Origin of the sequence: Pseudomonas sp. HMSC057H01 (assembly GCF_001836405.1) — a bacterium.
Taxonomy (GTDB): Bacteria; Pseudomonadota; Gammaproteobacteria; order Pseudomonadales; family Pseudomonadaceae; genus Pseudomonas; species Pseudomonas aeruginosa.
The window spans coordinates 91,655-140,438 of record NZ_KV828508.1; the positions used below are offsets into that span (position 1 = coordinate 91,655).

At 66.5% G+C, this 48,784-nt stretch carries 43 protein-coding genes and 1 pseudogene; 26 read left to right on the forward strand and 18 right to left on the reverse strand.

What is annotated here, in order from left to right; genetic code table 11:
- From dctQ to fabY, 7 genes and pseudogenes are all read left to right on the forward strand, one after another.
- Positions 1 to 383 (forward strand): annotated as a pseudogene (dctQ, locus tag HMPREF2581_RS22380) (C4-dicarboxylate TRAP transporter small permease protein DctQ); the annotation flags it as partial.
- Positions 380 to 1,663: a C4-dicarboxylate TRAP transporter large permease protein DctM gene (gene dctM, locus HMPREF2581_RS22385; protein WP_070867383.1), complete on the forward strand. Its 1,284-nt coding sequence runs from the start codon at positions 380 to 382 to the stop codon at positions 1,661 to 1,663. The pseudogene dctQ and the gene dctM, both read left to right, overlap by 4 nt.
- Positions 1,664 to 2,460: 797 nt before the next feature.
- The gene (gene arcD, locus HMPREF2581_RS22390; protein WP_003141893.1) at positions 2,461 to 3,909 is read left to right on the forward strand and encodes an arginine-ornithine antiporter; all 1,449 of its coding nucleotides are present in this window, start codon (positions 2,461 to 2,463) and stop codon (positions 3,907 to 3,909) included.
- Positions 3,910 to 3,930: 21 nt separating this feature from the next.
- Positions 3,931 to 5,187, forward strand: a complete 1,257-nt coding sequence (arcA, locus tag HMPREF2581_RS22395; RefSeq protein WP_003141895.1) for an arginine deiminase — start codon at positions 3,931 to 3,933, stop codon at positions 5,185 to 5,187.
- 79 nt (positions 5,188 to 5,266) lie between these two features.
- Positions 5,267 to 6,277, forward strand: coding sequence for an ornithine carbamoyltransferase (locus tag HMPREF2581_RS22400; RefSeq protein ID WP_003096197.1), 1,011 nt, complete (start codon positions 5,267 to 5,269; stop codon positions 6,275 to 6,277).
- A gap of 60 nt (positions 6,278 to 6,337) precedes the next feature.
- Positions 6,338 to 7,270 carry a carbamate kinase gene (gene arcC, locus HMPREF2581_RS22405; RefSeq protein ID WP_003096199.1) on the forward strand — a complete coding sequence of 311 codons (933 nt, stop codon included), beginning with the start codon at positions 6,338 to 6,340 and terminating at the stop codon, positions 7,268 to 7,270.
- Between the two features lie 449 nt (positions 7,271 to 7,719).
- Positions 7,720 to 9,624: a beta-ketoacyl-ACP synthase FabY gene (gene fabY, locus HMPREF2581_RS22410; RefSeq protein ID WP_003141898.1), complete on the forward strand. Its 1,905-nt coding sequence runs from the start codon at positions 7,720 to 7,722 to the stop codon at positions 9,622 to 9,624.
- A gap of 49 nt (positions 9,625 to 9,673) precedes the next feature.
- On the opposite strand, the gene cysQ is transcribed toward fabY, so the two are convergent.
- Together cysQ and nudE are read right to left on the reverse strand one after the other, a co-directional pair.
- Positions 9,674 to 10,495, reverse strand: coding sequence for a 3'(2'),5'-bisphosphate nucleotidase CysQ (cysQ, locus tag HMPREF2581_RS22415; RefSeq protein WP_003100038.1), 822 nt, complete (start codon positions 10,493 to 10,495; stop codon positions 9,674 to 9,676).
- A complete protein-coding gene (gene nudE / locus HMPREF2581_RS22420) occupies positions 10,492 to 11,058 on the reverse strand; it encodes an ADP compounds hydrolase NudE (RefSeq protein ID WP_003096206.1) in 567 nt (188 codons plus the stop codon). The genes cysQ and nudE overlap by 4 nt, the downstream gene beginning before the upstream one ends.
- 125 nt (positions 11,059 to 11,183) lie before the next feature.
- Between nudE and yrfG the strand changes: the two genes are divergently transcribed.
- Positions 11,184 to 11,849, forward strand: a complete 666-nt coding sequence (gene yrfG, locus HMPREF2581_RS22425) for a GMP/IMP nucleotidase (RefSeq protein ID WP_003135990.1) — start codon at positions 11,184 to 11,186, stop codon at positions 11,847 to 11,849.
- Positions 11,850 to 11,900: 51 nt separating this feature from the next.
- Here the strand turns inward: yrfG and lysM are convergent, their stop codons facing one another.
- On the reverse strand, positions 11,901 to 12,338 hold the full coding sequence (gene lysM / locus HMPREF2581_RS22430) for a peptidoglycan-binding protein LysM (protein WP_003096210.1): 438 nt from the start codon (positions 12,336 to 12,338) through the stop codon (positions 11,901 to 11,903).
- 173 nt (positions 12,339 to 12,511) lie between these two features.
- Between lysM and HMPREF2581_RS22435 the strand changes: the two genes are divergently transcribed.
- From HMPREF2581_RS22435 to HMPREF2581_RS22455, 5 genes are all read left to right on the forward strand, one after another.
- Positions 12,512 to 13,432 carry a LysR family transcriptional regulator gene (locus HMPREF2581_RS22435; protein WP_003096212.1) on the forward strand — a complete coding sequence of 307 codons (921 nt, stop codon included), beginning with the start codon at positions 12,512 to 12,514 and terminating at the stop codon, positions 13,430 to 13,432.
- Positions 13,433 to 13,490: 58 nt separating this feature from the next.
- Complete coding sequence (gene fdhD, locus HMPREF2581_RS22440; protein WP_003135991.1) at positions 13,491 to 14,330, forward strand: formate dehydrogenase accessory sulfurtransferase FdhD; 840 nt, start codon at positions 13,491 to 13,493, stop codon at positions 14,328 to 14,330.
- Positions 14,331 to 14,337: 7 nt separating this feature from the next.
- A complete protein-coding gene (locus HMPREF2581_RS22445; RefSeq protein WP_003141902.1) occupies positions 14,338 to 16,659 on the forward strand; it encodes an FdhF/YdeP family oxidoreductase in 2,322 nt (773 codons plus the stop codon).
- A 309-nt stretch (positions 16,660 to 16,968) separates the two neighbouring features.
- Entirely contained in the window at positions 16,969 to 17,484 is a 516-nt protein-coding gene (locus HMPREF2581_RS22450; protein WP_003096217.1) for a hypothetical protein, read from the forward strand.
- Positions 17,485 to 17,581: 97 nt separating this feature from the next.
- Positions 17,582 to 17,989 carry a glycine zipper domain-containing protein gene (locus tag HMPREF2581_RS22455; RefSeq protein ID WP_003096219.1) on the forward strand — a complete coding sequence of 136 codons (408 nt, stop codon included), beginning with the start codon at positions 17,582 to 17,584 and terminating at the stop codon, positions 17,987 to 17,989.
- A 68-nt stretch (positions 17,990 to 18,057) separates the two neighbouring features.
- On the opposite strand, the gene HMPREF2581_RS22460 is transcribed toward HMPREF2581_RS22455, so the two are convergent.
- On the reverse strand, positions 18,058 to 18,273 hold the full coding sequence (locus tag HMPREF2581_RS22460) for a carbon storage regulator (RefSeq protein WP_003096222.1): 216 nt from the start codon (positions 18,271 to 18,273) through the stop codon (positions 18,058 to 18,060).
- Positions 18,274 to 18,496: 223 nt separating this feature from the next.
- Here HMPREF2581_RS22460 and HMPREF2581_RS22465 point away from each other — a divergent pair, with 223 nt between their 5' ends.
- Entirely contained in the window at positions 18,497 to 19,054 is a 558-nt protein-coding gene (locus tag HMPREF2581_RS22465; RefSeq protein WP_003118024.1) for a chorismate mutase, read from the forward strand.
- On the opposite strand, the gene HMPREF2581_RS22470 is transcribed toward HMPREF2581_RS22465, so the two are convergent.
- From HMPREF2581_RS22470 to HMPREF2581_RS22485, 4 genes are read right to left on the reverse strand one after another with little or no spacing between them, the layout of a single operon-like run.
- Positions 19,036 to 19,479, reverse strand: coding sequence for an acyl-CoA thioesterase (locus HMPREF2581_RS22470; RefSeq protein ID WP_003141906.1), 444 nt, complete (start codon positions 19,477 to 19,479; stop codon positions 19,036 to 19,038). The two genes, HMPREF2581_RS22465 and HMPREF2581_RS22470, sit on opposite strands and share 19 nt — an antisense overlap.
- Positions 19,480 to 19,501: 22 nt before the next feature.
- On the reverse strand, positions 19,502 to 20,665 hold the full coding sequence (locus tag HMPREF2581_RS22475) for an iron-containing alcohol dehydrogenase (protein WP_003141908.1): 1,164 nt from the start codon (positions 20,663 to 20,665) through the stop codon (positions 19,502 to 19,504).
- A gap of 26 nt (positions 20,666 to 20,691) precedes the next feature.
- Entirely contained in the window at positions 20,692 to 22,482 is a 1,791-nt protein-coding gene (locus tag HMPREF2581_RS22480; RefSeq protein WP_003141910.1) for an acyl-CoA dehydrogenase C-terminal domain-containing protein, read from the reverse strand.
- Position 22,483: 1 nt separating this feature from the next.
- On the reverse strand, positions 22,484 to 23,719 hold the full coding sequence (locus HMPREF2581_RS22485) for a 3-hydroxyacyl-CoA dehydrogenase (RefSeq protein ID WP_003141913.1): 1,236 nt from the start codon (positions 23,717 to 23,719) through the stop codon (positions 22,484 to 22,486).
- Between the two features lie 142 nt (positions 23,720 to 23,861).
- Between HMPREF2581_RS22485 and HMPREF2581_RS22490 the strand changes: the two genes are divergently transcribed.
- Positions 23,862 to 24,770 (forward strand): LysR family transcriptional regulator, encoded by a 909-nt coding sequence (locus HMPREF2581_RS22490; protein ID WP_003096239.1) that lies wholly within the window; start codon positions 23,862 to 23,864, stop codon positions 24,768 to 24,770.
- Between the two features lie 14 nt (positions 24,771 to 24,784).
- Here the strand turns inward: HMPREF2581_RS22490 and HMPREF2581_RS22495 are convergent, their stop codons facing one another.
- Positions 24,785 to 25,387, reverse strand: a complete 603-nt coding sequence (locus HMPREF2581_RS22495; protein WP_003136000.1) for a nitroreductase family protein — start codon at positions 25,385 to 25,387, stop codon at positions 24,785 to 24,787.
- A gap of 251 nt (positions 25,388 to 25,638) precedes the next feature.
- Between HMPREF2581_RS22495 and HMPREF2581_RS22500 the strand changes: the two genes are divergently transcribed.
- Complete coding sequence (locus tag HMPREF2581_RS22500; protein WP_003141916.1) at positions 25,639 to 25,995, forward strand: fimbrial protein; 357 nt, start codon at positions 25,639 to 25,641, stop codon at positions 25,993 to 25,995.
- 56 nt (positions 25,996 to 26,051) lie between these two features.
- On the opposite strand, the gene HMPREF2581_RS22505 is transcribed toward HMPREF2581_RS22500, so the two are convergent.
- Together HMPREF2581_RS22505 and hslO are read right to left on the reverse strand one after the other, a co-directional pair.
- Complete coding sequence (locus tag HMPREF2581_RS22505; protein ID WP_003141918.1) at positions 26,052 to 27,593, reverse strand: phosphoenolpyruvate carboxykinase; 1,542 nt, start codon at positions 27,591 to 27,593, stop codon at positions 26,052 to 26,054.
- A 115-nt stretch (positions 27,594 to 27,708) separates the two neighbouring features.
- Positions 27,709 to 28,602, reverse strand: coding sequence for an Hsp33 family molecular chaperone HslO (gene hslO / locus HMPREF2581_RS22510; protein ID WP_003109983.1), 894 nt, complete (start codon positions 28,600 to 28,602; stop codon positions 27,709 to 27,711).
- Between the two features lie 112 nt (positions 28,603 to 28,714).
- Between hslO and HMPREF2581_RS22515 the strand changes: the two genes are divergently transcribed.
- Entirely contained in the window at positions 28,715 to 29,518 is an 804-nt protein-coding gene (locus tag HMPREF2581_RS22515) for a phosphatase PAP2 family protein (protein WP_003109984.1), read from the forward strand.
- Between the two features lie 37 nt (positions 29,519 to 29,555).
- Here HMPREF2581_RS22515 and HMPREF2581_RS22520 read toward each other — a convergent pair whose 3' ends face one another.
- Entirely contained in the window at positions 29,556 to 29,951 is a 396-nt protein-coding gene (locus HMPREF2581_RS22520) for an RNA-binding S4 domain-containing protein (protein ID WP_003136003.1), read from the reverse strand.
- A 209-nt stretch (positions 29,952 to 30,160) separates the two neighbouring features.
- Here HMPREF2581_RS22520 and HMPREF2581_RS22525 point away from each other — a divergent pair, with 209 nt between their 5' ends.
- The 3 genes from HMPREF2581_RS22525 to HMPREF2581_RS22535 all read left to right on the forward strand — a co-directional run bounded on the left by HMPREF2581_RS22525 (position 30,161) and on the right by HMPREF2581_RS22535 (position 32,746).
- A complete protein-coding gene (locus HMPREF2581_RS22525) occupies positions 30,161 to 30,595 on the forward strand; it encodes a retropepsin-like aspartic endopeptidase RimB (protein ID WP_003123679.1) in 435 nt (144 codons plus the stop codon).
- A 131-nt stretch (positions 30,596 to 30,726) separates the two neighbouring features.
- The gene (gene rimK, locus HMPREF2581_RS22530) at positions 30,727 to 31,632 is read left to right on the forward strand and encodes a 30S ribosomal protein S6--L-glutamate ligase (protein ID WP_003096254.1); all 906 of its coding nucleotides are present in this window, start codon (positions 30,727 to 30,729) and stop codon (positions 31,630 to 31,632) included.
- Positions 31,633 to 31,822: 190 nt separating this feature from the next.
- Positions 31,823 to 32,746, forward strand: a complete 924-nt coding sequence (locus tag HMPREF2581_RS22535) for an LD-carboxypeptidase (RefSeq protein WP_003141921.1) — start codon at positions 31,823 to 31,825, stop codon at positions 32,744 to 32,746.
- A gap of 76 nt (positions 32,747 to 32,822) precedes the next feature.
- Here HMPREF2581_RS22535 and amgS read toward each other — a convergent pair whose 3' ends face one another.
- On the reverse strand, positions 32,823 to 34,142 hold the full coding sequence (gene amgS / locus HMPREF2581_RS22540) for a two-component system sensor histidine kinase AmgS (protein WP_003109988.1): 1,320 nt from the start codon (positions 34,140 to 34,142) through the stop codon (positions 32,823 to 32,825).
- Positions 34,143 to 34,236: 94 nt separating this feature from the next.
- Entirely contained in the window at positions 34,237 to 34,980 is a 744-nt protein-coding gene (gene amgR, locus HMPREF2581_RS22545; protein WP_003096259.1) for a two-component system response regulator AmgR, read from the reverse strand.
- A gap of 188 nt (positions 34,981 to 35,168) precedes the next feature.
- Between amgR and HMPREF2581_RS22550 the strand changes: the two genes are divergently transcribed.
- The 3 genes from HMPREF2581_RS22550 to gshA all read left to right on the forward strand — a co-directional run bounded on the left by HMPREF2581_RS22550 (position 35,169) and on the right by gshA (position 39,699).
- Positions 35,169 to 37,508: a Tex family protein gene (locus tag HMPREF2581_RS22550; RefSeq protein WP_003141923.1), complete on the forward strand. Its 2,340-nt coding sequence runs from the start codon at positions 35,169 to 35,171 to the stop codon at positions 37,506 to 37,508.
- Positions 37,509 to 37,546: 38 nt separating this feature from the next.
- The gene (locus HMPREF2581_RS22555) at positions 37,547 to 37,909 is read left to right on the forward strand and encodes a PaaI family thioesterase (protein WP_042115369.1); all 363 of its coding nucleotides are present in this window, start codon (positions 37,547 to 37,549) and stop codon (positions 37,907 to 37,909) included.
- 206 nt (positions 37,910 to 38,115) lie between these two features.
- The gene (gshA, locus tag HMPREF2581_RS22560; protein ID WP_003141926.1) at positions 38,116 to 39,699 is read left to right on the forward strand and encodes a glutamate--cysteine ligase; all 1,584 of its coding nucleotides are present in this window, start codon (positions 38,116 to 38,118) and stop codon (positions 39,697 to 39,699) included.
- 42 nt (positions 39,700 to 39,741) lie between these two features.
- Here the strand turns inward: gshA and argA are convergent, their stop codons facing one another.
- Positions 39,742 to 41,040 carry an amino-acid N-acetyltransferase gene (argA, locus tag HMPREF2581_RS22565; protein ID WP_003096265.1) on the reverse strand — a complete coding sequence of 433 codons (1,299 nt, stop codon included), beginning with the start codon at positions 41,038 to 41,040 and terminating at the stop codon, positions 39,742 to 39,744.
- Positions 41,041 to 41,376: 336 nt separating this feature from the next.
- On the opposite strand from argA, the gene HMPREF2581_RS22570 reads away from it, so the two are divergent.
- Entirely contained in the window at positions 41,377 to 42,078 is a 702-nt protein-coding gene (locus HMPREF2581_RS22570; protein WP_003096266.1) for a MarC family NAAT transporter, read from the forward strand.
- Here the strand turns inward: HMPREF2581_RS22570 and argE are convergent.
- From argE to HMPREF2581_RS22585, 3 genes are all read right to left on the reverse strand, one after another.
- On the reverse strand, positions 42,051 to 43,205 hold the full coding sequence (argE, locus tag HMPREF2581_RS22575) for an acetylornithine deacetylase (RefSeq protein WP_003141928.1): 1,155 nt from the start codon (positions 43,203 to 43,205) through the stop codon (positions 42,051 to 42,053). The two genes, HMPREF2581_RS22570 and argE, sit on opposite strands and share 28 nt — an antisense overlap.
- A gap of 99 nt (positions 43,206 to 43,304) precedes the next feature.
- Entirely contained in the window at positions 43,305 to 44,573 is a 1,269-nt protein-coding gene (locus HMPREF2581_RS22580; protein WP_003100079.1) for an inorganic phosphate transporter, read from the reverse strand.
- Positions 44,574 to 44,619: 46 nt separating this feature from the next.
- Positions 44,620 to 45,297: a TIGR00153 family protein gene (locus tag HMPREF2581_RS22585; protein WP_003096272.1), complete on the reverse strand. Its 678-nt coding sequence runs from the start codon at positions 45,295 to 45,297 to the stop codon at positions 44,620 to 44,622.
- A 113-nt stretch (positions 45,298 to 45,410) separates the two neighbouring features.
- Here HMPREF2581_RS22585 and HMPREF2581_RS22590 point away from each other — a divergent pair, with 113 nt between their 5' ends.
- Together HMPREF2581_RS22590 and HMPREF2581_RS22595 are read left to right on the forward strand one after the other, a co-directional pair.
- Positions 45,411 to 46,775 carry a CYTH domain-containing protein gene (locus HMPREF2581_RS22590; RefSeq protein WP_003141930.1) on the forward strand — a complete coding sequence of 455 codons (1,365 nt, stop codon included), beginning with the start codon at positions 45,411 to 45,413 and terminating at the stop codon, positions 46,773 to 46,775.
- A gap of 37 nt (positions 46,776 to 46,812) precedes the next feature.
- Complete coding sequence (locus HMPREF2581_RS22595) at positions 46,813 to 48,597, forward strand: type IV pilus assembly ATPase TfpB (protein ID WP_003096276.1); 1,785 nt, start codon at positions 46,813 to 46,815, stop codon at positions 48,595 to 48,597.
- The last annotated feature ends 187 nt before the right edge of the window (positions 48,598 to 48,784 follow it).

The window sequence follows — 48,784 nt, forward strand, 5'->3', positions numbered from 1 at the left end:
TCCTCGGCATCGCCTACGGCGTACGCACCGCCGGGCACCTCGGCGTGGACGTGCTGGTGAAGCTGGCTTCGCGGCCGGTACAGCGGGTCCTCGGCGTGATCGCCTGCCTGGCCTGCCTCGGCTACGCCGGCCTGCTCTGCGTGGCCAGCTACGACTGGGTGAAGACCCTGTTCATCGCCGGCATCGGCGCCGAGGACCTCGACCACTTCGGCATCCGCCAATGGCACATCGGCCTGATCGTGCCGGTCGGTTTCGCCCTGGTGTTCATCCGTTTCGCCGAGATCCTCGTGCGCATCCTGCGCAACCGTCAGACCGGCCTGGGCCTGGCCGACGAGGCCGCCGACGCGCTGAAGCTGACCGAGCACGAGGAGCCGAAAGCATGACCATCCTGTTCCTCTTCCTGCTGCTGTTCCTGCTGATGTTCATCGGCGTGCCGATCGCCGTCTCCCTGGGGCTCTCCGGTGCGCTGACGATCCTCCTGTTCAGCCCGGACTCGGTACGCTCGCTGGCGATCAAGCTGTTCGAGACCTCCGAGGCCTACACCCTGCTGGCGATCCCGTTCTTCCTGCTCTCCGGCGCGTTCATGACCACCGGCGGGGTGGCGCGGCGCCTGATCGACTTCGCCAACGCCTGCGTCGGGCATATTCGCGGCGGCCTTGCGATCGCCGCGGTGCTCGCCTGCATGCTCTTCGCCGCGCTGTCCGGTTCCTCGCCGGCGACGGTGGCGGCGGTCGGCTCGATCGCCATCGCCGGCATGGTCCGTTCGGGCTACCCACAGGCGTTCGGCGCCGGGATCGTCTGCAACGCCGGCACCCTGGGCATCCTCATCCCACCGTCGATCGTCATGGTGGTCTATGCCGCGGCGACCGAAACCTCGGTCGGCAAGCTGTTCATGGCCGGCGTGGTCCCCGGACTATTGCTGGGCCTGATCCTGATGGTGGTGATCTACATCGTCGCGCGGGTCAAGAAGCTGCCGGCCATGCCGAGAGTCAGCCTTCGCGAATGGATCGCCAGCGCGCGCAAGGCGCTCTGGGGCCTGCTGCTGATGGTGATCATTCTCGGCGGCATCTATTCGGGCGCCTTCACCCCAACCGAGGCTGCCGCCGTCGCGGCCGTGTACTCGGCGTTCGTGGCGCTGTTCGTGTACAAGGACATGCGCCTGAAAGAGTGCCCGAAGGTGCTGCTGGAGTCCGGCAAGCTGACCATCATGCTGATGTTCATCATCGCCAACGCCATGCTCTTCGCCCATGTGCTGACCACCGAGCAGATTCCGCAGAGTATCGCCGCCTGGGTCACCGACCTCGGGCTGTCGCCGTGGATGTTCCTGCTGGTGGTGAACATCGTGCTGCTGATCGCCGGCAACTTCATGGAGCCCTCGGCGATCATCCTGATCCTGGCACCGATCTTCTTCCCCATCGCCATGGAGCTGGGTATCGATCCGATCCACCTCGGCATCATCATGGTGGTGAACATGGAGATCGGCCTGATCACCCCGCCGGTCGGCCTCAACCTGTTCGTCACCTCGGCGGTCACCGGCATGCCGCTGGGCGCGACCATCCGCGCGGCGCTGCCGTGGCTGATGATCCTGCTGGTGTTCCTGATCATCGTGACCTACATCCCGGCGGTATCCATGGCATTGCCGAACTGGCTGGGGATGAGCTGACGGAACGGTAACGACGGCGGAAAACCCCGCCCTGTGCTCGGGCCTTCGGCAAAAATCCGCTTATGCCGTGGGCCCGTGCCCCGCAGTTGACGGGCCGGGCCACCTGTCGATGGCTGGCACGCCGCTTGCTCAATCGCTCGCAGTGCCCCTGGCACCGGCTTTCGGTTCGCCCGGCGAACCGCGCCCTTCGGCCACGAACCGGATGGCGGCCCCTTCCCCTGTGCCGACGTGCGCCAGCACGCGCGGCGGGTGGGCGGCGATCCCGTCCCCCCAGCGGTCTTCATACCCTGAAGTCCAAATGAAGAAGCCCGGCGAACGCCGGGCTTCTTCATTTCTGTCCTTGTGCTTTTTCGTTCTTTGATGAGAGCGGAAAATTATTTTTACTTATAAATAAAAAAGCACCTACACCGAAATACTGAAACACTTCTCTGGCAAACCGTGGCGGTTTTTCGGCGGACCGCCAACAAGCTGGCGAGCCCCCCTCCAAAAGTCAGAATACCGTCTCGCGAAATTCATTGATCGGCATCAACGATCCGGCTTGATCCGCGGCTTATAGCCCGATTTCGAGCAATTTCAAGCTTTCCCCGTAGCGGATGGCAAGACTTCCCCTATCACATGAAAAAACCGCCCTATTCCGGGCAGGTCTTAGATTCCTCTTCTATCTTTGGCACTCGCGACTTACAGGAATGCGTCATCTAATTACTTTGAGTAGGAAGCTATTGACGTGGATCAGCATTCAACAATAGCCGCTGCCGCCTAATGGCTTCACTCTCAATTCCTATAGGGAGATTCCGAAAATGTCCCAAGAATCCAGCCAAAAACTCCGACTAGGAGCGCTAACGGCTCTGGTTGTCGGCTCGATGATCGGAGGGGGCATCTTCTCCCTTCCGCAAAACATGGCAGCCAGCGCCGACGTCGGCGCCGTCCTGATCGGATGGGCGATCACCGCCGTCGGCATGCTCACCCTCGCTTTCGTCTTCCAGACCCTCGCCAACCGCAAGCCCGAACTCGACGGCGGCGTGTACGCCTACGCCAAGGCCGGCTTCGGCGACTACATGGGTTTCTCCTCGGCCTGGGGCTACTGGATCAGCGCCTGGCTGGGCAACGTCGGCTACTTCGTCCTGTTGTTCAGCACCCTCGGCTACTTCTTCCCGATCTTCGGCAAGGGCGACACCGTCGCCGCGATCGTCTGCGCCTCGGTCCTGCTCTGGGCCCTGCATTTCCTGGTGCTGCGCGGGATCAAGGAGGCGGCGTTCATCAACACCGTCACCACCGTGGCCAAGATCGTGCCGCTGTTCCTGTTCATCCTGATCTGCCTGTTCGCCTTCAAGCTGGACATCTTCACCGCCGACATCTGGGGCAAGAGCAACCCGGACCTGGGCAGCGTGATGAACCAGGTGCGCAACATGATGCTGGTCACCGTCTGGGTGTTCATCGGCATCGAGGGCGCGAGCATCTTCTCCTCCCGCGCGGAAAAACGTTCCGACGTCGGCAAGGCCACCGTGATCGGCTTCATCACCGTCCTGCTCCTGCTGGTGCTGGTCAACGTGCTGTCCATGGGCGTGATGACCCAGCCGGAACTGGCCAAGCTGCAGAACCCGTCGATGGCGCTGGTACTCGAGCATGTGGTCGGCCACTGGGGCGCCGTGCTGATCAGCGTCGGCCTGCTGATCTCGCTGCTGGGCGCGCTGCTCTCCTGGGTGCTGCTGTGCGCCGAGATCATGTTCGCCGCGGCCAAGGACCACACCATGCCGGAGTTCCTGCGCCGCGAGAACGCCAACCAGGTGCCGGCCAACGCCCTGTGGCTGACCAACATCTGCGTACAGGTGTTCCTGGTGGTGGTGTTCTTCACCTCGGGCGACCCGGACGGCATGGACCCGTACACCAAGATGCTGCTCCTGGCCACCTCGATGATCCTGATTCCGTACTTCTGGTCCGCCGCCTATGGCCTGCTGTTGACCCTGAAGGGCGAGACCTACGAGAACGATGCCCGCGAACGCAGCAAGGACCTGGTCATCGCCGGCATCGCTGTGGTCTACGCGGTCTGGCTGCTCTACGCCGGTGGCCTGAAGTACCTGCTGCTGTCCGCCCTGCTGTATGCGCCCGGCGCGATCCTCTTCGCCAAGGCCAAGCACGAGGTCGGCCAGCCGATCTTCACCGGAATCGAAAAACTGATCTTCGCCGCAGTCGTCATTGGCGCCCTGGTGGCTGCCTACGGCCTCTACGACGGTTTCCTCACCCTCTGATTACTCCACTGGAGACGTGAAATGAGCACGGAAAAAACCAAACTTGGCGTCCACTCCGAAGCCGGCAAACTGCGCAAAGTGATGGTCTGCTCGCCCGGACTCGCCCACCAGCGCCTGACCCCTAGCAACTGCGACGAGTTGCTGTTCGACGACGTGATCTGGGTGAACCAGGCCAAGCGCGACCACTTCGACTTCGTCACCAAGATGCGCGAGCGCGGCATCGACGTCCTCGAGATGCACAACCTGCTGACCGAGACCATCCAGAACCCGGAAGCGCTGAAGTGGATCCTCGATCGCAAGATCACCGCCGACAGCGTCGGCCTGGGCCTGACCAGCGAGCTGCGCTCCTGGCTGGAGAGCCTGGAGCCGCGCAAGCTGGCCGAGTACCTGATCGGCGGCGTCGCCGCTGACGACCTGCCCGCCAGCGAAGGCGCCAACATCCTCAAGATGTACCGCGAGTACCTGGGCCATTCCAGCTTCCTGCTGCCGCCGTTGCCGAACACCCAGTTCACCCGCGACACCACTTGCTGGATCTACGGCGGCGTGACCCTGAACCCGATGTACTGGCCGGCGCGACGACAGGAAACCCTGCTGACCACCGCCATCTACAAGTTCCACCCCGAGTTCGCCAACGCCGAATTCGAGATCTGGTACGGCGACCCGGACAAGGACCACGGCTCCTCGACCCTGGAAGGCGGCGACGTGATGCCAATCGGTAACGGCGTGGTCCTGATCGGCATGGGCGAGCGCTCCTCGCGCCAGGCCATCGGTCAGGTCGCCCAGTCGCTGTTCGCCAAGGGCGCCGCCGAGCGGGTGATCGTCGCCGGCCTGCCGAAGTCCCGCGCCGCGATGCACCTGGACACCGTGTTCAGCTTCTGCGACCGCGACCTGGTCACGGTCTTCCCGGAAGTGGTCAAGGAAATCGTGCCCTTCAGCCTGCGCCCCGATCCGAGCAGCCCCTACGGCATGAACATCCGTCGCGAGGAGAAAACCTTCCTCGAAGTGGTCGCCGAATCCCTCGGCCTGAAGAAACTGCGCGTGGTCGAGACCGGCGGCAACAGCTTCGCCGCCGAGCGCGAGCAATGGGACGACGGTAACAACGTGGTCTGCCTGGAGCCGGGCGTGGTAGTCGGCTACGACCGCAACACCTACACCAACACCCTGCTGCGCAAGGCCGGCGTCGAGGTCATCACCATCAGCGCCAGCGAACTGGGTCGCGGTCGCGGCGGCGGCCACTGCATGACCTGCCCGATCATCCGCGACCCGATCGACTACTGACAGACAACCCTCTCTCGAGCTGAACGGCGGCGTCCCCAGGAGGGGCGCCGCCCACCGACTTCCCACAAGGAGATCAATCATGGCTTTCAACATGCACAACCGTAACCTGCTCAGCCTGATGCACCACAGCACCCGCGAGCTGCGTTACCTGCTCGACCTGTCCCGCGATCTCAAGCGCGCCAAGTACACCGGCACCGAGCAGCAGCACCTGCAACGCAAGAACATCGCCCTGATCTTCGAGAAGACCTCCACCCGCACCCGCTGCGCCTTCGAGGTGGCCGCCTACGACCAGGGCGCCAACGTCACCTACATCGACCCGAACTCCTCGCAGATCGGCCACAAGGAGAGCATGAAGGACACCGCGCGGGTCCTCGGCCGGATGTACGACGCCATCGAGTACCGCGGCTTCAAGCAGGAAATCGTCGAGGAACTCGCGAAGTTCGCCGGCGTTCCGGTGTTCAACGGCCTGACCGACGAATACCACCCGACCCAGATGCTCGCCGACGTGCTGACCATGCGCGAGCACAGCGACAAGCCGCTGCACGACATCAGCTACGCCTACCTGGGCGACGCGCGCAACAACATGGGCAACTCCCTGCTGCTGATCGGCGCCAAGCTCGGCATGGACGTACGCATCGCCGCACCGAAGGCGCTCTGGCCGCACGACGAGTTCGTCGCCCAGTGCAAGAAATTCGCCGAGGAAAGCGGCGCCAAGCTGACCCTCACCGAGGATCCGAAGGAAGCCGTGAAGGGCGTGGACTTCGTCCACACCGACGTCTGGGTGTCGATGGGCGAGCCGGTGGAAGCCTGGGGCGAGCGGATCAAGGAACTGCTGCCCTACCAGGTCAACATGGAGATCATGAAGGCCACCGGCAACCCGCGGGCCAAGTTCATGCACTGCCTGCCGGCGTTCCACAACAGCGAGACCAAGGTCGGCAAGCAGATCGCCGAGCAGTATCCGAACCTGGCCAACGGCATCGAGGTGACCGAGGACGTCTTCGAGTCGCCCTACAACATCGCCTTCGAGCAGGCCGAGAACCGCATGCACACCATCAAGGCGATCCTCGTCTCGACCCTCGCCGACATCTGACCGCGCTCCTGCGCCCCGGCCCACGCGGCCGGGCGCAGCCGCCTTCCGGAGGTAACCTATATGCGTATCGTCGTCGCATTGGGCGGTAATGCCCTGCTACGCCGTGGCGAACCCATGACCGCGGACAACCAGCGGGAAAACGTGCGGATCGCCGCCGAACAGATCGCCAAGGTGGCGCCCGGCAACGAGCTGGTGATCGCCCACGGCAACGGCCCCCAGGTCGGCCTGCTGGCCCTCCAGGGGGCCGCCTACGACCAGGTCTCGCCCTACCCGCTGGACGTCCTCGGCGCGGAAACCGAGGGCATGATCGGCTACATGATCGAACAGGAGATGGGCAACCTGCTGCCGTTCGAAGTGCCGTTCGCCACCATCCTCACCCAGGTCGAGGTGGACGGTAAAGATCCGGCGTTCCAGAACCCGACCAAGCCGATCGGCCCGGTCTACTCCAGGGAAGAAGCCGAGCGCCTGGCCGCCGAGAAGGGCTGGAGCATCGCCCCGGACGGCGACAAGTTCCGCCGCGTGGTGCCCAGCCCGCGGCCGAAGCGGATCTTCGAGATCCGCCCGGTGAAGTGGCTGCTGGAGAAAGGCACCATCGTCATCTGCGCTGGCGGCGGCGGTATCCCGACCATGTACGACGAGGCCGGGAAGAAGCTCAGCGGCGTCGAGGCGGTGATCGACAAGGACCTCTGCTCCTCGCTGCTGGCCCAGGAGCTGGTGGCCGACATCCTGATCATCGCCACCGACGTCGACGCGGCCTACGTCGACTGGGGCAAGCCGACCCAGAAGGCCATCGCCCAGGCCCACCCGGACGAACTGGAGCGCCTCGGCTTCGCCGCCGGCTCCATGGGACCGAAGGTCCAGGCCGCCATCGAGTTCGCCCGCGCCACCGGCAAGGACGCGGTGATCGGTTCGCTCGCGGACATCGTCGCGATCACCGAGGGCAAGGCGGGAACACGGGTCAGCACGCGCAAGGCGGGCATCGAGTACCGCTGATACCCCCCAGGGCCGCTTCGCGGCCCTTCTTCATTCTCCTCCGCCGGCATCGGGCGAAGGGCGGATAGCGCCACGCGTCATCCGCCGCCTCCGCAAACGCCCCAGCGCCGCGCCTCTGCGCGCGGACTTTCAAGCAAGTCCCGCAACACTCGCCCACGCACCACCTCTGCCAACAGCCCGGCCATGGGCGTCAATCCCCCCCACGGCAGACCGCCAGCACTTGTGGAAAGCCCACGCAACGCGGTATTCAGTAGGAAAATACGTGACTCGATAGTCATGATTCACGTCAGCATAGTCACCCTGATCATTTCAACGGCCACTGGCTCGTGCCCAGGTCCGTGAAGCTCGCCTCGCCGACGGGAAAGGCCGCCATCGCCGCCACGCGCTTCCCGCTCCGGACCAGGCAGCAGCCCGGCACGCGAACGACTATTCGAAGGAGTTTCTGAGTGATGTCTCGACTACCGGTCATTGTTGGTTTCGGTGGCTACAACGCAGCAGGCCGTAGTTCCTTCCACCACGGCTTCCGTCGCATGGTCATCGAATCGATGGACCCGCAGGCGCGCCAGGAAACCCTAGCCGGCCTGGCGGTCATGATGAAACTGGTCAAGGCCGAAGGCGGCCGCTACCTGGCCGAAGACGGCACGCCGCTGTCCCCGGAGGACATCGAGCGGCGCTACGCCGAACGCATCTTCGCCTCTACCCTGGTGCGACGCATCGAACCGCGGTACCTCGACCCGGATGCCGTCCACTGGCACAAGGTCCTCGAGCTGTCCCCTGCCGAAGGCCAGGCGCTGACCTTCAAGGCCTCGCCCAAGCAACTGCCCGAGCCGCTGCCGGCCAACTGGTCGATCGCTCCCGCGGAGGATGGCGAGGTACTGGTGAGCATCCACGAGCGCTGCGAGTTCAAGGTCGACAGCTACCGTGCGCTGACGGTGAAGTCCGCTGGCCAGCTGCCCACCGGTTTCGAACCGGGCGAGCTGTACAACTCGCGCTTCCACCCGCGCGGCCTGCAGATGTCGGTGGTCGCCGCGACCGACGCGATCCGCTCCACCGGCATCGACTGGAAGACCATCGTCGACAACGTCCAGCCCGACGAGATCGCGGTGTTCTCCGGCAGCATCATGAGCCAGCTCGACGACAACGGTTTCGGCGGCCTGATGCAATCCCGCCTGAAGGGCCACCGGGTCTCGGCCAAGCAACTGCCGCTGGGCTTCAACAGCATGCCCACCGATTTCATCAATGCCTACGTGCTCGGCAGCGTCGGCATGACCGGCAGCATCACAGGCGCCTGCGCCACCTTCCTCTACAACCTGCAGAAGGGTATCGACGTCATCACCAGCGGCCAGGCCCGGGTGGTCATCGTCGGCAACAGCGAGGCGCCGATCCTGCCGGAGTGCATCGAGGGCTACAGCGCCATGGGCGCACTGGCCACCGAAGAAGGCCTGCGCCTGATCGAAGGCCGCGACGACGTGGACTTCCGCCGCGCCAGCCGGCCGTTCGGCGAGAACTGCGGCTTCACCCTGGCCGAGTCCAGCCAGTACGTAGTGCTGATGGACGACGAACTGGCCCTGCGCCTGGGCGCGGATATCCACGGCGCGGTAACCGACGTGTTCATCAACGCCGACGGTTTCAAGAAGTCCATCTCCGCCCCCGGCCCGGGCAACTACCTGACGGTAGCCAAGGCGGTGGCCAGCGCGGTGCAGATCGTCGGCCTGGACACCGTGCGCCACGCCAGCTTCGTCCACGCCCACGGCTCCAGCACGCCGGCCAACCGGGTCACCGAATCGGAAATCCTCGACCGCGTGGCCAGCGCCTTCGGCATCGACGGCTGGCCGGTCACCGCGGTGAAGGCCTACGTCGGCCACTCCCTGGCCACCGCCAGCGCCGACCAGCTGATCTCCGCCCTAGGCACGTTCAAGTACGGCATCCTCCCTGGGATCAAGACCATCGACAAGGTCGCCGACGACGTCCACCAGCAGCGCCTGAGCATCTCCAATCGCGACATGCGCCAGGACAAGCCGCTGGAGGTATGCTTCATCAACTCCAAGGGCTTCGGCGGCAACAACGCCAGCGGCGTGGTGCTGTCGCCGCGAATCGCCGAGAAGATGCTGCGCAAGCGCCATGGCCAAGCGGCCTTCGCCGCCTACGTCGAGAAGCGCGAGCAGACCCGCGCCGCCGCCCGCGCCTACGACCAGCGCGCGCTGCGGGGCGACCTGGAGATCATCTACAACTTCGGCCAGGACCTGATCGACGAGCACGCCATCGAGGTCAGCGCCGAACAGGTGACGGTGCCCGGCTTCAGCCAGCCGCTGGTATACAAGAAGGACGCGCGTTTCAGCGACATGCTCGACTGAGCGCCGCCACAACGGCAAAGGCCCGGCTAGAAGACCGGGCCTTTTCGTTTCAGTGCAGCGCGCGCGCCAGTTGGATCAGTTCGCTGCGCCACTCGGCAGCGCGCGGCAGGGCCAGGAAGGAGCCGTTGAGGTAGTCCTCGCGCGGCTCGTAGGTGAATGGCGCGCCATGCAGGTCGAGCACCTCGCCGCCGGCGCCCTCCAGCACACCCTGGGCGGCGGCCGTGTCCCATTGCGAGGTTGGCGTCAGGCGCGGATAGCAGTCGGCAGCGCCCTCGGCCAGCAGGCAGAACTTCAGCGAACTGCCGATACTGGCTCGCCGCAGGTCGCCGAAGCGCTCGCTCAAGCCATCCAGCAGGCGCTCCTGGGCCGGGCTGCCGTGGCGCTTGCTGGCCACCACGGTGAAGGCCTCCTCGGGCTCCAGGCGCACACTGATCGGTTGCGCGCGGCCATCGGCCTCCTCGCGCCAGGCACCGAGACCGGCGCCACCGTAGTAGCAGCGGCCGCTCACCGGCACGCCGACCAGGCCGAACAGCACCCGGCCATCCTCGACCAGGGCCACGTTGACGGTGAACTCCTCGCTACCGGAGATGAACTCCTTGGTGCCGTCCAGCGGGTCCACCAGCCACCAGCGCCGCCAGTGGCCGCGCTCGCTCAGCGGTATCTCGCAATCCTCTTCGGAAAGCACCGGAATGTCCGGCGCCAGCGCCCGCAATCCCGCCTCCAATATATGGTGCGCGGCCAGGTCGGCGGCAGTCACCGGCGATTCGTCGGCCTTCGAGCGCACCGCCACGTCGGCGCGCCAGTGCGGCAGGATCGCCTCGCCGGCGCGCCGCACCAGCGCCACCAATTCGCCCCAAGGCACCGGCCTCATGCCTGGTACTCGCCGCGCTGGGTGAGCAGGTCGCGCACCAGGTACAGCGCGGCCAAGGCGCGGCCTTCGCTGAACTGGGCGTGCTGGGCCAGGCTCGAGAGTTCGCGCAGGCTGATGCGATCGACGCCCATCGGCTCCGGCTCGTCGCCCGGCAGGCGCTCCTCGTAGAGATCGCGCGCCAGCACCACCTGGATGCGCTGGCTCATGTAGCCCGGCGACAGCGACAGTTCGGTGATGTGCTCCAGTTGCCGGGCCCCGTAGCCCGCTTCTTCCTTGAGTTCGCGGTTGGCCGCCGCGAGGATGTCCTCGCCCGGCTCGACCAGGCCCTTGGGCAGCGACAACTGGTATTCGTCGACCCCGGCGCAATATTCCTCCACCAGCACCGCGTGCTCGGCATCGAGCATGGCCACCACCATCACCGCACCGTAGCCCTGGCCCTTGCCGACCAGACGCTCGTAGGTGCGCTCGACGCCATTGCTGAAGCGCAGTTGCAACTCCTCGACAGCGAACAGTCGGCTCTTCGCGACGATCTCGCTGGCGAGTACGGTGGGTTTCTGACGCATGTGGATAACTCCTTGGCGAAGCCGGCGGGTTATCATACCCCGGCTTTTCCGATTATCCCTGTCGGAGATTGATGGGAAGCGACAGATTTCCGCATCGATCGCGACGAACCGCGACAAGAGCCGCCATGCCCACCCTGCCCTGGTCCGCCATCGACACCGTGCTGCTCGACATGGACGGCACCCTGCTCGACCTGCACTTCGACAACCACTTCTGGCTGGAACACCTGCCCCAGCGCTATGCCGAACGCAACGGCCTGAGTCGCGCCGAAGCCGATGCCGTGCTCGAGCCGCTGTTCCGCGAACACGCTGGCCAGCTCAACTGGTACTGCCTGGATTTCTGGAGCCGGGAATTGGACCTGTCGATCCGCGAACTCAAGCATGAGGTGGCGCACCTGATCTCGCTGCGTCCGCACGCCGATACCTTCCTCGCCGCCCTGCGCCAGGCCGGCAAGCGCGTGGCGCTGATCACCAACGCGCACCGCGACTCGCTGTCGCTGAAGCTGGAACGGATCGAACTGGCGCCCTATTTCGACCGACTGATCAGCTCCCACGACTACGGCTACCCGAAGGAGGACGCGCGCTTCTGGAGCGCCCTGCAAGCCGATTTCGGCTTCGACCCGCAGCGCAGCCTGTTCATCGACGACAGCCTGCCGATCCTGCGCAGCGCCCGCGCCTATGGTGTCGCCCACCTGTTGGCGGTACGCCACCCGGACAGCCGTGGCCAGGTCCGGGACACCGAGGAGTTCGCTGCCCAGGAGGACTACCGGCGGCTGCTCGAAGGACTGCCGTAGCCGCGGAAACGAAAACCCCGCCACGCGGGCGGGGTTGGCGAAACGCCGGGATCACTCGGGAATGCGCAGGACCTGGCCGGGGTAGATCTTGTCCGGATGGCTGAGCATCGGCTTGTTGGCCTCGAAGATCTTCATGTAGGCGTTGGCATTGCCGTATTCGGCCTTGGCGATGGCGCTCAGGGTGTCGCCTTTCTTCACGGTGACGAAGCGCGCCTCCGGAGCGGCCTGGGCCACGGTGATCTTGTCTTCCACCGAGGAGACGCCGGCGACGTTGCCCAGCGCCAGCAGGATCTTCTCTTTCTCCTCCTGGCTGGCCACCTCGCCCGAGGCGATGACCTTGTCGCCTTCCACCGAAACCTGGATGTTCGGGTTGCCCAGGCCGACCTTGGCGACGTGCTCCTTCAGCGACTCGGCCGCCTGTGCCTCATGCCCCGTCAGCGTATCCCACAGCTTTTCACCGGCTTCCTTCACGAACGCGAAAATACCCATCTTTGGTTCTCCCTTTACGGTTACGGTTGCAAGCGGCCGGCGCAATCCCGATCCGCGACTAGCCAAGTCTAGACTGCAAAAACCGGCGAAATATCCCTAGCCTCCTTCGCCACCCCATAACACTGCGCCCATTCGCGTTAAGATTCGGCGACACCCCCGCCACGGAAGCGCCGATGGACATCAAGCAACTGAAATTCCTCTGCGCCCTCGACGAAACCCGCCACTTCGGCCAGGCCGCCGCACGCTGCCACGTCACCCAGCCGACCCTGTCCATGCGCCTGCGCAGCCTGGAAGAAGAACTCGGCCTGGAACTGGTGCGACGCAGCCAACGCTTCGAAGGCTTCACCGAGGCCGGCGAGCGCGTACTGGCCTGGGCACGCAGCCTGCTGGCGGCCCAGGAAGGGCTGTACGCGGAAGCCGCCGCCTGCCGCGGCCAACTGGTCGGGACCCTGCGCCTGGGCGTGGTGCCGCTGGCCAGCTTCGACCCGATGCGCCTGGTCCAGCACATGGCCGGGCGCCACCCGGAGTTGCGTTTCCAGCTCTATTCCCTGAGTTCGGAACAGGTACTCGAAGGCCTGGCGCGCAACCAGTTCGATCTCGGCGTCTCTTATCTGGACCGTCTGGACCGCAGCCATTTCGAGGGCATCGAACTGGCGGAGACCCGCATGGGCCTGCTCCATCATCCCAGCCATTTCCCGCTCGACGCCGCGCTGCTGAACTGGGATGCGCTGGCTGGCCTGCCGCTGGGCCTGCTCTCGGCGGGCATGCACTTCCGCCAATCCATCGACCACAACTTCCGCAGCCGCGGGCTGAGCCCCATCGCGCGCCTGGAAACCGACTCGGTGCAGCAACTGCTGCAGGCGGTGCAGCGTGGCTTGTGCTGCGCGATCATGCCGTTGGGCAGCGAAGTCGACGACGAGTTGCGCCTGGTCCCCATCGAGGACGCCCATACCCTGGCAGCGCTCGGCCTGATCATTCGCAGCGGACAGCCGCGCTCGGCGCTGGCCGAAGCCTGCTTCGAGGAGGCCCGGACCTGGCTGGCGCCCGCCGGCTTGATAGACCCTGTCGATCAGGGTATCGGCACAACCGATTAGACGCCGCTCCGCGACAGGCCTAGGCTGGCTCCACACCTAGAACGATAGGGCCCAGCCCATGCCTTGCCAGCCTGCATGCCCGGTATCCGCCGATACCTGGGCGCCTTCCGCCGTTCCCGACGTTTACCGCTACGCCGACCTGCACCTGCCGCAGCAGATCGGCCAGGCCTCCCTTGCCGCCGAGTGCGCCCTGGCGATCAGTTACAACGGACTGAACCAGGCGGTGATGATGGCCTCGCCCGAGGACATCGAGGATTTCGTCCGCGGCTTCAGCCTCAGCAGTGGCTTCGTACAGGCCATCGACGAAATCTATGAAATCCGCGTCAGCGGCCAGGGCGAATCCCTCCACGCCGAGGTCGAGATCAGCAGCCGCGCATTCTGGAACCTCAAGCGCCAGCGCCGGCAACTGGCCGGCACGTCAGGCTGCGGCCTGTGCGGCGTCGAAGCCCTGGAGCAGGCGCTGCCGCAACTGCCGGAGCGGTCGTCGCAGGCGCTGCCTCCCGCCGCCCATCTCGGCGCCCTGCGCCAGCGTATCGAGCAGGCCCAGCGACTGGCGCGCCATAGCGGCGCCCTGCATGCCGCGCTGTATTTCGACGGGCATGGCGAGCTGCGCCTGTGTCGCGAGGACATCGGCCGCCACAACGCCCTCGACAAGCTGATCGGCGCCCTGCATGGACAGGGACTGGATGCTGCGCAGGGCTTCGCCGTGGTCACCAGCCGCTGCAGCCTGGAGCTTATCCACAAGGCCGTACGCGCCGGGATCGGCACCCTGGTCAGCCTCTCCGCGCCAACCGCCCTGACCGTGCAATGGGCGCGCCGCCACCAGCTGAACCTGATCCACCAGCCCCATCACAGTGCCCCGCGGGTCTACAGCCCGGCGCCGGCCGCAACCGAGTGAGTCCGTCATGAGCCTGCAACCTCTCCAACCCCGCTACAAGCCCTACGCCGGTGCCGCCGCCGGCTGGGGCGCGCTGCGCAGCGTGGCGCACTTCTGGCTGGACAGCAAACAGCCGTTCAAGAACCTCCGCGCCCTGCTCAAGACCAACCAGAACGGCGGTTTCGACTGCCCCGGCTGCGCCTGGGGCGACTCGCCGGAAGACGGCCGGGTGAAGTTCTGCGAGAACGGCGCCAAGGCAGTCAACTGGGAAGCCACCAAGCGCCGCGTCGACACGGCGTTCTTCGCCCGTTACAGCGTCAGCGCCCTGCGCGAACAGAGCGACTACTGGCTGGAATACCAGGGCCGCCTCACCGGACCGATGCGCTACGACCCGCTCAGCGACCACTACCAGCCGATCACCTGGGACGCCGCCTTCGCCCTGGTCGCCGAGCACCTGCGCCGCCTGGATAGCCCCGACCAGGCGGAGTTCTATACCTCCGGGCGGGCCAGCAACGAGGCGGCCTACCTCTACCAGTTGTTCGTCCGCGCGTTCGGCACCAACAACTTCCCCGACTGCTCGAACATGTGCCACGAGGCCAGCGGCGTGGCACTGGGCCGCAGCGTCGGGGTCGGCAAGGGCAGCGTGACCTTCGACGACTTCGAACACGCCGACGCGATCTTCATCCTTGGGCAGAACCCCGGCACCAACCACCCGCGCATGCTCGAGCCGCTGCGCGAAGCAGTGAAGCGCGGCGCCCAGGTGGTCTGCTTCAACCCTCTCAAGGAGCGCGGCCTGGAGCGCTTCCAGCATCCGCAGAATGCGCTGGAAATGCTGACCAACGGCTCCTCGCCGCTGAACACCGCGTTCTTCCGTCCGGCACTGGGCGGCGACATGGCGGCGATCCGCGGGATCGCCAAGTTCCTCCTCGCCTGGGAGCGCGACGCTCAGGCCGAGGGCGGCGAGCCGGTATTCGACCACGCCTTCATCGCCGAGCACACCGACGGCCTCGAGGCCTACCTGGCCGAACTGGATGCCACCCCCTGGGAACACCTGGAGCGCCAGTCCGGGCTGAGCCTGGCGGAAATCGAGCAGGCTGCGCGGATGTACCGGCGGGCGAACAGGGTCATCGTCTGCTGGGCGATGGGCATCACCCAGCACCATCATTCGGTGGCGATCATCCAGGAAATCGTCAACCTGCAACTCCTGCGCGGCAACCTGGGCCGCCCGGGCGCCGGTCTCTGCCCGGTCCGCGGCCACAGCAACGTGCAGGGCGACCGCACCATGGGCATCAACGAGCGGCCGCCGGCGGCGCTGCTCGACGCACTGGAACGGCGCTTCGGCTTCGAAGTGCCACGCCACAACGGGCACAACGCCGTCGAGGCGATCGCCGCGATGCTCGCGGGCAAGTCGAAGGTCTTCATCGGCCTGGGCGGCAATTTCGCCCAGGCCACCCCGGACAGTCCGCGCACCCACGCCGCCCTGGCGTCATGCGACCTGACCGTGCACATCAGCACCAAGCTCAACCGCAGCCACCTGACCACCGGCCGCGACGCACTGATCCTGCCCTGCCTGGGGCGCACCGACATCGACCGCCAGGCCGAAGGCCCGCAGGCGGTCACGGTGGAAGACTCGTTCAGCATGATCCACGCATCCTACGGACAACTGGAGCCGCTCTCGCAGCAGATGCGTTCGGAACCGGCGATCATCGCCGGCATCGCCAAGGCAACCCTGGGCAACCATCCGGTGGACTGGGACGCGCTGATCGCCAACTACGAGCGCATCCGCGAGCTGATCGCCGACACCATCCCCGGTTTCGCCGACTTCAACCGCCGCGTCCGGCATCCCGGCGGCTTCTACCTCGGCAACGCCGCCGGCGAACGACGCTGGAACACCGCCAGCGGCAAGGCCAACTTCATCGCCAACCCGCTGCCCCGCGACCTGTTGCCGGCACAGGTGCGCGACAGCGGCCTCGAACCCGACCTGATCCTGCAGACCCTGCGCTCCCATGACCAGTACAACACCACCATCTACGGCCTGGACGATCGCTATCGCGGAGTGAAGGGCCAGCGCGAAGTGGTATTCGCCAACGAGGCGGATATCCGCCGCCTGGGCTACCAGCCGGGCGACAAGGTCGACCTGGTCTCGCTGTGGAGCGATGGCATCGAACGCCGGGTACGCCGCTTCACCCTGCTCGCCTTCGACATCCCGGCCGGCCAGGCAGCCGCCTACTACCCGGAAACCAATCCCCTGGTGCCGCTGGAGAGCGTCGGCGTCGGCAGCCATACGCCGACTTCGAAGTTCATCGCGGTACGCCTGGAAAAGGCCACGGGCGACGGGCGCATTATCTGAAGCCCACGAAAAACGCCGCCTCCTGCAACAGGAGGCGGCGTCTTAAGGAAAAAGTCGATGAAAGGCCTTGAAGGCAGGCCGCTCGTCGGCGTTAGAATGGCCAGCATCCCGCCAGCAAAAATACCGATTTCGACCCTGAAATCGCGTTTCGCATTCGGTTTAAGACCGCCTCCGCCGAAGAAAGTTCCCCATAAAAAACAAGCACTTGGAATATTTCGAGTTTGTTCTACCAATCGTCGGCTGACGCTTGTCAGCGGTTTGGGCCAACCCCAGCATCGCAGCCGTCATCCCCACAGAGAGAAACTCTCTATGAAGTATTCCTCGATACTCCTGTTGTCCCTGAGTCTGGTCGGTGGTACCGCCTTCGCAGGCGACAACACCCGCGCGGCCATCGGCGGCGCCTTGGGCGGGGTGTTGGGTTCGGTCGTCGGCGATGCGGTCGGCGGCAGCACTGGCGCCGCGATCGGTAGCGGCATCGGTGGCGCTGCGGGCGGTGCAGTCGGCGCCGGACGCGGTAACAAGACCGAAGCGGCGATCGGCGGCGGCCTCGGTGCCGCAGGCGGCAACGTCATCGGCCGGCAGATCGGTGGCAGCACCGGTGGCCTGATCGGCGCGGCCCTCGGCGGCGCCGGCGGCGGCGCGCTGGGCAACCATTATGGCGACGGCAACCGCCGCTACGACGACGATGACGACTACCGCGACCGTCGCTACTACCGCCGCGCCGGCTATCGCGATGGCTATTACCGGCATGACAACGGCCATCACTATGGCCGGTACAAGAAGTGGAAGCGCCATAAGCATCATCGTCGCTACTACGACGACTGATTCCTCCGCTCCCCACGACGCAAAGGCCGGGCCTGATGGTCCGGCCTTTGTGCGAACGACCGTATTTCCCTCCTGATTCAACGATGAGGCACGCACGATGCGTAAATCTCTCCTGGTAATCGCGTTCGGCCTGCTGGGCGCACAAGCCGCGTTCGCCGGCGACTCCACCAAGACCGCCGTGGGCGGCGGCGTGGGCGGCGCCCTGGGCAACGTCGTGGGCAACGCCATCGGCGGTAGCACCGGTGCGGCCATAGGTGCCGGCCTAGGTGGCGCGGCCGGCGGCGCGATGACCGCCAAGGACGGGCGCAAGACCGAAGCAGCCCTGGGTGGCGGGCTAGGCGCGGCCGGCGGTTCGGTGATCGGCAACAAGCTGGGCGGCAGCACCGGCGCGACCATAGGTGCAGGCCTCGGCGGCGCAGCGGGTGGCGCGGTCGGTAACAACCTGGGCAAGGACAACGACAGCGGTCACCGCGGCAAGAAACACCGCAAGCACAAGCATCGTTGATCGGCATGCTTGCCGAAGCCGATGTGTAAAAGCCCCGCGACCGCGGGGCTTTTACTTTCTACCGTTCGTCAGCCTTTCGGTGCCGTCTTCAACTCGTCGCGAACGATCAGGACGCCACGCGGCGCCTCGATCCCGACCCGGGCCTGGTTGCCGATGATATCGGTGACCAGGATCCGGATGCCGCCTTCGCGCAATTGCCGAATCAGTTCCTCCGCCGGGTAGTCGGCCTTGAGGGACAGGGTGATGCCTTCGCCTTCTCGGCGGGAGAGTATCAGGAAACCCATGTTCCGCGTCCTTGCCAGTCATAGCAGGGGCAAACCGGCCCCTTTGGTGAATGAAATGGTGTGGAGGGATGGTCACAGAACATTGCTCCAGCGTCGAGACTGCAAACGTTCAATCAGAAATGTCCCATCCAGCGCTTCCTCATCGCCTCACGCCATGTCATGGATTGTCGCACCGGGCTCGCTTTGCTAGCGTGCCCGGCATCAATTCAATCGAGATTTCCAGATGCGCCCGTCGTTCGCCAGTTGGGGCCTGCTTGCCCTCCTGCTCCTGCAAGGCCCGCTGCTCCAGGCCCAGCCGCTGTCGCCGGCTCTCCAGCAACTGTTGAGCCTGAGCAGCCAGCGTTTGCAACTAGCCGATCAGGTAGCCCAGAGCAAGGCCCAGTCGGGCAAGGCGGTACAGGACAGCCCGCGGGAAGAACAACAGTTGCAGATGCTCGCCGGACAAGCCGGGAGCCACGGGGTCGGCGCCGAGCAGGTGCGCCTGCTGTTCGCCGCGCAGATCGAGGCGAACAAGCTGGTCCAGTACCGCCTGCTCAGCCGGCCGCTACCGGACGCTGGCCAGGCGGTCGACCTGGAGCGCATCCGCAGCCGCCTCAATCAGCTCAACCTGGAGCTGCTGCGCGGCTACGCCCCGGCGCTCGCCGAACTGCGCGTCGACGACTGCCGGCCGAGGCTCAACCAGGCGCTGCAACGGCAGGTACGCGACGATCGCCTGGACGAGCTGCACGCCATCGCCCTGTCACGGGCGGCGGGCGATCTCTGTCACTGGGCCGCGCTCTGAAGCGCGGCCAGAGCATCGCGTAGTCCCTGCGGAATGGCCACCGGGCGGCTGCTTCGGCGCTCCACGAAGACATGCACGAAACGCCCGGCCGCGCAGGCCTCCCGCTCCCCTTCGAGGAACAAGGCCAGTTCGTACTGCACCGAGCTGTTGCCCAGGCGCGCCACCCGCAGGCCCATCTCGATCCGCTGGGGGAAGGCCACCGGCGCGAAATAGTCGCAACTGGAACTGACCACCAGGCCGATCACTTCGCCGCCCTGGATATCCAGGCCGCCGCGCTCGATCAGGTAGGTATTCACCGCCGTGTCGAAGAACGCATAGTAGGTCACGTTGTTCACGTGTCCGTAGATGTCGTTGTCGTGCCAGCGCGTGGTGATCGGCTGGAAATGAAGGTACTGCTCGCGCAGCGGTCGCGGGGCGGTCGCCATGCCCGGTCCTCGTAGAAGGGATTCAGTATGCCGCGCGATAGATCGCCAGGGCGTCCGCCTCGCCGACCTCGCGCGGGTTGTTGACCAGCAGACGCTGCTGGAGCATCGCGTCGGCGGCCAGGCGCGGCAGCATCGCCTCGTCCACCCCGGCGTCGCGCAAGCGGCTCGGCAGGCCGTTGCGCGGACTGAGCTGGGCCAGTTCGTCGATCAGCTGCGCGGTAAGCGCGTCGCGATCGCCCGGACGCAAGCGGTCGCCCAGCAGCAGCGGCGCCAGCTCGGCATAGAGTCCAGCGGCAGCGGGAGCGTTGAAACGAATCACCTCCGGTAGCACCAGCGCATTGCTCAGGCCGTGGGGAATGTGGAAATGCCCTCCCAGCGGATAGGCCAGGGCATGCACCGCCGCCACCGGCGCATTGGCGAAGGCCTGCCCGGCCAGGCAGGCGCCCAGCAGCATGGCCTGGCGCGCCTCGCGGTCGCCGCCGTCGCCTACCGCGCGTTCCAGGTTGGCCGCCAGCAGGCGCAACGCCTCCCGCGCCAGCAGGTCGGACAGCGGGTTCTTCTTCAGCTTGCTGGTATAGCTCTCGATCGCATGCACCATCGCGTCGATACCGGTCGCCGCGGTGACCGCCGGCGGCAGCCCGAGGGTCAGGTCGGCATCGAGCAGCGCCAGATCGGGCAGCAGGTAGGGCGAGACCACACCCATCTTGGTGGTCTCGCCAGTGGTGACGATGGCGATCGGCGTCACCTCGGAGCCGGTCCCGGCGGTGGTCGGCACCTGGATCAGCGGCAGGCGCGGCCCGCGTGCGTTGCCGACCCCGAAGACCTCGCCGAGCCCCTGCCCTGCCTCTGGATGGGCGAGCAGCGCGACCAGTTTGGCCACGTCCATGGAACTGCCACCGCCGAAACCGACCACCAGCTCGGCAGCCATGCCCCGCGCCCGCCCGAGCGCGGCCTCGACCACCGATTCAGGCGGATCGGCGAGCACCTGGTCGTACACCTCGACGGCCAGGCCCAGGCGCGGGAAGCCGGGCAGGATCGCATCCAGCAAGCCGAGCCGGGTGATCCCCGGGTCGGTCACGATCAACACGCGGCGCGCCCTTCGCTCGCGGCAGAGTTCCGCCAGGCGGATGGCGGAGCCGGCCTCGCAGAGGAACTGCGCGGTAGTGGCGAAACTGAAAGCTTGCATATCGGTCTCCTTGGGCGAGACGCCCGTCAGAACGAGAAATGCTCCTCGGGCAGGGCCATCAGGCAGTCGGCGCCACCGAGCAAGGCTTCGCGGTGCATGCTAGCCCGCGGCAGGATGCGCCGCAGGTAGAAATCGGCGCTGCGCAGCTTGGCCCGATAGAAATCGCCCTCGCCGGAGCCGCCGTCCAGCGCTTCCTGGGCTCGTGCAGCGGCTTGCAACCAGAGGGCCGCGAGCAATACGTAGGCGCTGTACTGGAGGAAGTCCACGGAAGTGGCGCCGATCTCCTGGGGATCGCGGGCGCAGGCCTCGAGTACCTGGCCGGTGAGCTGCCGCCACTCTTCCAGGCGTTGCAGCACCGGCTCGACCAGCGGCGCCAGCGCAGCACGCCCTTGCAGCGCCTCGCTGGCCGCCGCCAGTTCGCCTTGCAGCGCCAGCAGTTCGCCGCCCTGGTCGCCGAGCAGCTTGCGGCGGACCAGATCGAGCGCCTGGATGCCATTGGTGCCTTCGTAGATCTGGGTGATGCGACTGTCGCGCATCAATTGCTCCATGCCCCATTCGCGGATGAAGCCGTGACCGCCATAGACCTGTACGCCGAGGCTGGCGACTTCCTGGCCGACATCGGTAAGGAAGGCCTTGACGATGGGGATCAGCAGCGCTGCACGGCGCGTCGCCGCGCGCCGGCCGTCGGCATCCGGATGGCCGTGTTCCAGGTCGAGCTGGCGTGCACAGCAGGCCGCCAGCATGCGGCAGCCTTCGACCAGGGTCTTCTGGGTCAGCAGCATGCGCCGTACGTCGGGGTGCACGATGATCGGGTCGGCGGCCTTGTCCGGTGCCTGCGGGCCGACCAGGGCGCGCGACTGCAGGCGCTCGCGGGCGTAGCCGAGGGCGCCCTGGAAGGCCCGTTCGGCGATACCCAGGCCCTGCAGGCCGACCTGGAAGCGCGCATCGTTCATCATCGTGAACATGCAGGCCAGGCCCTGGTTCGCCTGGCCCAGCAGCCAGCCCCTGGCGCCGTCGAAGTTCATCACGCAGGTGGAAGCGCCCTTGATCCCCATCTTGTGCTCGATGGCGCCGCACCCCAGGCTGTTGCGCTCGCCCAGGGAGCCATCGGGATTGGCGACGAACTTCGGCACCAGGAACAGACTGATGCCCTTCACCCCGGCCGGCGCGTCCGCCAGGCGCGCCAGCACCAGGTGGACGATGTTCTCGGTGAGGTCCTGCTCGCCACCGCTGATGAAGATCTTGCTGCCGCTGATCGCGTAGCTGCCGTCGGCCTGCGCCTCGGCGCGGGTGCGCAGGAGGGCGAGGTCGGTGCCGGCCTGGGGTTCGGTCAGGCACATGGTGCCGGCCCATTCGCCGCTCACCAGCTTGGCCAGGTAGTCGCGCCGCAACGCCTCGTCGCCATGCTTGTACAGGGCCAGCACGGCGCCCTCGGTCAGCCCCGAATAGACGCGGAAGGACAGGCTGGCGGCCATCAACATCTCGTGGAAACACGCGGAGACCATCTGCGGGAAGCCCTGGCCGCCGTACTCGGTGGGTCCGGTCATGCTCGCCCAGCCGTTCTCGCTGTACTGCCGGTAGGCTTCGCGAAAGCCGGTGGGGGTGGTCACCACGCCGTCCTTCAGCTTCGCGCCTTCCTCGTCGCTGTTGCGATTGAGCGGCGCCACCACCTGGCCGGTGTAGCGCGCGCCTTCCTCGAGCACGCCGTCGATCAGTTCGCGATCGATGCCGTTGCCCAGCAGTTCGCAATGCGCGCCGACATCGAACAGTTCATGGAGAACGAAGCGCATGTCGCGCAAGGGGGCCTGGTAATCCATCTCAGCGCGCCTCCTGCAGGTCGGCGAAGGCTCCGCCCTCGGCGGCCAGGCGCTCGACCAGGGACGCCGGCTTCCAGCGCACGCCGTGGCGCTGCTCGAGGAAACGCAGGCGTTGCAGCAGCTCGGCCGCGCCGAGGCGATCGGCCCAGGCCATGGGACCGCCCTCCGCGGCGGGGAAGCCGTAGCCGTTCAGGTAGACAGTGTCGATGTCGGCGCTACGGGCGGCGATACCCTCGTCGAGGATCTTCGCGCCCTCGTTGACCAGCGCCAGCAGGCAACGCTCGAGGATTTCCTCGTCGACGAAATCGCGCCGCGGGTAGCCCAGCGTCTCGGCAACCCGGAGCACCAGGGCATCCACCTCGGTATCGTGCTCCGCCTGGCGGCTGCCCGGCGCGTAGCGGTAGTAACCGGCACCGCTCTTCTGGCCGAAGCGGCCCAGCTCGCAAAGGCGGTTGTCCACCTGCACGGCCGGCTGGTCCTGGCCGACCCCGGCCAACTCGCGGGCGCGCCACTCCAGGTCGATACCGACCACGTCGTACATGCGGAACGGCCCCATGGCGAAACCGAACGCCTGGAGAGCCCGGTCCACCTGGTACGGCAGGGCGCCTTCCAGCAGCATCAGGCGGGCCTCGGTGGCGTAGGGTTCGAGCATGCGGTTGCCGATGAAGCCGTGGCAGTTGCCGGCCACTACGCTGACCTTGCCCATCCGCTCGCCCAGCGCCAGGGCCGCCTCCAGCACCGCCGGCGCGGTCTGCGCGCCACGCACGATCTCCAGCAGCCGCATGATGTGCGCCGGGCTGAAGAAGTGCAGGCCGAGCACCTGACCCGGACGCGCGGTGACCGCGGCGATGGCGTCGATGTCCAGGTAGGAAGTATTGCTGGCCAGCACCGCGGAGGGCTTCAGCGCCGCGTCCAGCTCGCGGAAGATCGATTGCTTGAGTTCCAGGTTCTCGTAGACCGCCTCGATCACCAGGTCCGCCTCGCGCATCGCGGCGAGGTGCTGGACCGGCGTGATGCGGGCGCGGCGCGCGGCCGCTTCCTCTTCGCCGATGCGCCCCTGGCGCACGTTGTGCGCGTAGGTGTCGGCCACGGCGCCGAGCGCCTGGTTGAGCATCTGCGGGTTGCTGTCCAGCCACTGCACGTCGAGACCGGCGTTGGCCAGGCACATGACGATACCGCGACCCATGGTGCCGGCGCCGATCACCGCGGCCTGGCGGAAGGAAAAGTTCTGGCTCATGGTCTTGTCCTCGTTGTAGCGAGCGCAGGAGGAACGGTGGACGAAACCTGGGGCAGTCCGACCGCACAAAAAGCGACCACTACCTTAGGGGAAGGTCGTACTATTTTTGAAATTTAGTCTTGTGATAGCTGGAATTCAGGCAGTGAATATCCAAACCTTCGACCTCAACCTGCTACGCGTCCTTGACGCCCTGCTGCGCGAACGCAACGTCTCGCGCGCGGCGGAGCGCCTGGCGCTGAGCCAGCCGGCAGTGAGCAATGCACTGAACCGCCTGCGCGAGCTGCTCGACGACCCGCTGCTGGTCCGCGCCGGTCGTGCGATGCAGCCGACGCCCCGGGCGCTGGCGCTGGAAGCGCCGATCCGCGCGGCGCTGCGGCAGATCGAACAGAGCCTGGGCGACGGCGAGGGCTTCGATCCCGGGCGCAGCCGGCAGCGCTTCACCGTAGCGGTGACCGACTACGTCGAACTGATCTGCATGCCCGCCCTGATGCGCCGCCTGAGTGAGCGGGCGCCGGGAATCTCCATCGCCATCCAGCACCTGACCCCGACCTTGCCGGCCGAGGCGCTGGACAAAGGCGAACTGGACCTGGTGCTAGGCCGCTTCGAAAACGTCCCGGCGCGCTTCCAGCGCCGCCATTGGGCCAGCGAGACCCTGCAACTGGTCGCCCGACGTCAGCACCCGCTGCTGGCGCAGGCTCCCGACCTGGCCACCTTCCTGGAGCTGCAGCACCTGTGGGTGCACGGCGGGCAGACCAAGGGAATGGTCGACCAGTGGCTGGGCAGCCAGGGGCTCAAGCGGCAAGTGGCCTACACCACGCCGAACTACCTGCAGGCAGCGCACATCGCCGCGTACAGCGACCTGGTCGGCGTCCTGCCGCGACAACTGGCGCACTACTTCGAACGATTGCTGCCCCTGCAATCGTTCGACCTGCCGTTCGACCTCGGCCCGTTCCACCTGGAACTGGTGTTTCTGGCCCAGCGCGAACGCGACATCGCCCTGCAATGGCTGGTCGAACAGATCCGCCAGGTCGGGGCCGCCGGACCGGACTAGGGGAATCCGGGCAGTCAGAAGCGGTCGCGGATGACCAGTTCTTCCCGCGGCAGCTTGCCACTGCGCGGCCAGGGTTCAACGGCCTTTTTCCCGACCGCCACCATCAGGCCGATCACATGGTTGTCCGGCAGGTTGATCAGCCGGGCCACGGCATCGAAGTCGAAACCATCCATCGGACACGAATCCAGGCCCTGGCCGCGGGCGACCAGCATCAGGGTCTGCGCCAGCAGGCCGCAGCTGCGCATGGCTTCGTCGCGCTGTACCTGGGGCTTGCCGCGGTAGTAGGTGTCGATGGCGCCTGCCATGAACGCCTGTACCGCCTCGGGAGCACCGTCCCAGACCCGCTGCGCGTTGCGCTCCCAACTGTCGAGCTGGGCGCACACCACCACCAGCATCGCCGCGTCGGTGACCTGCGCCTGGTCCCAGGCCACTTCACGCAACTGCGTGCGCAATTGCGGATCGCTGACCTCGACCAGCCGCACGTGTTGCAGGTTGAAGGCGGAAGGCGCATGCAGCGCCAGGTCCAGGAGATGGTCCTTCTCTTCGCGAGTCAGGCTGAAGGATGAGTCGTAGCCCTTGATGGCACGGCGACTACGAACGGCGTCTTCGATATGCATGGGGGAGATCCACTGCGAGGAACAAAGGGGCGCCCACTCTAGGGCATTGGCGAGAAGATAAACCAGCCTTCAATAAATCCGACACAGCCCCACAGCAGCTACTTACAGAATCAGGACTAGGACTATTCCTAGGAAGGAATTTTCTTTAGGAATTGTCCTATATTCCACTCCAATGCCAGCGCCTGGGAGAGGGCCCCTCCCGGACGCACGAACGCAGAAAAATAAGGATGAACTCACGTAGGAGTAAGCTCATGAACAGGATGGGCCAACTGGCTTTGTTCGGTCTTCTTGTAGGAACTTCCAGCAACCTGTTCGCCGCCCCCGGCAGCATCAGCGGCGTCATTCGCTTCACCGGCGCCATTGTCGAGCCACCATGCTCGATGAGCGCTCCCCGCCAAGACGAAAGCAAGGGCAGTTTCCACCTCAGTGGCTGTCCCATGCAGGCGCGCACCGCGGAAGTCAGCATCCGTTCGATGAAGACCGGCGAGGTGCGCCACTTGCAACCCAGCGATACGGTCATCGGTGAACGGGATTTCTCGGCGCGCTATGAGCTGGCCGGAAGCGGTCGCCGCTCCGGCAACTACCTGATCACCGTCACCTACCCCTGACGTTCGCCCATGAAAAAACCGCCCGAAGGCGGTTTTTTCATGGTGCCGAAACGTGCTTACAGCTGCGGGCCGGCGGCCTTGATCGCATCGGAAACCTCGAATTTCTTGAAGTTTTCGATGAACTGCTTGGCCAGGCCCTTCGCCGCCTCGTCGTAGGCAGCCTTGTCGGCCCAGGTGTTGCGCGGGTTGAGCAGATTGGTCTCGACGCCCGGAACGACCTTCGGCACGTCCAGGTTGATGATGTCCAGGTGCTCGGTTTCCGCGCCGATCAGCGCGCCGCTCTGGATCGCCGCGATCACGCCACGGGTGGTCGGGATGTTGAAGCGCTTGCCGACGCCGTAGCCACCGCCGGTCCAGCCGGTGTTGACCAGGTAGACCTTGGAGCCGAAGGCCTTGATACGCTTGATCAGCAGCTCGGCGTAGACACCGGCCGGACGCGGGAAGAAGGGAGCGCCGAAGCAGGTGGAGAAGGTCGACTTGATGCCGCCGCCGGAACCCATCTCGGTGGAGCCGACCAGCGCGGTGTAGCCGGACAGGAAGTGGTAGGCCGCCTGCTCGTTGTTCAGGATCGATACCGGCGGCAGTACGCCGGTCAGGTCGCAGGTCAGGAAGATCACCGCGTTGGGCTCGCCGCCGAGGTTCTTCTCCGAACGCTTCTCGACGTGCTCCAGCGGGTAGGCGGCGCGGCTGTTCTGGGTCAGGCTGTCATCGGCGTAGTTGGGCACGCGCTCTTCGTCGAGAACCACGTTCTCCAGCACGGCGCCGAACTTGATGGCTTTCCAGATGACCGGCTCGTTCTTCTCGGACAGGTCGATGCACTTGGCATAGCAACCGCCTTCGACGTTGAACACCACGCCCTCGCCCCAGCCGTGCTCGTCGTCACCGATCAGGTAACGGCTTTCATCAGCGGACAGGGTGGTCTTGCCGGTGCCGGACAGGCCGAAGAACAGGGTCACATCGCCCGCTTCGCCGATGTTGGCAGCGCAGTGCATCGGCAGCACGTCGCGCTCGGGCAGCAGGAAGTTCTGCACGGAGAACATGGCTTTCTTCATCTCGCCGGCATAGCGCATGCCTGCGATCAGCACTTTCTTCTGGGCGAAATTGAGGATCACGCAACCGTCGGAGTTGGTGCCGTCGCGCTCGGGCACGCATTCGAAGTTGGCGACATTGAGGACCTGCCACTCGTCCTTGCCGGCCGGGTTGTACTGCTCCGGCTCGATGAACAGGCAACGGCCGAACAGATTCTGCCAGGCGGTAGCGGTGGTCATCTTCACCGGCAGGTAGTAAGCCTCGGCGGAACCTACATGAACATGGGAAACGAAATGGTCCTGGGCGTTGTTGAACGCTTCCACGCGGGCCCACAGCGCATCGAACTTGTCGGCCGGGAACGGACGGTTGATGTTGCCCCAGGCGATCGCGTCCTTGGTGCTCGGCTCTTCGACGATGAAACGGTCGACCGGCGAACGGCCGGTGCGATGGCCGGTGCGTACGACCAGCGAGCCGTTGGCGGCCAGTTCGCCCTCACCGCGGCGAATGGCTTCTTCTACCAGTTGGGCGGCGCTGATATCGGTGTACACGGCGTTGTTGGCTTGCGTCATGTGGTTCCCCGTCGGCCAGAGGCCGAGTCCTCCAAACTTCGTAGCGCTTCAAAAAACTCACTACAGGAAAAAAGTGGCGGGATTATGCCAGAAAAGCCCGCTGGATGAAAAATCGTCAGTGGCGGGTCTCGGAAGGCCCCTGGCTGCCAGCGCCAGCGAACAACTGGGCGACGTCGGAGGCGTCGAACAGGTAGCGCTGGTTGCAGAACTGGCAGTCGATGGTGATCGAGCCTTCTTCCTCCTCGAGCAGCCGCTCGCAGTCGGCCTGCCCGAGACTGACCAGGGCGTTGGCCGAACGTTCCCGCGAGCAACTGCAATGGAAGACCAGCGGTTGCGGCTCGAACAGGCGCACGGTTTCCTCGTGGTAGAGGCGGTGCAGGACGGTCTCGTTGTCCAGCGCCAGCAGCTCTTCGGCGGTCAGCGTGTCGGCCAGGGTGGTCAGGTGCTGCCAACTGGCCTCGCGGGCCTCGGGGTCCTTCAGGCGGTCGGCGGGAAGCTGCTGCAGCAGCAGGCCGCGGGCGCGGCGGCCGTTGGCGTTGAGCCAGAAACGGGTCGGCAGCTGTTCCGAGCTGGCGAAGTAGTTGGACAGGCATTCCGCCAGGTTCACCCCCTCCAGGGCGACGATCCCCTGGTAGCGCTGGCCCTTGACCGGGTCCACGGTGAGGGTCAGCACGCCTTCGGGCATCAGTTCCTGCATGCCGGCGTCGGCGCCGATGGACTCCGCCGAATAGCGGGCCAGGCCACGCACCTGGCGGTCGCTGGAACACTCCACCATCAACAGCGGCACCGCGCCGCTGGAGCGCGCCTGCAATACCAGCAGGCCGTCGAACTTGAGCGTGCCGCAGAGCAGCGAGGCCGCCGCGAGCATCTCCCCGAGCAGTTGCGCGACCGGTTCCGGATAGGGATGTTTGGCCAGCACTTCGCTGTAGCTACGCTCGAGATCGACCATCTCGCCGCGCACGTCGGTATCGTCGAAAAGGAAACGCTGGCTCTGATCTGAATGGGACATGCGGGACACAACGCTACGAATGAGGGAATGACAAGTGAGTGACAAAGGCCTATAAAAGCGCGCTTCGTGACAGTCGTACGCCGACCCGGCGCCGATAGGGGGAAACGATTTTATGGATAATGCCTCTCCGTTCCAAGCGGCCTGGCAATGGCGCAAGTTCGCCACCTGTCATCTTCTGGCGCTCCTGCTGCTGATCCTGTGGCTCTGGGGCCCCACCCGCGAGCTGATGAACGGCTTCGACTTCTGGCTCTTCGACAAGCTCAACGGCTCCCTCGCCCTCAACGAAACCTGGCTGAAACTCTGGGGCCTGCTCAGTACCCGACCGTTCGACGCGGTGGTCGGGGTGATCCTGCTCTGCCTGCTGATTCGCGGCGACTGGCTGCTGCCAGCGAACCAGGTACGGCGGCTGACCTTCGGCTTCATCGTGACCCTGCTGATCCTGGTGGTGATCCGCGTGCTCTACGCCAAGATCGCCCACCACCTGCACTGGCAGCACGCCAGCCTGTCGATGCTGATGGACAAGGCCATCCACCTCAGCGACCACTTCCCGGACTGGGAACGCGTGTGGGAAATCAAGGACCGCTCCAAGCGCAGCTTCCCCGGCGACCACGCCTCGGTGCTGCTGGTCTGGGCGCTGTTCATGTCGCTGTTCGCCCGCCGCGCCGGGCAGTTCCTGCTGATCTGGACCCTGGCCGTGCTGTTCATGCTGCCGCGCCTGGTAGCCGGCGCGCACTGGGGCCAGGACGACTACATCGGCGGCCTGCAGATGGCCCTGCTGGCCCTCGCCTGGGGCTGCTACACACCGCTGGCGGCGAAGGCCAGCGGCTGGCTGGTGCAGGTGACCGAACCGCTGTTCCGCCTGCTGGCGAAATTGCCGCTGATCGGCCGCCTCGGCGTGGTCCGCGACTCGGCCTGAGGCCATCCCGGTCTCCCCTGCGGGAGACCGGCGCTTCTCAGTCCTGGCCGCCGCGCAACTGGTGGATCTGCCGCCGCTGCTTCTTGCTCGGCCGCCCCTCGGTCTGTACGCCCAGCGCCCCGGCCTTGCGCATGGCCGCCGCGCGCTCGCGGCTTTCCACGCTGTCCGCGGTTTCCTCGTAGAGAGCCTGGGCCTCCGGCGCGCCACGCCGGACTACGGAAAGCGCGCGAATCGTCACGGTTCGCTCGTCGAAGCCCGTACGAATGGTCAATTCCTCCCCTACCCTGGGTTCCTTGCTCGGCTTGCACCGCTCGCCCCGGCAATGCACCTTGCCGCCCTCTATCGCGGCCTTGGCCAGCGCCCGGGTCTTGAAGAAGCGCGCCGCCCAGAGCCACTTGTCCAGGCGCACCTTGTCGTCGTCTTTCTCGCTCACTGGCATTTCCCGTATTCGTTCCGCCGCTGTCTCGCGACTGTCATCGACAGCCGCTAGGTTCGTCTTCGGCATCCTCGGGCAGCCGTCTGGCGGCCGCCCATAGCCCTGCTAGAATGCCGGCAAAACGCCTGGAATGCCTACCCGTGAAGACATTCGACCAGCTTTCCGTCATCGGTCTGCGCGAGTGGATCGCCTTTCCCGAACTGGGCATGGTCGGGCTGCGCGCGAAGATCGACACCGGCGCCAGCACCTCCAGCCTACATGCCTCGGACATCGTTCCCTTCGAGCGCGACGGCGAGAAGTGGGTGCGCTTCACCGCCCACCTCGGCACGCTGGTACAGCGCCGGCACCGTTGCGAAGCGCCGATGGTCGCGCGCAAGACCATTCGCAGCTCCAACGGCCAGGCCCAGACCCGCTACGTGATCCGCACCACCCTGGCGCTGGGCGATCGCATGTGGCCGGTGGAGTTCACCCTGGCCTGCCGCAAGTCCATGCGCTATCGCGTGCTGCTCGGCTCCAAGGCGCTGATCGCCGGGCAACTGGTGGTCAACCCGGCCCTGGCCTACGTCCAGGATCGTCCCGAGTCGCCGGCCGCCCTGCCCGCGGCGACGGGCATCAACCTGCTCGACGGGAGTCCGGTTTGAGCCATTCGCCGGCAGCACCTGTCCAACCTCCATCCATTCCCGAAACGGCCGGTCCAATGCCTGCCGCGACGACAACCCACAGCCTCGCCGCCGCTGCCCGCCAGCCGGTCCAACCCATCCACAGGTGCTGAATGAAAATCGCCGTGCTGTCGCGCAATCCCCGGCTCTACTCGACCCGTCGCCTGGTGGAGGCCGGGCGGGAGCGCGGCCATGAAATGGTGGTCATCGATACGCTGCGCGCCTACATGAACATCGCCAGCCACAAGCCGCAGATCCACTACCGGGGACAACCGCTGGAGGGCTTCGACGCGGTGATCCCGCGCATCGGCGCCTCGGTGACCTTCTACGGCTGCGCGGTATTGCGCCAGTTCGAGATGATGGGCGTGTTCCCGCTCAACGAGTCGGTCGCCATCGCTCGCTCGCGGGACAAGCTGCGCTCGCTGCAACTGCTCTCGCGCAAGGGCATCGGCCTGCCGGTGACCGGCTTCGCCCACTCCCCGGACGATGTCCCGGACCTGATCGAGATGGTCGGTGGCGCACCGCTGGTGATCAAGCTGCTGGAGGGCACCCAGGGCATCGGCGTGGTCCTCTGCGAAACCGAGAAGGCCGCCGAATCGGTGCTCGAGGCTTTCATGGGGCTCAAGCACAACATCATGGTCCAGGAGTACATAAAGGAAGCCGGCGGCGCCGACATCCGCTGCTTCGTGGTCGGCGACAAGGTGATCGCCTCGATGAAGCGCCAGGCAGCGCCCGGCGAGTTCCGCTCCAACCTGCACCGCGGCGGCAGCGCCAGCCTGATCAAGATCACCCCGGAAGAACGCATGACCGCCATCCGCGCCGCTCGCGTGATGGGCCTGAACGTCGCCGGGGTGGATATCCTGCGCTCCAACCATGGTCCGCTGGTAATGGAGGTGAACTCCTCGCCGGGCCTGGAAGGTATCGAATCCACCACCGGCAAGGACATCGCCGGGATCATCATCCAGTACCTGGAAAAGAACGGCGGCCCCCACCTGGCCAGGACGAAGGGAAAGGGGTGAGCCGGACCAGACAACGCATGCGCTGTCCCAGCGCATCGGACGCACCGCATTACGCTGGCGATCCCGGCCTCGACAGAAGGTCCATGCCACGCTTGAATGAAGCACCGCCGCAACCGATGCCGGAAACCCCGCCGAACCCCGGGCTCTTCCGGCACTCGAATCCTTTCCTGACGCTTCATGGAATCGCCGCATGACCCCTCGTCCCTCCTCCGACCAGACCTGGCAGCCCATCGACGGCCGGGTGGCGCTGATCGCGCCAGCCTCGGCCATCGCCACCGACGTGCTGGAGGCGACCCTGCGGCAACTGGAAGTGCACGGCGTGGACTACCATCTCGGCCGCCACGTCGAAGCCCGCTACCGCTACCTCGCCGGGACGGTCGAGCAGCGCCTGGAAGACCTGCACAACGCCTTCGACATGCCGGACATCTCCGCGGTCTGGTGCCTGCGCGGCGGCTACGGCTGCGGCCAGTTGCTGCCGGGCCTGGACTGGGGGCGCCTGCAGACGGCCTCGCCGCGGCCACTGATCGGTTTCTCCGACATCTCGGTGTTGCTCAGCGCTTTCCACCGCCACGGCCTGCCTGCGATCCACGGCCCGGTGGCCACCGGACTCGGTCTGTCGCCGCTCAGCGCCCCCCGCGAGCAGCAGGAGCGGCTAGCCTCTCTGGCCTCGGTCAGCCGCTTGCTGGCCGGAATCGACCATGAACTCCCGGTGCAGCACCTCGGCGGACACAAGCAACGCGTCGAAGGCGCGCTGATCGGCGGCAACCTCACCGCCCTGGCCTGCATGGCCGGCACCCTCGGCGGCCTGCACGCCCCGGCGGGGTCGATCCTGGTCCTGGAGGACGTCGGCGAACCCTACTACCGCCTGGAGCGCAGCCTCTGGCAATTGCTCGAAAGCATCGACGCGCGCCAGCTCGGCGCGATCTGCCTGGGCTCGTTCACCGATTGCCCGCGCAAGGAAGTCGCCCACAGCCTGGAGCGGATCTTCGGCGAATACGCCGCCGCCATCGAGGTGCCGCTCTACCACCACCTGCCCAGCGGGCATGGTGCGCAGAACCGAGCCTGGCCTTACGGGAAGACCGCGGTGCTCGAGGGAAACCGGTTGCGCTGGTAGGGACGGGGCGCGCCCCTCTCCGTAAGCGCGAGAGGGGTTGGGAAGTGCCGCTGGAACGGCACAAACCCGTCGAGTATCAGGCCGCGCCGCGCGGTAGCAGCAACCCCAGCGGCAGGCAGACCCGCGCTTCCAGGCCGCCGCCATCGCGGTTGCGCAGTTCGACGCTGCCGCCGTGCTGGGCGGCGATGCGCTTGACGATCGCCAGGCCGAGGCCGGTGCCCTTGCCGCCACGCGCCTTGTCGCCGCGGATGAAGGGATTGAAGATGCTGTCCACTTCCGCGGGATCGATGCCCTGGCCGCGATCGAGCACACTCAGCACCACGTAGGGCGCCGCGCTTTCGCCGGCCACGTAGCTGGCCACCTCAACCGAGCCGCCACCGTGGTTCAGGGCATTGTCGATCAGGTTGCCCAGCAGACGCTTCATCGACACCCGCCGCAACGGCATCGCCGGTACCGGCTGCAAGGCCATGCGCACCTGCTCGCGAGTCTGGTTGAACGGTGCCACCACCTCGCGCACCAGGTCGGTCAGGTCGCCCTCCTCCACCGGCTCGTCGCGGCCGTCGCGGATGAAGGCGAGGAACTGGTCGAGGATCGCATCCATGTCCTCGATGTCGCGGACCATGTCCTCGACCATCTCCCGTTCGCTCTCCGGCAGCAACTCCAGCGACAGGCGCAGGCGTGTCAGCGGGGTGCGCAGGTCGTGGGAGACACCGGCCAACATCAATTCGCGTTCGCGCCCGCCCTGCTCGATGTCCTCGGCCATCTGGTTGAAGGCGCGATACACCTCGGCCATTTCGCTTGGCGTCTCCGGCCCCAGCGGCAGGCGCACGCTGCGCCCCTGGCCGAACTGGCGGGCGGCGACCACCAGGCGCTTGAGCGGCTGGCTGAGCTGGCGGACGAAGATCCAGGCGGCGGCGGTGGAGAGCAGGCCGATGCCGAGGAACCAGCCGAGCACGCTCCAGATCCGTTGGCCACGCAAGGGATGCGGATACAGCGGCACCGCCAGCCAGCCTTCGCCGAGGCTCGGTGCGCGCACCCAGAGCTGCGACGGCTGGTGGATACGCAGGCGGGTCTCGGTGTCCGGCCCCAGCTCCATCTGCATCTGCCGCTGGAAGATTTCCGTGTACGGCCAGTGCTGCTCGCCGGGCTGGTCGGCGCTGCTCGGCACCCAGCGCAGGCCGGAAGCCTTGGCGATGGCCGCGCGCGACTCCTCGTCGGCAGCCCAGAACGCGCGGATGGTCAGCGCCGCGCCGTGGCTGTACTGGCGGTCGACGATCACGTCCTCGTTCATCAGCAGGTAGACCAGGGTCAGCGCCTTGGAGAACAGCACGACGATCAGCACCAGCCAGAGGGTGCGGGCGAAGAAGCTTTGCGGGAACCAGAGCGGCGTTTTCATCGATCGGACCGGTTGCGCGCCGGCGGACGGGGCCGACGCCTGTTGCGGGTAAGACGACGCGGCCGGTGCATCGCTGCACCGGCCGCGCGGAGACTCAGGCCTTGCGCGCGTTGCCGTCCGGCACGAACACGTAGCCGACACCCCAGACCGTCTGGATATAGCGCGGCTTGGACGGGTCCGGCTCGATCAGCCGGCGCAGGCGCGAGATCTGCACGTCGATGGAACGCTCCAGGGCATCCCACTCGCGGCCACGGGCGAGGTTCATCAGCTTGTCCCGGGTCAGCGGTTCGCGGGCGTGCTGCACCAGGGCCTTGAGCACGGCGAACTCGCCGGTGGTCAGCATGTGTACCTCGTCGCCCTTCTTCAGTTCGCGGGTGGCGAGGAACAGCTGGTAGTCGCCGAAGGTCACCACCTCGTCGGCACCGGCAGGCGCGCCGGGCACCAGCGGCGCCTGGCGGCGCAGCACGGCCTTGATCCGCGCCAGCAGTTCGCGCGGGTTGAACGGCTTGGCCAGGTAGTCGTCGGCGCCCAGTTCCAGGCCCTGGATGCGGCTGCCCTCGTCGCCCTTGGCGGTGAGCATGATGATCGGCACCTGGTTGTTCTGTTCGCGCAGGCGGCGGCAGGCAGTGAGGCCGTCCTCGCCGGGAAGCATCAGATCGAGCACAACCAGCTGGAACAGTTCGCGGGATAGAAGGCGATCCATCTGCTCGGTGTTCTCCACCGCGCGGACGCGGTAGCCCTGCTCGTCGAGGAAACGTTCGAGCAGGCGGCGCAGGCGGGCGTCGTCGTCGACGACGAGGATCTTTTCACCTTCGGCCAGGGCGGCAGGGTTCGACATAGAAACTCCCAGAATGAGTCAGGCGGGCATTATCGCCCAGGTAGCGGCTGGGCCGGACTGTCCATTGTTAGCAGATTTTTCCCCGACCAGCCGCCCTCCAAGGCGAAACTTGGCAGGTATAATGCGGCGCTTTTGCGGCGGGGCGTTGTCTACACGGCCCGTTTTCGTTCGTTTTACCAGGTGGATCAATGGACAGCATCAACACCCGTATCGCCGAAGAGCTCTCCGCACTGCCCTCCGGCCGCGTTCAACCGCAGCAAGTCGCCGCTGCCGTCGCCCTGCTCGACGAAGGCTCCACCGTTCCCTTCATCGCCCGTTACCGCAAAGAGGTCACCGGCAGCCTCGACGATACCCAGTTGCGCATGCTGGAAGAGCGCCTGCGCTACCTGCGCGAACTGGAAGAACGCCGCGGCGCGATCCTCGCCAGCATCGAGGAACAGGGCAAGCTGACCCCCGAACTGGCCCGCGACATCAAGCTCGCCGACACCAAGACCCGTCTCGAAGACCTCTACCTGCCTTATAAGCAGAAGCGCCGCACCAAGGGCCAGATCGCCCTGGAAGCCGGCCTCGGCGCGCTGGCCGACGCACTGTTCGACGACCCGACCCTGGTCCCGGAAAGCGAGGCCGCGCGTTTCGTCGACGCCGAGAAAGGCTTCGCCGACGTCAAGGCGGTGCTGGAAGGCGCCAAGTACATCCTCATGGAGCGCTTCGCCGAAGACGCCACGCTGCTCGACAAGCTGCGCGTGTTCATGAAGAACGAAGCGACCCTGACCGCCCGCGTGGTCCCCGGCAAGGAACTGGAAGGCGCCAAGTTCAGCGACTACTTCGAACACGACGAGCCGCTGAAAAGCGCCCCGTCGCACCGCGCCCTGGCGATCTTCCGCGGACGCAACGAAGGCGTCCTCAGCGCCTCGCTGAAGGTCGGCGAGGAAGCGCCGGGCACCCTGCACCCAAGCGAAGTCATGATCGCCGAGCGCTTCGGCCTGTCCAACCAGGGCCGCGCCGCCGACAAGTGGCTGGCCGAGGTGGTGCGCTGGACCTGGAAGGTCAAGCTCTATACCCACCTGGAAACCGACCTGTTCGGCGAGCTCCGCGACGGCGCCGAGGACGAGGCGATCAGCGTGTTCGCGCGCAACCTGCACGACCTGCTGCTGGCCGCCCCGGCCGGCCCGCGCGCCACCCTCGGTCTCGACCCGGGCCTGCGCACCGGGGTCAAGGTCGCGGTGGTCGACGCCACCGGCAAGCTGCTGGACACCGCCACCGTCTACCCACATGCGCCGAAGAACCAGTGGGACCAGACCCTCGCCGTGCTCGCCGCGCTGTGCGCCAAGCACCAGGTCGAGCTGATCGCCATCGGCAACGGCACCGCCAGCCGCGAAACCGACAAGCTGGCCGGCGAACTGATCAAGAAATATCCGGGCATGAAGCTGACCAAGATCATGGTCAGCGAGGCCGGCGCATCGGTGTATTCCGCCTCCGAACTGGCGGCGAAGGAGTTCCCCGAGCTGGACGTGTCCCTGCGCGGCGCCGTATCCATCGCCCGTCGCCTGCAGGACCCGCTGGCGGAGCTGGTGAAGATCGAGCCCAAGTCGATCGGCGTCGGCCAGTACCAGCACGACGTGTCCCAGCTGAAGCTGGCGCGTAGCCTGGACGCGGTGGTCGAGGATTGCGTGAACGCCGTCGGCGTCGACGTCAACACCGCCTCCGCCGCCCTGCTGGCACGCATCTCCGGCCTCAACTCGACGCTGGCGCAGAACATCGTCGCGCACCGCGACGCCAACGGCGCGTTCCGCACCCGCGACGAGCTGAAGAAAGTCAGCCGCCTGGGCGAGAAGACCTTCGAGCAAGCCGCCGGCTTCCTCCGCGTGATGAACGGCGACAACCCGCTGGACGCCTCGGCGGTGCACCCGGAAACCTATCCGCTGGTGCAGCGCATCGCCGCCGACACCGAGCGCGACATCCGCTCGCTGATCGGCGACTCGGCGTTCCTCAAGCGCCTCGACCCGAAGAAGTTCACCGACGAGACCTTCGGCCTGCCGACCGTCACCGACATCCTCAAGGAACTCGACAAGCCCGGCCGCGACCCGCGTCCGGAGTTCAAGACCGCAGAGTTCCAGGAAGGCGTCGAGAGCCTCAAGGACCTCAAGCCGGGCATGGTCCTGGAGGGCGTGGTGACCAACGTCACCAACTTCGGCGCATTCGTCGACATCGGCGTCCACCAGGACGGCCTGGTGCACATCTCGGCGCTGTCCGAGAAGTTCGTCAAGGACCCGTACGAAGTGGTCAAGGCCGGCGACATCGTCAAGGTCAAGGTCATGGAAGTGGACATCCCGCGCAACCGTGTCGGCCTGTCCATGCGCATGAGCGACACCCCCGGCGAGAAGGTCGAAGGCCAGCGCGGCGGGCGTCCCGCCGGCAGCGGCCAGCCGCGCCAGGAGCGTGGCGCCCCGCGCGGACAGAGCGCGCCGCCGGCGAACAACGCCATGGCCGCGCTGTTCGCCAACGCCAAGCAACTGAAGAAGAAGTGACGGAGCCGTCCATGAGCGAGATGCCCGCCCGCGAGCAGATGATCAGCGCCTACAGCGAACTGGTCGGCCTGGACCCGGTCAGCCTCGGCGACGGAGTCGCCGAGGTACGCCTGCCGATGGCCGCGCACCTGCGCAACCGCGGCGGGGTCATGCATGGCGGCGCGCTGTTCTCGCTGATGGACGTGACCATGGGGCTGGCCTGCTCCAGTTCCCATGGTTTCGACCGCCAGAGCGTCACCCTGGAATGCAAGATCAACTACATCCGCGCCGTCGCCGACGGCGAGGTGCGCTGCGTCGCCCGCGTCCTCCATGCCGGGCGCCGCAGCCTGGTGGTGGAAGCCGAGGTGCGGCAAGGCGACAAGCTAGTCGCGAAAGGACAAGGCACCTTCGCCCAGTTGTAAACCGGCGCGGCCGCCATGCGGCAGAATGGCGCGCAACGGCGATCCCGATCCGTGCCGGGCGCCCGCCTCGACGGCTCCCGCCGAAGGCGCGGCGACCGGCCCCAGGACGAAGCGAAAACGCATTTACGTCCTCCCTCTTGTAGACCGCTCGGTCCACCCTCATATTGGGGCGACCGATCTGGGACGCGATCACAAGGAATCCCGACTTGAGCGATCTTCTCTCCCGCCGCCTGGCTCTGCTCGGCGCCGCAGCCAACCTGCCCCTGCTGACCGAGTGCCTGCATGGCATCGAGCGCGAATGCCTGCGAGTCGATAGCGACGGCAAGCTGGCGCTCACCCCCCACCCCCGGGCCCTGGGTTCGACCCTGACCCATCCGCAGATCACTACCGACTACTCCGAGGCCTTGCTGGAGTTCATCACGCCCACGGAAACCGACGTCGCCGACACTCTGGGCGATCTCGAGCGCATCCACCGCTTCGCCAGTTCGAAACTGGACGGCGAATACCTGTGGAGCCCATCGATGCCCTGCGAGCTGCCGGACGAGGAGAGCATCCCGATCGCCCGCTACGGCAGCTCGCTGATCGGCCGCCTGAAGTACGTCTACCGCAAGGGCCTGGCGCTGCGCTACGGCAAGACCATGCAGTGCATCGCCGGCATCCACTACAACTTCTCCCTGCCGGAGAGGCTCTGGCCGCTGCTGCGCCAGGCCGAAGGCAGCGAGCTATCGGAACGCGACTACCAGTCCGCCGCCTACATCGCCCTGATTCGCAATTTCCGCCGCTACAGCTGGCTGCTGATGTACCTGTTCGGCGCCTCGCCGGCCCTCGACGCCGGCTTCCTGCGTGGCCGCCCGAGCCAGTTGGAGCGCCTCGACGAACACACGCTCTACCTGCCCTACGCCACCAGCCTGCGGATGAGCGACCTGGGCTACCAGAACAACGCCCAGGCCGGCCTGACGCCCTGCTACAACGACCTGCAGAGCTACATCGACAGCCTGCGCCAGGCGGTCAGCACGCCCTACCCGCCCTACGAGAAGGTCGGCACCAAGCAGGATGGCGAATGGGTGCAACTGAACACCAACATCCTGCAGATCGAGAACGAGTACTACTCGAGCATCCGGCCAAAGCGCGTCACCTACACCGGCGAGCGTCCGGTGCAGGCCCTGGCCGCTCGCGGCGTGCAGTACGTGGAAGTGCGCTGCCTGGACATCAACCCGTTCCTGCCGCTGGGCATCGACCTGGACGAGGCGCGCTTCCTCGACGCCTTCCTGCTGTTCTGCGCGTTCAGCGACAGCCCGCTGCTGAACGGCGAGTGCAGCGACGCCACCGACAACTTCCTCGCCGTGGTCAAGGAAGGCAGGCGGCCGGGCCTGCAATTGCAACGTCGCGGCCAGCCGGTGGAATTGAAGGTCTGGGCCAACGAGCTACTCGAACGAATCGCCGATACCGCGGCGCTGCTCGACCGCGCACGCGGCGGCGAAGCCCACGCGGCGGCGCTGGCAGCGCAGCGGGCTAAGGTGGCCGATGCGGAACTGACGCCTTCGGCGCAGGTGCTGAAGGTCATGCGCGAGCGCGGCGAGAGCTTCGAAGCGTTCTCCCTGCGCCAGAGCCGCGAACACGCGGAGTATTTCCGCCAGCATCCGCTGGCCGCCGAAGAGCAGGCACGCTTCGAGAAGATGGCCAGCGACTCCCTGGCCGAACAGACGGAGCTGGAACGCGACCAGGATGGCGACTTCGATACCTTCGTCGCCGCCTACCAGGCGAGCATCCTCGGCCTGATCAGCAACTGAGCGAAGCCGGCGCGCCCCTGCGCCCAGGGACGCGCCGGCGGATCACAGGCTCTTCTCGAATACCTGCGAATTGCGCTGGAAGTTGTACAGCGAGGCCCGCGCCGCCGGTAGCCGCTCTACGCTGCTGGGCTGGAAGCCGCGCTCGCGGAACCAGTGCGCGGTCCGCGTGGTGAGCACGAACAGGGTCTTCAGGCCGAGTCCGCGCGCGCGCTCCTCGATCCGCTCCAGCAGTTCGTCGCCACGCCCGCCGTGGCGGTACTCCGGGTTGACCGCCAGACAGGCCAGCTCGCCCGCCTCGGAATCGGCGATCGGGTAGAGCGCGGCGCAGGCGATGATCAGCCCTTCGCGCTCGACGATGCTGAACTGTTCGATCTCGCGTTCCAGCACCTCGCGGGAACGGCGTACCAGGATGCCCTGCTCTTCCAGCGGGCGGATCAGCTCGATCAGCCCGCCAACGTCCTCGATGCCCGCCTCGCGCAACTGTTCGAACTGCTCTTGGGCGACCAGGGTGCCGTTGCCGGTGCGGGTGAACAGCTCGCTGAGCAGCGCGCCGTCCTCGGTGTAGCTGACGATATGGCTGCGCTTGACCCCGGCCCGGCAGGCCTGCGCCGCGGCGTCCAGCAGCTCGGCCTGGTAGCTGTTGCCCAGCCGTTGCAGGTGCGCGGGCACCTGCTGCGGGCGCAGTTCGCGGACCAGCTTGCCGGATGCGTCCAGCAGGCCCTGTTCGGCGCCGTAGAGAATCAGCTTTTCCGCTTCCAGGTCGATGGCGGCGCGCATGGCCACGTCTTCGCAGGCCAGGTTGAAGATTTCCCCGGTCGGCGAGTAGCCCAGCGGCGAGAGCAGGACGATGCTGCGCTCGTCGAGAAGGCGGCCAATGCCCTTGCGGTCGATGCGACGGACCTCGCCGGTATGGTGGTAGTCGACACCCTCGACCACGCCGATCGGCCGCGCGGTGACCAGGTTGCCGCCAGCGACCCGCAGGCGCGCGCCCTGCATCGGCGAGGCGGCCATGTCCATCGACAGCCGCGCCTCGATGGCGATGCGCAGACTACCCACGGCGTCGATGACGCATTCCAGGGTCGGCGCATCGGTCACTCGCAGGTCGCGGTGATAGCGCGGAGCCAGGCCGCGCGCGGCCAGGCGCGCCTCGATCTGCGGGCGCGAACCGTGCACCAGCACCAGGCGCGCGCCGAGGCTGTGGAGAAGGACCAGGTCGTGGACGATATTGCCGAAATTGGGATGCTCCACCCCTTCGCCGGGGAGCATGACCACGAAGGTGCGGTCCCGGTGCGAGTTGATGTAGGGCGAAGCGTGACGTAACCAGTTGACGTAGTCGGGCATGGTGGGGAAAGCCTGTCGTTTCGTGAGCGAGAGCAAAGCGTGAGCGGCCGGGACGGCCCGAAGGGCGCCGTTATCGTCGTCGCAGCAACATCGACAGGCTTCTCCTCACTTTCTGGTTAACGAGACGGATGGATCACGCGCGAGTTTAAACCCTCGGCGGCCCCGCAGCGGCGGGATTCGACCATGGTACGGGGCCTGGGGCCGGAACGAACCGTTTTACCACTATTTCTGAAAAAAACTATCCGAAAACCCCGGTTAACTCGCGCAGCGCTTTTTCGCTAGGCTGCCTCGTTCGCCGTGCCGTCCGGCGCGCAACCACGCGAACGAGGAAAATCCATGAGCGAATACTTCCATCACGTCCTGGTCGGCCTGCTCGCCGTGCTCCCGGTAGCCAACCCGCTGACCAGCGTCTCGCTGCTGCTTGGCCTCGGCGGCAGCCTACCGCCGGCGGAGCGCAACCGGCAGATATTCAAGGCCAGCCTCTACGTGGCGCTGATCATGCTGGTCAGCTTCTACGGCGGCAGCCTGGTGATGCAGGTGTTCGGCATCTCCATTCCCGGCCTGCGCATCGCCGGCGGGCTGATCGTCGCCTATATCGGCTTCACCATGCTGTTCCCCGCCACCACGCCGGACGAGACCGAAGTCCAGCACGACCTGCTGTCGGACGAGGAAAAGATCACCCCGCACTTCCGCGACCTGTCCTTCGTTCCGCTGGCCCTGCCGGGTACCGCGGGGCCGGGGACCATCGCCCTGGTGGTCAGCTCGGCGTCGACGCTGCAATCCACCTACGGAAGCATTCCGCTGTTCATCCACCTCGCGGCGATCACCGTCACCCTGCTCACCGCGCTGATCTTCTGGATCGCCCTGCAAAGCTCCGGGCGCATCATGAAGTTCCTCGGCGAATCCGGGATCGACGCCATCTCGCGAGTGGTCGGCTTCCTGCTGGTGGCGATGGGCGTGCAGTTCGTCATCAACGGCGGCTTCGAGCTGGTCGCCGGCCACGCCGCGCTTCAGTCGGCGGCGGGCGTCAGGCAGTAATGCTGGATCAGCCGGCGCAGCACGCCGACCATCGGTTCGATACGCGCCAGTTCCAGGTGCTCGTCGGGCTGGTGGGCACAGGCGATGTCGCCGGCGCCGAGGACCAGGGTCTCGCTGCCCAGGCGCTGGAAGTACGGCGCCTCGGTACCGAACGCCACGGCCTCGGCGCGATGCCCGGTCAGGCGTTCGGCGACGCGTACCAGTTCGCTGTCCTGCGCCTGTTCGAACGGCGGCACGGCAGGGAACAGCGGCTGGTAGTCGATGCTCACCTGGTGCCGTTCGGCCAGCGGCCGCAGGCGCTGGCGGATCGCCTCGCGCAACTGCTCGGGCTGCATGCCGGGTAGCGGGCGCAGGTCGAATTCCAGCGAACACTGGCCGCAGATGCGGTTGGGATTGTCGCCGCCGTGGATGCAACCGAAGTTCAGGGTCGGCTGGGGCACGCTGAACTGCGGGTTGTTCCAGGCCTGCTGCCATTCCCCGCGCAGCGCCATCAGCTCGCCGATGGTCGCGTGCATCGCCTCCAGGGCGCTGCGCCCGAGGTTCGGATCGGACGAATGGCCGCTCTGCCCGAGAATCTCGATGCGCTCCATCATCACCCCCTTGTGCAGGCGGATCGGCCGCAGGTTGGTCGGCTCGCCGATCACCGTGGCGCGCCCCAGCGGCCGCCCGCTTTCGGCGAGGGCACGGGCGCCGGCCATCGAGCTTTCCTCGTCGCAGGTGGCGAGGATCATCAGCGGCTGGCGGAACGGCTGGTCGAGCAGCGGCAGCAAGGCCTCGATGGCCAGCGGGAAGAAGCCCTTCATGTCGCAACTGCCGAGGCCGTACCAGCGGCCGTCGCGCTCGTCCAGGCGCAGCGGATCGCTGCTCCACAGCGCTTCGTCGTAGGGCACGGTATCGGTGTGGCCGGCCAGCACCAGCCCGCCGGGACCGCTGCCGTAGCTGGCCAGCAGGTTGAACTTGCCCGGCGAGACTTCCCGGATCTCGTAGCGGAAGCCTAGATCGCCCAGCCAGGAGGCCAGCAGGTCGACCACCGGGCGGTTGGTCTGGTCCAGCTCGGGCTGGGTGCAACTGACGGAAGACGCGGCGATCAGCGCGCCGAACTGGTCTTTCAGAGACGGCAACGGCATGGGACTCTCCACACGGATCGAGCCCCATCATGGCCTATCGCGGCGGTGGATAAAACCGTCCGTTCCGGTTCCGCCTGCGCCAGCCGACGAAGACCGCGCTCAGGCACCGAACAGCGCGCGCAGGACCAGGAAGAACAGGATCGCCAGCACCGCGCCGGCCGGCAGGGTCACTACCCAGGACAGGAAGATCGAGCCGATCACCCGCAGGTTGAGCGCGCCGATGCCGCGCGCCATGCCGATGCCGAGCACCGCGCCGACCAGGGTATGGGTAGTGGACACCGGCAGGCCGATGGCCGAGGCGCCAACCACCGTGGAGGCGGTCGCCAGCTCGGCGGCGAAGCCGCGGCTGGGGGTCAGCTCGGTGATCTCCCGGCCGATGGTGGCGATCACCCGGTAGCCATAGGTAGCCAGGCCGATGACGATGCCCACCGCGCCCAGCAGCAGTACCCAGGACGGCACCGGCGAACGGCTCACCAGATCCAGGTCGCCGCCGGCCTGGACCACCGCGACGACCGCCGCCACCGGGCCGATGGCGTTGGCCACGTCGTTGGCACCATGGGCGAAAGCCATGGAGCAGGCGGTGAAGATCATCAGCACCGCGAAGACCCGCTCGACGCTGGCGAAGCCGCCACGCGGATCGGCTCCGCCAGTGGGTCGGATACGCAACAGCAGGACGATACCCAGGCCCATCACCAGGCCGCCGGCGAGCAACGCCAGACCCAGCGTCTGGAGGCCGGAAAGCTCCAGGCCGACATGCTTCAGGCCCTTGCCGACGGTCATCAGCGCGACCATGAAGCCCGCCAGGAACATGTACAGCGGCACGTAGCGGCGCGCGCTGCGGAACGGGTCCTCGGCATGCAGTACCAGCCACTGCACGCTCCTGAACAGGGCGAAGGCGAGCAGCCCGGACAGCACCGGCGTCACCACCCAACTGGCGACGATCGGGCCGATCGCGCCCCAGTGCACCGCGTGCACCGAGACACCGACCGAGGCGAAGCCGATGATCGCGCCGACGATGGAGTGGGTGGTCGACACCGGCCAGCCCTTGATCGTCGCCAGCAACAGCCAGACCCCGGCGGCCAGCAAGGCCGAGAGCATGCCGAAGACCAGCAGGTCGGGGGTCATGTACTGCGGATCGACGATGCCGCTCCTGATCGTTTCGGTGACCTCGCCGCCGGCGAAGTAGGCACCGCAGAACTCGAAGACCATCGCCACCAGGATCGCCTGGCGGATGGTCAGCGCCCGTGAGCCCACCGAGGTGCCCATGGCGTTGGCGACGTCGTTGGCGCCGACGCCCCAGGCCATGAAGAAACCGAACAGGCAGGCGAGTACGAGGAAGGCGAAGCCGTGGTCGGCGATCAGGGACATGGGCGGGGATCCGTATGCGGGCAGAAGGCGGAAAGAAACCTGGCGCTCAACGCGCCAGCAATTGCTCCAGGCGGTTGCCGACCCGCTGGGCGCGGTCGGCGACATCGCCGATCCATTCGATGATCTGGTAGAGGAACATCACGTCCACCGGCGGCAGCTCGCTTTCCAGGCGGAACAGCTCGCGGCGCACCTCGACCTGGATGCGGTCGGTGTCGTTCTCGATCGCCTCGAGTTCCTCCACCATGCTCTCCACCAGACTGGTCTCGCGCCCGCCGAAGCCGGTCTCGAGCAGTTCGTTGAGTTCGTTGACTACCCGCAACGCCTGGGCGCTGGCGTCCACCGAGCGCTGCACGTAGGCGAGCATCTGGCCCTGCAGCGGCAGCGGGATGCGCATGCGCCGGCCGAGCATCAGCCCGGCGATGTCCTTGGCGCGATTGGCGACTTTGTCCTGTACACTGAGCAGCTCCAACAGATCGGAGCGCGGCACCGGAAGGAACAGGCTCTTGGGCAGGTGCATCCGGACGTTCTTCTTCAGCCGATCGGCTTCCTGCTCCAGTCGCACCATGTCCTGCTGAACCTGTTCGACCTGCGCCCAGTCCTCGGCGATCACCGCGCGGAAGAACGGCAACAGGCCGGCCGCGCATTCGTGGGCCTTGGCGATGTGCTGCTGCATCGGCCCGATCGGCGAACGGCCGAACAGGCTGATGAACGGATTGGTCGGCATGGAACGCCTCCCTGATGGAAATGCCGAAAAGTATAGGTCACCCACCCCGCGCGCCTTTGATCTGGAACACCTTCACCCGCGGACGCCTGGCGTCCCGAGCCGGACATCGCCCCATGCAGAAAGAAACCGAAATCAAACTCCGCGTCAGCCGCGCCACCCTGGAAGCCTTGCAGGAGCACCCGTTGCTGAAGAAACGCAACAAATCGGGCTGGGAGCGCCGCGAACTGTACAACCAGTACTACGACACCCCCGGCCGCGAGCTGGCCCGGGCCAAGGTCGCGCTGCGCATGCGCCGCGACGGCGAGCAGTACATCCAGACGCTGAAGAGCCGCGGGCAGAGCGTGGCCGGGCTGTCCGAACGCAACGAGTGGGACTGGTACCTGGAAAAGAACAAGCTCGACCTGAAGAAACTCGACGACAAGTGCTGGCCGGCGGCCCTCAAGGACCTCGACAAGAAGCAGCTCAAGCCGATCTTCAGCACCGACTTCGTCCGCCAGCGCGCCGAGATCGCCTGGGGCCGCGGCAAGGCCAGGGTAGTCGTGGAGGCGGCGCTCGACCTGGGCAAGGTGGTCGCCGGCGACAACCAGGAGGAAATCTGCGAACTGGAGCTGGAACTGCGCCAGGGCGATGCCGCCGCGCTGCTCGAGCTGGCCGCGGAACTGGCCGCCGACCTGCCGCTGATGCCCTGCGACATCAGCAAGGCCGAGCGCGGCTACCGCTTGTTCGACCCGAACAGCTACGAGGTCGATCCCCCGGCGCAGAAACTGCTGGCGGAAACCCCGCTGGACGGTGCCTTCGCCGCCATCGCCTGGTACCTGCTCGGCAGCAGCCAGCGACTGGCCGAACAGTATCGCTTCAACGGCCACTGGCGCCTGCTGGAGGACTGGCTGCAACACCTGCAGGACCTGCGTACCCTGCTCGGCAGCCTCGGCCAGGCGGTGCCACGCGCCAGCAGTCGCGAGCTGCGCGAAGCGCTGGACGCTCTCCTCGCCGACTGGGCGCCGCGCATCGAGCGCGGCCGTGACGACGAGACGCTACGCCAGCAGGCGCCGCAACTGTTCCGCGGCGAACTCGACGAGACCCGCTGGGGCCTGTTCTCCCTGAATGCCTCGCGCTGGCTGCTGGCCAAGGCCTGGACCGAGTCGCGCAACGAGCGCGGCAACCGCCAGGGCGCCGCCGCGCTGGGCAAATGGCTGCTGCGCAGCCTTGCCGAAGAAGCCCAGGCCACGCCGCTGGCGCGCGCCCACCAGCATCCCGAGCTGCTTCCCGACCAAGCGCCGCGCCTGCAGCGCATGCTTACCTGGTTGCGCCTGGCGCGCGGCGTGCTCGACCTGCCGGAAGCCGACCGCCTCTACGGCGAACTGGCCAAGTTGCTGGAGCTGCTGCGGCAACCTGTCGATGCCGAGCGCCTGGCTGCCCGCGCCACGCAGGCCCATACTGTGCTGACGCTCAAACCCTGGAAGGCGCTGATGAAATAAGCTTCGCCGCTACCGCCATCATCCGAAGGGAGTCTGCATGTCCGTGTTCGCCACCGCCGCCCAGGACCGCCTGCTGGACCTCGGCGACCTGCTCCGCGAGCTGGTCGCCCAGGGCCGGGTCGGGCAGGAGCAGGCCGAACAGTGCCTGGCGATCCGCCGCAGCGCAGTGCGCAACCAGCAGCATCCGCTGGAGTTCCTCGCCGCGCAGCAGGTCGAGGATCTCAAGCGCCCCGGACGCAAGCTCGACCTGGAGACCCTCACCCAGTGGCTGGCCGAGTACGCCGGCCAGCCCTACCTGCGCATCGACCCGCTGAAGATCGACGTCGCCGCGGTGACTCCGCTGATGTCCTACGCCTTCGCCCAGCGCCATGGCATCCTCGCCGTCGCGCTGAGTCCGGAGGAAGTCACCATCGCCAGCGCCCAGCCCTTCGTACAGGGCTGGGAAAGCAACCTGGTGCATGTGCTCAAGCGACCGATCAAGCGGGTGGTGGCGAACCCGGCGGACATCCAGCGCTACACCGTCGAGTTCTTCCGCCTGGCCCGCTCGGTCAGCGGCGCCACCTCGCCGGACCAGAAGATCAGCGGCGTCGGCAACTTCGAGCAGTTGCTCAACCTCGGCGCCGCCGACCAGGAGCCGGACGCCAACGACGCGCACATCGTCACCATCGTCGACTGGCTGTTCCAGTACGCCTTCCAGCAGCGCGCCAGCGACATCCACATCGAGCCGCGCCGCGAGCAGGGCACCGTGCGCTTCCGTATCGACGGCGTGCTGCACAACGTCTACCAGTTCCCGCCGCAGGTGACCATGGCGGTGGTCAGCCGCCTGAAGTCGCTGGGACGGATGAACGTGGCGGAGAAACGCAAGCCGCAGGACGGCCGGGTCAAGACCAAGACCCCGGACGGCGCCGAGGTGGAGCTGCGCCTGTCGACCCTGCCCACCGCCTTCGGCGAGAAGATGGTGATGCGCATCTTCGACCCCGAGGTGCTGCTCAAGAGCTTCGACCAGCTCGGCTTCTCCGCCGACGACCTGCGCCGCTGGCAGAGCATGACCAGCCAGCCCAACGGCATCATCCTGGTCACCGGCCCCACCGGCTCGGGCAAGACCACCACGCTCTACACCACGCTCAAGCAACTGGCCACCGATGAGGTGAACGTCTGCACCATCGAGGACCCGATCGAGATGATCGAGCCCTCGTTCAACCAGATGCAGGTCCAGCACAACATCGACCTGACCTTCGCCAGCGGCGTACGCGCCCTGCTGCGGCAGGACCCGGACATCATCATGGTCGGCGAGATCCGCGACCTGGAGACCGCCGAGATGGCGATCCAGGCGGCGCTCACCGGGCACCTGGTGCTCTCCACCCTGCACACCAACGACTCGCCCACGGCGATCACCCGCCTGCTCGAACTGGGCGTACCCTACTACCTGATCCGCGCCACGGTGCTAGGGGTCATGGCCCAACGCCTGGTGCGCACGCTCTGCCCGCACTGCAAGGCGCCGATGCAACTGGCGGACAGCGACTGGCACGAACTGACCCGCCCCTGGAGCGCCCCGCCGCCCAGCGGCGCGCACCAGGCCGTGGGTTGCCTGGAGTGCCGCGACACCGGCTATCGCGGGCGCGCCGGCGTCTATGAAATCATGCTGCTCAGCGATAGCCTGAAAGAACTGATCACCGCCGACACCGACCTGGTCGCCCTGCGCCGCCAGGCGTACAAAGAAGGCACCCGCAGCCTGCGCCTGTCCGGCGCGCAGAAGGTCGCCGCGGGTATCAGTACGCTGGAGGAAGTACTGCGGGTGACCCCGCAGAGCGAACAGAAGTAGCGGCACATCCCGTCGGCGGAGTTCCGACGGTTGCACGGCACAACGCCGGACGGGCCTGCCAGGCCCACAGACAAGGATGTAGACGATGACGAGCGCTCCCCCCGCCGTCCCCGCGCCGACGCTCCCCAGCCCCGGCGCACCGCACCTGCGGCGAGCCGCGAGCGGCGTCCCTGGCCCGATGTGGCTC

Coding starts and splice junctions, on each gene's coding strand:
- dctM (WP_070867383.1), top strand. CDS start 380: ATGACCATCCTGTTCCTCTTCCTGCTGCTGTTCCTGCTGATGTTCATC.
- arcD (WP_003141893.1), top strand. CDS start 2,461: ATGTCCCAAGAATCCAGCCAAAAACTCCGACTAGGAGCGCTAACGGCT.
- arcA (WP_003141895.1), top strand. CDS start 3,931: ATGAGCACGGAAAAAACCAAACTTGGCGTCCACTCCGAAGCCGGCAAA.
- HMPREF2581_RS22400 (WP_003096197.1), top strand. CDS start 5,267: ATGGCTTTCAACATGCACAACCGTAACCTGCTCAGCCTGATGCACCAC.
- arcC (WP_003096199.1), top strand. CDS start 6,338: ATGCGTATCGTCGTCGCATTGGGCGGTAATGCCCTGCTACGCCGTGGC.
- fabY (WP_003141898.1), top strand. CDS start 7,720: ATGTCTCGACTACCGGTCATTGTTGGTTTCGGTGGCTACAACGCAGCA.
- cysQ (WP_003100038.1), bottom strand. CDS start 10,495: ATGAGGCCGGTGCCTTGGGGCGAATTGGTGGCGCTGGTGCGGCGCGCC.
- nudE (WP_003096206.1), bottom strand. CDS start 11,058: ATGCGTCAGAAACCCACCGTACTCGCCAGCGAGATCGTCGCGAAGAGC.
- yrfG (WP_003135990.1), top strand. CDS start 11,184: ATGCCCACCCTGCCCTGGTCCGCCATCGACACCGTGCTGCTCGACATG.
- lysM (WP_003096210.1), bottom strand. CDS start 12,338: ATGGGTATTTTCGCGTTCGTGAAGGAAGCCGGTGAAAAGCTGTGGGAT.
- HMPREF2581_RS22435 (WP_003096212.1), top strand. CDS start 12,512: ATGGACATCAAGCAACTGAAATTCCTCTGCGCCCTCGACGAAACCCGC.
- fdhD (WP_003135991.1), top strand. CDS start 13,491: ATGCCTTGCCAGCCTGCATGCCCGGTATCCGCCGATACCTGGGCGCCT.
- HMPREF2581_RS22445 (WP_003141902.1), top strand. CDS start 14,338: ATGAGCCTGCAACCTCTCCAACCCCGCTACAAGCCCTACGCCGGTGCC.
- HMPREF2581_RS22450 (WP_003096217.1), top strand. CDS start 16,969: ATGAAGTATTCCTCGATACTCCTGTTGTCCCTGAGTCTGGTCGGTGGT.
- HMPREF2581_RS22455 (WP_003096219.1), top strand. CDS start 17,582: ATGCGTAAATCTCTCCTGGTAATCGCGTTCGGCCTGCTGGGCGCACAA.
- HMPREF2581_RS22460 (WP_003096222.1), bottom strand. CDS start 18,273: ATGGGTTTCCTGATACTCTCCCGCCGAGAAGGCGAAGGCATCACCCTG.
- HMPREF2581_RS22465 (WP_003118024.1), top strand. CDS start 18,497: ATGCGCCCGTCGTTCGCCAGTTGGGGCCTGCTTGCCCTCCTGCTCCTG.
- HMPREF2581_RS22470 (WP_003141906.1), bottom strand. CDS start 19,479: ATGGCGACCGCCCCGCGACCGCTGCGCGAGCAGTACCTTCATTTCCAG.
- HMPREF2581_RS22475 (WP_003141908.1), bottom strand. CDS start 20,665: ATGCAAGCTTTCAGTTTCGCCACTACCGCGCAGTTCCTCTGCGAGGCC.
- HMPREF2581_RS22480 (WP_003141910.1), bottom strand. CDS start 22,482: ATGGATTACCAGGCCCCCTTGCGCGACATGCGCTTCGTTCTCCATGAA.
- HMPREF2581_RS22485 (WP_003141913.1), bottom strand. CDS start 23,719: ATGAGCCAGAACTTTTCCTTCCGCCAGGCCGCGGTGATCGGCGCCGGC.
- HMPREF2581_RS22495 (WP_003136000.1), bottom strand. CDS start 25,387: ATGCATATCGAAGACGCCGTTCGTAGTCGCCGTGCCATCAAGGGCTAC.
- HMPREF2581_RS22500 (WP_003141916.1), top strand. CDS start 25,639: ATGAACAGGATGGGCCAACTGGCTTTGTTCGGTCTTCTTGTAGGAACT.
- HMPREF2581_RS22505 (WP_003141918.1), bottom strand. CDS start 27,593: ATGACGCAAGCCAACAACGCCGTGTACACCGATATCAGCGCCGCCCAA.
- hslO (WP_003109983.1), bottom strand. CDS start 28,602: ATGTCCCATTCAGATCAGAGCCAGCGTTTCCTTTTCGACGATACCGAC.
- HMPREF2581_RS22515 (WP_003109984.1), top strand. CDS start 28,715: ATGGATAATGCCTCTCCGTTCCAAGCGGCCTGGCAATGGCGCAAGTTC.
- HMPREF2581_RS22525 (WP_003123679.1), top strand. CDS start 30,161: ATGGTCGGGCTGCGCGCGAAGATCGACACCGGCGCCAGCACCTCCAGC.
- rimK (WP_003096254.1), top strand. CDS start 30,727: ATGAAAATCGCCGTGCTGTCGCGCAATCCCCGGCTCTACTCGACCCGT.
- HMPREF2581_RS22535 (WP_003141921.1), top strand. CDS start 31,823: ATGACCCCTCGTCCCTCCTCCGACCAGACCTGGCAGCCCATCGACGGC.
- amgS (WP_003109988.1), bottom strand. CDS start 34,142: ATGAAAACGCCGCTCTGGTTCCCGCAAAGCTTCTTCGCCCGCACCCTC.
- amgR (WP_003096259.1), bottom strand. CDS start 34,980: ATGTCGAACCCTGCCGCCCTGGCCGAAGGTGAAAAGATCCTCGTCGTC.
- HMPREF2581_RS22550 (WP_003141923.1), top strand. CDS start 35,169: ATGGACAGCATCAACACCCGTATCGCCGAAGAGCTCTCCGCACTGCCC.
- HMPREF2581_RS22555 (WP_042115369.1), top strand. CDS start 37,547: ATGATCAGCGCCTACAGCGAACTGGTCGGCCTGGACCCGGTCAGCCTC.
- argA (WP_003096265.1), bottom strand. CDS start 41,040: ATGCCCGACTACGTCAACTGGTTACGTCACGCTTCGCCCTACATCAAC.
- HMPREF2581_RS22570 (WP_003096266.1), top strand. CDS start 41,377: ATGAGCGAATACTTCCATCACGTCCTGGTCGGCCTGCTCGCCGTGCTC.
- argE (WP_003141928.1), bottom strand. CDS start 43,205: ATGCCGTTGCCGTCTCTGAAAGACCAGTTCGGCGCGCTGATCGCCGCG.
- HMPREF2581_RS22580 (WP_003100079.1), bottom strand. CDS start 44,573: ATGTCCCTGATCGCCGACCACGGCTTCGCCTTCCTCGTACTCGCCTGC.
- HMPREF2581_RS22585 (WP_003096272.1), bottom strand. CDS start 45,297: ATGCCGACCAATCCGTTCATCAGCCTGTTCGGCCGTTCGCCGATCGGG.
- HMPREF2581_RS22590 (WP_003141930.1), top strand. CDS start 45,411: ATGCAGAAAGAAACCGAAATCAAACTCCGCGTCAGCCGCGCCACCCTG.
- HMPREF2581_RS22595 (WP_003096276.1), top strand. CDS start 46,813: ATGTCCGTGTTCGCCACCGCCGCCCAGGACCGCCTGCTGGACCTCGGC.